This window comes from Nonomuraea sp. NPDC004186 (assembly GCF_053603495.1).
The window spans coordinates 83391-138699 of sequence record NZ_JBSGFQ010000019.1 but is presented as its reverse complement, the minus strand read 5'-3'; the positions used below and the strand labels follow the sequence as shown (position 1 = coordinate 138699).

The window sequence follows — 55309 nt, the reverse complement described above, 5'->3', positions numbered from 1 at the left end:
TTCGTAGTAGTCCTGGACGGTCAGCGATCCGGTGCCGGAGGAGGCCGACCCGCCGCAGGCGGTCAGGGAGAGGGGGACGAGGGCCGCTGCCGCGACAGCTACTTTGGGCGCCTTTCCTGGGCACTTTCGCGCTGTCTTCATGTGAGCTACTCCTTGGCGGCATAGGGGGGTGGTTCTTGCAGGCCACTGGCGGATGGAGTCACGGAGAGAGCCGGGGATGCGTGAGGCATCGCTCCCGAAACATGGACATCTGTCGGTAAAGCGCTTAACCGCGCTTGCTTGTGAAGTATGTTGCGCTCATCGCACTGTGATGTCAATAACTAGTTAAGCGATTTACCGACGACGCCGCGATAGAGTTGCTCGCGCGTCCTCACAAGGTGGGAGGCGGGACAGTCCATGGTCACGATGCGCGATGTCGCCGAGCGAGCCAGCGTCTCCATCGCCACGGTCTCCTTCGTCATCAACGGCACCAAGCGGGTCGCTCCGGAGACCCGGGCCCGCATCGAGGCGGCCATCCGGGAGCTCGGCTACCGGCGTAACGTCGTGGCCCGCGCGCTGGCCAGCTCGCGCACGCGCATCCTCGCGCTGCTGCACCCCTACCTCGAAGCGCGGCCGATCGCCACGGCCAACCAGTTCCTCATGAGCGCCGCCCACGGCGCCCGCGAGCGCGGCTACGACCTCGTGCTGTGGCCCGTGAACGACGACGAGCAGATGTCCCACCTGCTCGCCGGCGGCCTCGTGGACGGCGCGCTGCTCATGGAGGTCCAGCTCCGCGACCCCCGCGTGGACCGGCTGATCGCGTCCGGGCTGCCCTTCGCGCTGATCGGCCGGACCGAGGACGAAGACCTGCCGTTCGTCGACATGGACTTCACCACCACGATCGACCAGGCCGTCGGGCATCTCCGTTCCTTCGGCCACCGGCGCATCGCGCTCGTCACCCTGCGGATGAGAGCTTCGACCGGGAACGAGCCCGGCTGGATCATGCGGGTGAAGTCCGCGTACCTCGACGCGATGGCGGCAGCCGGCGAGCCGCCCACCGTCATCACCGTGGAGGGCACGTCGGCCGGAGGGCGGAAGGCGGCGCGCCGGCTCAGCGACGACTTCCCGGAGGTGACGGGCGTCGTCGTGGTGAACGAGGGCGCCTCGGCGGGGCTGGTCAAGGAGACGCGGGCGCTCGGCCGCAGCGTGCCGGACGACCTGTCGATCATCTCCGCGGCCACCACCGCCGAGCTCGGCGAGATGATCGAGCCGTCCCTGACCGTCATGACGGCGCCGGCCACCGAGCTGGGCCGCCTCGGCGTGAACGCGCTCATCGACCAGCTCGAAGGGGTGCCGGACGCCCCTCCGAACATCCTCATCCCCTGCACGCTGGTGCCGGGCCAATCGGTCGGCCCTGCCCCGGCTCTATGATGATTTTTTCATTACTCATGTATATATTTGCGACATGTCACGAGGAGCGAGGATCGCGGATGTCGCGCGGCTGGCGGAGGTCTCCGTCCCGACCGTGTCGCGGGTGCTCAACGGCTCCTCCGGGGTACGGCCGGAGACCGTGGCACGCGTCATGCGGGCCGTCAAGGAGCTGGACTACCGCCCCAAGGGCGTGGCCAGGACGCTGATCTCGGGGTCGCGGTCGATGATCGCCGTCATGGCGTCGCACCTCAACCGCTACGGGTACGCGGAGGTGCTGGCCGGCATCGAGCGGGCGGCGCGGGACAACGACTACGCGGTCACCGTCTGCGTGATCGACCCGATGATCGGGCCTGGGGACGGCGACGTGGAGGGGTCGATCCGGCGCGCGCTCAGCCAGGAGATCGCGGGCGTCATCGTGATCGACTTCGACGCCCAGGGCGAGCGGGTCATCGGCCGGATGCCGAGCTCGGTGCCGATGATCGGCGTCACCGGGTTCGACGGCCGCCCGGGGCACGTGCCGTACGCGGTGATGGACGAGCACTCCGGCGGGCGCCTGGTCACCGAGCACCTGCTCGACCTGGGACATGACACGGTGCACCACGTCACCGAGCCGCCGTTCGGCCGGCCGTCCGGCCGTACGGCGGGCTGGCGCGCGGCCCTGGAGGCCCGCGGGATCGAGCCGCCGCCGACCTGGGCGGCCACCTTCGATCCGCGGAGCGGATACGAGCTCGGACTGGAGCTGGCGCACCGCGACGACGTCACCGCCGTCTTCTGCGCGACCGACGTCGTCGCCGCCGCCGTGCTGCGCGCCTTCCGCGACGCCGGTGTGGCGCTCCCCGGCGGCAAGTCGGTGGCGGGGTTCGACGACCAGCCCTTCAGCCGGTTCCTCTCCCCCGCCCTGACCACGGTGGAGCAGGACTTCCAGCGCCTGGGCTGGCTGGCGTTCCGGCAGCTGCTGCACCTGCGCGACGGGCAGTCACAGCCACCCGATCTCGTCGTCAGGCCCGCGCTCGTCGTCCGCGAGTCCTCCGCCCGCCCCCACCTCTGAAGAACCAGCCTGGAGTGCCATGTCAGCGCCACCCGTCCAGCCCTCGCACGCCCTGCTCCGGCCGCTGCCCCTCGACCGGGCCCGGCCGGCGGAGGGATTCTGGGGACGGCTCCAGAGCGTGAGCCGCTCGGCGGTCATCCCGCACGCGGTCGAGTGGATGGAGCGCCTCGGCTGGGTGGCCAACTTCGACCGGGCCGCGAGCGGCGCCCGGTACGAGCACCGGGGCCGCGAGTTCGCCGACTCGGAGATCTACAAGATCATCGAGGCGATCTCCTGGGAGCACGCGTACTCGGGTCCGAGCGCGCTCGACACGATCGCCGACGACCTGATCCGGCGGGTCACCGCGGCGCAGGAGCCCGACGGCTACCTGCACACGCTCTTCGGCCGCCCCTGGCAGGCCCCCCGCTACAGCGACTTCACATGGGGGCACGAGCTGTACTGCTCCGGCCACCTGATCCAGGCGGCGGTCGCGCACCACCGGGCGTACGGCACCAGGTCGCTGCTCGACGTGGCGGTCCGGCTCGCCGACCACGTGTGCGTCATGTTCGGGCCGGGCGGGCTGAACCGGGTGTGCGGGCACGCCGGGATCGAGGTCGCGCTCGTGGAACTGTTCCGCACCACCGGGGAGCGTCGCTACCTCGACCAGGCGGCGCTGTTCGTCGAGCGGCGTGGCACGGGCACGTTGCCGCTGATCGAGTTCGGGCGGGCCTTCGCGCAGGACGACCTCCCCGTCCGCAAGGCCGACGTGCTGCGCGGGCACGCCGTACGCGCGCTCTACCTGGCCGCCGGGGCGGTCGACGTCGCGGTGGAGACCGGCGACCGGGAGCTGCTGGACGCGCTGAGGACCCAGTGGGACAACACCGTCGAGCGCAGGACGTACATCACCGGCGGGATGGGCTCGCACCACATGGACGAGGCCTTCGGCGAGGACCACGTGCTGCCGCCGGACCGCTCGTACTGCGAGACCTGCGCGGGCGTCGCGTCGATCATGTTCAGCTGGCGGCTGCTGCTGGCCACCGGCGACCCGCGCCACGCCGACCTGATCGAGCGCACCCTCTACAACATCGTCGCGACCTCGCTCGGCGAGGACGGCCGCTCGTTCTTCTACGCCAACACCCTGCACCAGCGCCACCCGAGCGGCGACGTCCCGCTCAACGACGACGGCGTGTGCATCCGCGGCGGGGCCGGCCTGCGCCAGGCCTGGTACGAGGTCTCCTGCTGCCCGCCCAACCTCGCCCGCACCCTCGCGAGCCTGGGCGGCTATCTCGCCACGACCACGTCCGACGGCATCCAGATCCACCAGTACGCCTCGTCCACCCTCGACGCCGTCGTGGCCGGCGAGCCGTTCGAGCTGGACGTCACGACCGACTACCCGCACGGCGGCGTGGTGACGATCACCGTACGGCGGGCGCCGGCCCGGCCGGCGTCGATCACCCTGCGCGACCCGGAGTGGTCCCAGGACACCCGCCTCAGCCTCAACGGCGCACCCGCCGAGCCCGCCGGCATGACGCTGACCAGGACCTGGCAGCCGGGCGACCGGCTGGAGCTGACCCTCGACCTGCGGCCCCGGGTCGTCCGCCCGGACCACCGCGTCGACGCGATCCGCGGCTGCGTGGCCGTCCGGCGCGGGCCGGAGGTGCTCACCATGGAGTCGATCGACCTGCCGCCGTCGTGGGCGCTGGAGGACGCGACGCTGCTGCCGGACACCGTCGCCGCGGAGCACGGATCCGTCGTGGTCACCGCCCGGCACCACCGGTCCGGCGAGGACCGCACCGTGCCCCTGATCCCCTACCGCTCGTGGGCCCGCCGCGGCCCGTCGGCCATGCGCGTCTGGATCCCGGAGGTTCGCGACTGATCGGACCGCGTCCGGCGCGCAAATATCTTCAAGACCGCCCGGACGCGCGCGGCCGATACTCGGCCGCATGACCGCCCTCGTTCCTCCCGCCGTGACCGTCGCCCGCCGTGGCCCGATGCTGGCCGTGCTGCTCGCCGGCCAGGCCATGGCGTCCATGGACGGATCGATCGTGTCGGTGGCGGCGCAGACCATCCGTGACGGACTGCACGCCGGCAGCACCGCGATCCAGCTGGTCGTGTCGGGCTACCTGCTGACCACCGGCGTGCTCCTGGTCACCTGCGCGCGGATCGGCGACATCGTCGGGCACCGGCGCGCGTTCCTCGTCGGGCTGGGCTGGTTCACGGTGGCGTCGCTGCTGTGCGGGCTGGCCCCGAACGCGCCCCTGCTGGTGGTGACCCGCGTCGCCCAGGCCGCGGGGGCGGCGCTGCTGATGCCGCAGGTCTTCTCGCTCATCCAGCGGCACTGGGACGGGCCGGCCCGCCGCCGGGCGATCGGCCTCTACAGTCTGGTGCTCGCCCTGGGAGTCGCGCTGGGGCAGGTGATCGGCGGGCTGGTCGCGGGCGCCGACCTGTTCGGCCTCTCCTGGCGCCCGGTGTTCCTGATCAACGTCCCGATCGGCGCGGTGCTGCTGGCGGTCGGACCGCGCGTCCTGCTGAGCTCCGGCCCGGACGAGCGGGTACGCCTCGACCCGGCCGGAACCGCTCTCCTGACCGTCGCCATGGCCGCGTTCACGATGCCGCTCATCTTCGGCCGGGACCAGGGCTGGCCCGCCTGGGCATGGGTCTCGCTCGCCTGCGGAGCCGCCCTGCTGGTGGCGTTCGTCCGCTACGAGACCCGGGCGCGGCACCCGCTGCTGGACCTGGCGGCGCTGCGGCCGCGCGGGGTGAAGCCGGGGCTGGTGGCCTGCTGGATCGTCATGGGCTGCTACACCGTCTTCCTGCTGACCCTGACCCTGCATCTGCAGTCCACGCTGCGCTTCTCCCCGCTCCAGGCGGGGCTCGCGTTCGTCCCGTACGCCGTCGGCTTCGGCGCGCTCAGCCTGACCTGGAACCGCTATCCCCGGTGGCTGCGGAACGCGCTGCCGGTGGCCGGGCCGATCGCGTTCGCGGCCGGGGCCGGCCTGCTGGTGCTCCTCCATCGCGACCAGTGGCATCCGTACGGCACCGTACCGCTGCTGCTGCTCGCGGGGGCCGGGCACGCCGCCGGCTACAGCCCGCTGATCGCGCGGATCACGTACCTGGTGGAGCCGCGGCTCTCCTCGGCGATCTCGGCGCTCAACTCCACCGGCCCGACGCTGACCGGGGTGACGGCCGTCGCCGGGCTCGGCACCGTCTACTTCGCGGCCCCCTCCTCCGCCGAAGGTCTCCTGCGGGTCGTCGCCGCCGTCGCCGCCCTCCTCGTGGTCGGGGCGGCCTGCGCGCTGCGGGTCACGCGGGCCCGCCGGGGGTCGTGATGCCGGAGGCCGCCTTGGCCCGGACGGCGTCGAGCGAGTCGGCCACCGCCGTGACCTGCTCCGAAGCCGCCGCGATCACCGGGTCCGCGGCGGCGTGGGACGCGCAGCGCTCGGCGATCTGGCGCAGCCGTTCGATCAGCACCGTCCAGGCGGCCTCGCGCCAGGGGACCACGTTGTCCATCAGGTAGTACATCTCGAAGGCCGCCCCGGCCGTGCGTCCCGGATGGGCGGGGCCGGCGGGCCGCCGGCTCAGCTCGGTGCCGAGCGGCCGCAGCACGGCGGCCATCGTCGTGATCGCCGCACCGATCAGGACCTCGAGCTCTTCCTCGCTCTCGTCGGTGTGCGTGAAGTAGCGGGTGAGCAGCCACAGGATCGCCTCGTAGGCGAGGTTGCACAGCTCGGCCAGCGCCAGGGTCCTCGGGTCGCCGATGAGCGGCTGCGGCTCCCGCACGTCGAAGGGCTGGCGGGTGAAGGCGCCGAGCGCGGGGTGGGCGGGTTCGAAGGCCGGGTCGGCGGCGCGCAGCGCGTGGTACTCCTCCCAGATCTTCAGGAAGCGGCCGTAATGGGCGTCCTGCCAGGCGCCCTGCGCTCCCTCGCCCTGCTCGATGATCTCCTCGATGGCGGCGCACGCCGACGCGAGGTCGGTCACCGCCACCATCTCGGGCCAGCGGAACAGCTCCGGGGTGGCCTGGGCCCGGGGCGAACCGCAGAACACCTGCTCCTCGCCGTACTTGGCGACCAGCGTGGTCAGGCCGTCCTTGATGCCGCGGTAGAGATGGCCGACCGTGGCGAACTCCTGCGCGCGGGGGAAGATCTCGCCGGACGCGATGGGCTCGGGCGGCGGATCGCAGGAGATGAACTCGGCGGCGTCGCGCCGCTCCATGCCCTCGGGCCGTTCGAGGTAGAGGAAGTGGGCCAGGGCGGCCTCGCCGAAGGGCAGCAGCCGCATCTGGATCGAGGGCGGGAACGCGCCGCAGGACTGCGGGAAGTTCGGCCTGCCGAAGGTGGGCGCGGCGCCGATGGACGACATGAGGTTGGCCACCAGGGCGAGATGGAGCATCTCCTGTACGGCGATGCCGTGGAGCTCCTGGCGCCAGCGATCGACCGCGGCCTGCTGCTCGCCGGTGAGCCCATCGGTCTTGAGGCTGAACTCGGCGAAGAGGTACTGGCACATGATCATGTGCTCGAGCTGCGAGGCCTGGACGAGCAGGTACCACACGTGCTCGCGGTGCTCGATGACGATGGGGGGCTCGGTCATGTTTACAGACTTACACAGCGGCCGCGCCTGCGGCAGGGCTTCGCCGCAAGGCCCGCGCCCGCTGACCGGCGGCGGGTACGAGCTCGCGCGGGCCGGTCAGGCACTGGCGGACCTGGCCGCCCGCCGTACCGTTGGAAAGATCATCCTGCGCAGCCAGATAACGATGCGATAACGACGCGGCGGCGTGCGCACTAGGTTCGAGCCTGTGAGAGACCGTCTCGTCGTCAAGGGCGCCCGCCAGCGCGCCGCCCTGGCCAGGCGCGTGCACCGTGCGCACAGAGTGCCCGGCCGGCACCGCGACATCACCGGGGCCGCGGCCTTCTTCGCCGAGCACGCGATCATCACGCGGCACCTGCGGGTCCTGGCCGACGTCGGGCTCGGCTACGTCAAGCTGGGGCAGCCCGCCACCACGCTGTCCGGCGGCGCGGCCCAGCGCGTCAAGCTCGCCGCCGAGCTGCAGCGCCGCTCCCGGGGCCGCACCCTGTACGTGCTCGACGAGCCGACCACCGGGCTGCACGCCGACGACGTCCGCAAGCTGCTGGCCGTGCTCCACCGGCTCGTCGACTCCGGCAACACCGTGGTGGTGATCGAGCACGACCTCGACGTGATCAAGCGCGTCCCCCGTCAGCCCGCGGCGAGGTCGCGGCGGCGCAGCCCGTACAGGCCGAGGATCGCCAGCGCCGCGGCGAGCACGGTCAGCACGACCGTGGCCACCGGGGCGAAGGACCCCAGCGGGTGCCAGGGCAGGTGGGACAGCACCGACGTGTTCACCAGCCACCCCGGCAGGTTCATGTAGGACCCCAGTACCTGCATGAACCCGCTGTAGACGAGCACCGCCCAGGCCGCGTTCACGGCCCGCGGGGCGATCCCGAGCAGCGCCGCCGGGACGGCGAGCAGCACCAGCACCTCGGGGGCGCGGATCAGGCTCGCCCAGGTGACCTCTCCCACGAGGCCGGGCTCGCCGGTCGACAGGGCGGCCCCTACGCCGAGCGCGGCGCCGTACACCACCGGCAGGACGACCACGGCGAGCGCGGTGACCAGCAGGGACGACCAGTACCACGTCGATCTGCCGGTCGGCCCGGCCAGCACGGGAGCGATCCGGCCGCGCACCTCCTCCGCCCGCAGCCGGATGACCGACAGGACCGCGAAGACGCCGGTGTAGAGGGACCCGGTGAACACCATGAGGCTGATCCAGGCCCGCCCGAAGTCCGCGCCGGAGAAGATGGGGAGGTCGGTTTCGGCCATGCCCCCGGTCATGGCGCCCAGGACGAGGCCGACCGCGAGGAACGCGGCTCCCCACGCGAGGACGGCCGCCTGCTGGAGCCGCAGCGCGAGCGTGAACGGCGAGCGCAGCCAGGAGGGCGCCGACGCCCGGCCGGGACGCGGGGCCACCAAGGAGGCGCCGAGATCCCTGCGGCTCGCCAGCGCGAAGGCGCCCGCCACCAGCAGCCCGGCGAGAACGACCGAGAGTCCGAGCGGCCACCAGCGCTCGTCGCCCAGCACCCGGCTCTGCTGCGACCAGCCGATCGGCGACAGCCAGAACAGCGGGCCGCCCTCCTCGCTCTGCAGCGCCCCCGCGCCGCGCAGCAGCCACGCCGTGAAGAGCACGAGGCCCGCGAGCCCGTTCGCGCCCCGGGGGTGCTCGGTGACCTGGGCGGTGACCGCGGTGACCCCGGCGAACAGCAGCCCGGTCGCGGCGAGCGAGGCGCCGAACAGCAGCGCGCTGCCGGCGGGGAACCCGATGCTGACCGTCGCGGCGGTGGTGAGGGCCGCGAGCGCGGCGTTGCTGATCACGGCGACGATCAGCGCCGCGGTCAGCTGGGCGTGCCGGCCCACGACGGCCGCCCGGATGAGCTCGGCCCGGCCCGTCTGCTCCTCGGCCCGGGTGTGCCGGGTCATGAGCATCATGTTCATGATCGCGGCGGCCAGCAGGAACTCGACCCAGTAGGCGGCCAGGAAGTAGCTCTGCGTGCTGATCTCGCCGAACAGCGGCCCGCCGAGCACCCTCATGAAGGAGACGCGGATCATCTGCGAGGCCGAGGCCAGGGCCTCGGGCGTCGGGACGACCGCGTTGACGGCCGCGTAGTAGAAGCGCGGGACGAGCGCCGTGATCGCGACCAGCCAGAGGGTGAGCTTGATCCGGTCGCGGCGCAGCGCCAGCCGTACCATCGCGCCGGTGCCGGTCAGGTGGCTGCTCCCCACTCTCGATCCGGTACGGCCGCGCGTCCCCGTGACCGTCGTGGTCATGCCGCCTCCTTGTGCGCGTAGTGCCGGAGCATGAGCTCCTCGAGCGTCGGCGGGTGGCTGACCAGCGCGTCGATGCCGAACGTGGTGAGGTGCCGGATGGCGGAGTCGAGGTGCTCGGCGTCCACGCCGAACCGCACGCTCCCGCCCTCGGTCTTCGCGTCGTGCACGCCGGGCAGCCGGTCGAGGCCGGTCACCGGGGTGGCGGTCTCGGCCACGACCGTGGTCCGGGTCAGGTGCCGGAGCTGCGCCAGTGTCCCCGACTCCACGACCTTTCCGTCCCGGATGATGGTGACCCGGTCGGCGAGGGACTCGACCTGGGCGAGGATGTGGCTGGACAGCAGGATGGTCCGGCCGGCGGCCTTGGCCTCGGCGACGACCTGCTGGAACACCGCCTCCATCAGCGGGTCCAGCCCGCTCGTCGGCTCGTCGAGGATCAGCAGGTCCACGTCCGCGGAGAGGGCGGCGACGAGGGCGACCTTCTGGCGGTTGCCCTTGGAGTAGGTCCGCGCCTTCTTCTTCGGGTCGAGCTCGAACCGCTCGATCAGCTCGTTCTTGCGCCGGTCGTCCAGGCCGCCGCGCAGCCGGCCGAGCACATCGATGGCCTCGCCTCCGGTGAGGTTGGGCCACAGCTCGACGTCGCCCGGCACGTACGCCAGCCGCCGGTGCAGCGCGACGGCGTCGGCCCAGGGGTCGCCGCCCAGCAGCCTGGCGCTGCCGGAGGTGGCCCGGATCAGGCCCAGCAGGATGCGGATGGTGGTGCTCTTGCCGGCTCCGTTCGGGCCGAGATAGCCGTGCACCTCTCCGGGGTTCACGGTGAGGTCGAGCCCGTCGAGGGCGCGCGCGGGCCCGTAAGCCTTGACGAGCCCGGAAACGGCGATGGCAGGGGTCATGGGTTTCTCCGAATTGCGGTTCTCGTGGAGCCGGAGTTATCTGAGGGAGCCGGTGATGCGCGCGTCGAATTCGCGGTCCGGCAGGGACCTGTTGAGCTGGAGGAGGGCTTCGGCCTGCCAGCCCACGACGTAGCGGGTCTCCGGCCGGTCCGACTCGACGGCCTCCCGGATCGTCGCCCCGACGACGGCGGGGTCGGTGGCCTGGTCGCTCTGGTGGCCCGCCGGCGTCTCGGCGGCGCCGGCCATGGCCTCGGCCATCTGCCGGTAGGGCCCGTTCCCGGAGATCTCCCGCAGTTGCCGGGCGGTCCCGGCCTCGAAGTCGGTCTTGATGATGCCGGGCTGGATGACGACGACGTGGACGCCGAACTGCGCGGTCTCCATGCGCAGCGAGTCAGAGAAGGCTTCCAGGGCGTGCTTGGAGGCGTAGTACCAGGCGCCGAGCGGGAAGGCGAGCTCGCCGCCGATCGAGGAGACGTTGACGATCGTGCCCGAGCCCTGCTGCCGCATCGGCGGCAGGACGAGCTGGGCCAGCCGGGCCGCGGCGAACACGTTGACCTCGAACAGGTCTCGCGCCATCGCCAGCGGCGTGTCCTCGACGGCGCCGTGGACGACGGCTCCCGCGTTGTTGACCAGGACGTCGATCCGGCCGTGTTCGTCCAGGACGGTGTCGACGGCGCGCTTGAGGTCTTCCTCCTTGGTCACGTCCACCGGCAGCGGGCGGCCGCCCGCGTCGCGCAGCGCCGCCATCCTGCCCACCCGCCGCGCCGCGCCGTACACGAAGTGGCCGCCGTGCAGGAGCTCGAGCGCGGTGGCGTGGCCGATGCCGGACGAGGCACCGGTCACGAGGCATACTTTGGCAACCATGCCAGGGGTCTCCTTGAGATTCGAGGGTGATGTCGTTCAGGCGTCCCAGGCGACCGGGAGCCGGTGGACGCCGTGAACGCTCATGTCGGTGCGCATCGCCAGGTCCTCCGGCGGGACGATGCGCCCGCTGAACCGGGGGTCGGCGAGCACGAGCCGGGCGAGAGCGTGGCCGGTCACCACCCATCCCACGTGTCCGTCCGGGTAGCTCAGCCGGCCCTCCTCGCGGAGCCGTGCGAGCCCCGGAGGAGGATCCAAGGGGCGCTCGGTCGGCAGCGCGGGATGTGGCTGGGTCATGTCGGTTTCCCTCCGCGTGAACGGCGATCGTTCACGCATGGAGAAACGCTACGAATGCGTTCGCGGATTCGGCAAGTTACGAACGCCGTTGTCCCAGGTCAGAGCGGATTAACTGGCGCAACGACAGTGTCGGCAAATGCAACAATCCCCGATGCGGTGTCGCAATCAGGTCCACCGGGGGCGATACTTGCGCCTGACGATGACGTGCCGGGAGGGCGCATGCCGGGAGGCCACCTGACGTACGACGACCGCCGCAAGATCTCGGAAGGGCTGGCGGAAGGGCTCACCTACGCGGAGATCGCCCGTCGCCTGGGGCGGCCGAGGTCGACCATCGGCCGCGAGATCGCGCGCAACGGCGGCCCGCACGGCTACCACGCGGGCCGGGCGCAGCAGGCGACCGGATGGCGCGCCCGCCGCCGGCCGGCCGCGCCGGCGAGCACGGCCGCGGGGGACGCGGGCAGGCGCGACCCCCAGGCGGTGCGGGAGTTCGAGGAGCGGCTCACGACGACGTTCGGGGGTGTGCCGACGATGGCGGCCAGGGTGATGGCCTGCCTGTTCACCAGCGACACCGGCAACCTGACCGTCACCGAGCTGACCGAGCGGCTGCGGGTCAGCCCCGCGTCGATCTCCAAAGGCGTCGGCTGGCTCGAACAGGTGGGGCTCGTCAGGCGCGAGCGGGACAACCGGCGCGAGCGCTACATCATCGACGCCGAGGTCTGGTACCGGGCGTGGCAGATGGGCACCCGGTCGATGATGTTGTGGACCGAGACGGTCCGGGAGGGTGTCGACATCCTCGGCGCCGACACCCCGGCGGGCGTCCGGCTCGCGACCGCCAGCCGGTTCTTCGAGCTCATCAGCGCCGACATGGCCCAGGCGGCCGAACACTACCGGCAGACCTTCGCGCCCACCGGGGACGTCCCGCGCTGACCGCCGTACGCGACCGGCCGCCTCAGACCGCGGCTCGCCCGCCGTCCACCGAGAGGGTGGCGCCGTGGATGTTGGCGGCGTCGTCACCGGCCAGGAAGACCACCGCCTTGGCCACCTCCTCCGGGGTGCTGGGCCTGCGCGAGGGGATGGCGGCGATCATCGGCGCCAGGTACTCCGCCATCGCGGCGACCTTCTCGGTGAACGTCGGGCCCGGCGCGACGGTGTTGACCCGCACGCCGGAGGGGCCGTACTCGTCCGCCCAGGACTTGGTCAGCGAGTGGACGGCGGCCTTCGTGGTGCTGTAGAGGGCGGAGCCGCTCGTGCCGAACAGCCCGGAGATGGACCCGAGGTTGATGATCGCGCCGCTGCCGCGGGCCGCCATGGCGGGGGCGATCAGGCCGGTGAGGAGGAAGGCGGCCTTGACGTTGACGGCCAGGGCCTGGTCGATGAGCTCCTCCGCCACCTCGGCCGTGGGGGCGGGGTTGATCAGCAGCGCCGCGTTGTTGACCAGGATGTCCAGCGGGCCGCCGGCCAGCCGGTGCGCGGCGTCGGCGAGCTCTCGGACGGCAGGCAGCCCTCCGGCGAGGTCGGCGCGGACGAACGAGGCCCGCCCGCCCTCCTCGGCGATGGACGCGACGACCTTCTCACCCTTGGCCGTGTCCCGGCCGCTGACGATGACGTGGGCGCCCTCGGCGGCCAGCGCGCGGGCGATGGCCGTGCCGATGCCGTCGGTCGAGCCCGTGACCAGGGCCGTGCGGCCCTGCAGACGTGCGGACATGGTGATTCTCCCTTGCGAAAGTGCGGATTCGCGGTCCAGGATGCCGAGGCTAAAATGGACCAGCAAGTCCAATCTGGGAGGTCTCCATGCCTACGCTCACCCGCAAGGGGGCCGCGACGCGGCAGCGCATCCTCGAGGGCGCCGCCGCGCACATCCGCGAGTTCGGCGTGGCCGCCACGACCCTGGACGACGTGCTGGCCGCGACCGCCACGAGCAAGAGCCAGCTCTTCCACTACTTCCCCGGCGGGCGGGAGGAGCTGCTGCTGGCGGTGGCCCGCCTCGAGGCCGGCCGCGTGCTGGAGAACCAGCAGCCGGCGCTCGGCGAGCTGACCTCGTGGACCGCCTGGCAGCGGTGGCGTGACACGGTCGTCGACCACTACCGCAGCCAGGGCCGCCGGTGCCCGCTCAACTCGGTCACCTCGCAGCTGGGCAACCGCACGCCCGCCGCCCAGGCCGTGGTCATCGAGCTCATGCGCCGCTGGCAGGCCGAGATCGCCACCGGCGTACGGCACATGCAGGACGCCGGCGAGATCGACCCGGGCCTGGACCCCGACCACGCGGCGGCCGCCCTGCTCGCCGGCATCCAGGGCGGCGTCCTGATCCAGATGTCCACCGGCGAGGTCACTCACCTGGAGGCCGCCCTGGACATGGGCATCGCCCACCTCCGCGGCTCTCGCGCCTGAGGCCGCCGCACAGCTGGTGGCCGCCGTAGCCGGCGCCGTCAGATCAGCAGCAGGGTCTTCCCCAGCGCGGTGCGGTGTTCGATCGCGGCGTGCGCGTCGGCGGCGCGCTCCAGGGGGAAGGTCTGCCCGATGACCGGCCGGACGAGCCCCGCGGCCGCCTGCGCCATCATCTGCTCCGCCCACCGCGCCAGGTGCGGGCCGAAGTCGAAGAGCTGCTCGATGCCGATCACGTCCACGTCCTCGCGTCGCGCGGGATCGACGACGGTGACCTCGCCGCTGGAGGCGCCGTGCACCGAGAACCGGCCGCCACGGGCCGTCACCTCGAACGCGGCCCGCCCGATCTCCCCGCCGACGCCGTCGAAGACCACATCCGGCCCGGCCCCGCCGGTCGCCTCCAGCACCCGCCCGGTCCAGCCCGGTTCGGAGTAGTCGACCGCGGCTTCGGCGCCCAGCTCCCGGATCAGGTCGAGCTTCCGCGATCCGCGGGCGGCCCCGACGACGCGTGCGCCCGCCGTACGGGCCAGCTGCACCAGCAGGCTGCCGACGCCGCCGGCCGCCGCCTCGACCAGCACCCACTCGCCGGGACGGACCTTGGCGCCCTCGATCAGTCCCTGCGCGGTGCTGCCGTCGCTGTGCAGGGCGACGGCCTCCGGCAACTCCAGCCCGTCCGGCACCGGGAACAGGTCCTCGGCCACGGCCACGGCCCGCTCGGCGAAACCGCCGGTCTCCCCCGTCCCGGCGATGACCCGCCGGCCCGCCCACGCCGGATCCACCCCTTCTCCGGCCGAGCTCACCCGGCCGGCCACCAGCCCGCCCGGCACGTACGGCAACTCCGGCCGGGCATGCCACTGGTCGGTGCCGCGCCGGATCTGCGTCTCGACGAACGTCACGCCCGCGACCGCCACCTCGACCACGACCTGCCCCGGCCCGGCCACCGGATCCGGCGCCTCCCCGGGCACCAGCACCTCAGGCCCGCCGAACCCGGTCACCCGAACCACCCGCATCGCCGCTCACTCCTGCCCTCTTTCCGACATGACCCCCATAGCGTGCAACCTCAACCGGAATTGAGGTCAACCGGCGGGCAGCGGCGGTGACGGGCCGAATCAGACGGCGAAGACCTGGGAGTCGTCGGCGAACGCCTTGAACTCCAGCGCGTTCCCCGCGGGGTCGAGCAGGAACATCGTCCACTGCTCCCCCGCCTGCCCCTCGAAACGCAGATAAGGCTCGATGACGAACTCGACGTCCGCCGCGCGCAGCCGGTCGGCGAGCCGGTGGAACTCGGGGATCGTCAGGATCAGGCCGAAGTGCGGCACCGGGACGTCATGGCCGTCGACCGGATTGTGGATCCGCTGCGCGCGGGCCGGCGCCAGGTGCGTCACGAACTGGTGGCCGTGCAGGCTCCAGTCCACCCAGGTGTCGGCGCTGCGGCCCTGTTCGAGGCCCAGCACCTCGCCGTAGAAGCGGCGCGCGACGGCCAGGTCGTCGACGGGCATGGCCAGGTGGAACCGGGGGATCGAGGTCATGGGGACTTCCCTTCTGCCTAGAATGTCCGAATGTTAACATTACGACAAACGCTCGCGGTAGGGGCGCCCGTGAGAGGCTGGAGCCATGAGTGAACAGGGCAGGGTGGCGCCGGCCCGCCGCCGGGGGCTGGCCGACGAGGTCGCGGACCGCATCCGGGAGGCCATCTTCGCCGGGACCTACGCCCCCGGAGCGCAGCTGCGGGAGGTGGAGCTGTCCGGCGCGCTCGATGTCAGCCGCGGCCCCGTACGCGAGGCATTACTCCGGCTGGAACGCGAGGGCCTGGTCCGCAGCGCATGGCACCGCGGCGCCACCGTCACCACGCTCTCCCCGGCGGACGTCACCGAGCTCGACAGCCTGCGCGCCGCCCTGGAACAGCTCGCGGTCCGGCAGGTGGCCGCCCATGCCTCGGACGACGACCTCGCGGCCGTCGAGCAGGCGGCCGAGCGCATGAGGCGCGTCGAGGACGAGCACGAGATGGTGCGCCGCGACATCGCCTTCCACGACGCCGTCTACGCCGCGGCCCGGCACCGGCGCCTGGAGGAGGCGTGGCAGGCCATCCGCTCGCAGGTCCACCTGTTCCTGCTGACGCGGATCGGCGTCCGCTCCGCGGACTACCTGGCGCACATCCCCGAGGAGCACCGGGAGCTGGCCGCCGCCCTGCGCGCCCGTGACACCGAGCGCGCCCTGACGCTCTTCGCCGCCCACCGCCTCCACGCCTTCGACGTGCTCACCGGCCCGGACCCGAGGACCTGACCCCCGCCCGGGGTCGTCAGCGGGTGGACTCGCGGACCACCAGTTCGAAGGGCGCGGTGTGCTCGCCGGCCGGGCGTGACGGGTCCTGGATGCGGGCGGTCACCAGCTCGACCGCCTTCGCGGCCATCCACCGGTGGTCGGGGGCCACGGTGGACAGCGAGGGCACCATGTACGCGGCTTCCGGGATGTCGTCGTACCCGACGAGGCGGATGTCGTCGGGCACCCGGACGCCGCGGTCGGCGAGGCCCCGGAAGACCCCCTGGGCGACGGTGTCGCTCACCGCGACCACGCCGTCGACCTCGAGACCTGAGTCGACGAGCCGGTGGGCCGCCTCGCGGCCCCCTTCCAGCGTCATCCCGCTGACGGCGAACCGCAGCGCCGGATCGGGGTCGAGCCCCCGTTCGGCGAGCCCGGCGAGGTAGCCCCGGTAGCGGCGCGTCACCACGTTCACGCCTTCGAGGGACCTGCCGGTGACCATCGCGATCCGGCGGCAGCCGCGGTCGACCAGATGCGTGGTCGCCGCTTTGGCGCCTTCCTCGTTGGGCATGGCGACGTGGTCGAGCCGCGCGGCGAAGTCCTGCTCGCCGAGCATCACAATCGGATAGTCGCCGCCGGTCAGCCGCGAGTCCTGGGGGTCGATCCCGACCGCGCTGAGGATCAGCCCGTCGAACTGCAGGGTGGACGAATGGGAGATCGCGTCGATCTCCCCGGCCGCGGCCGCGCCGGTCTGCTCGATCGCGACGTGGAAACCGCGTCCCCGCGCCTCGTCGATCACGTGGGCGGCGAGCTGGCCGAAGTAGGGCCGGTCGATCTCGGGAACGGCCAGCCCGATGACGCCGGTCCGCCCGGACCTGAGGGTCCGGGCGGAGACGTTGACGCGGTAGCCCGACTCGCGGATCGCTTCGAGCACGCGGCGGCGGACCTCGTCGCTGACCCCGGTGCGGTCGTTGATGACGTTGGAGACCGTCATCTTCGACACCCCGGACAGCTTGGCGACGTCGCCCATGGTGACCATGCCGCTCCTCAGGTCCTGCCCCTTCGGCCGGATCCGATCCGGCCGCTTCCGACTGTGGCCGCCGCTGCCCCGAGCCTACTGCGCCCCGCAAGGGTGCCGGTTATGCGACGTCGACCTGCACGGTGACGAAGGAGTGGGCGGGCAGGTGCACCCGCACGCGCGTACCGGTGACCGTGACCTGCTCGTGGGAGCGCGGGGCGACGGCGGCGGGCGCGTCGGGCGTGTTGTGGGTCTGCGGCGCCCCGGCGGTGAGGATCCGCGAGACGACCCCGCCGACATCACCCCCGCGCAGGTCCAGCTCGACGTCGGCCGCGTCGGCCGTGTCCAGGTTGGACAGCGAGATGAGCACCTTGTCGTCCTTGCGGCTGGCCGACAGCGAGACGGTCGCCAGCGTGTCCGGCCCCACCTCGCGGGTGGGCACGTCCGAGAGGAGATCGACCCGCAGTGACGTGGCGTCCTGGTGCCCCTTGTTCATCTCGAACACGTGGTACGTCGGGGTGAGCACGAGCGCCCCGGTGTCGGGATCGGTCAGGATCATCGCCTGGAGCACGTTCACCGTCTGGGCGATGTTGGCCATCACCAGCCGGTCGGCGTGGCGGTGGAAGATGTCGAAGTGCAGGCTCGCGACCAGCGCGTCGCGCAGCGTGTTCTGCTGGTAGAGGAAGCCGGGGTTGGTGCCCGGCTCGACGTTCCACCACGTGCCCCACTCGTCCAGCACCAGGCCCACCTGACGGCCCGGGTCGTAGCAGTCCATGACGTTGGAGTGGCCGGTGAGGAGCTCGTCGGTGTGGACGGCCTTGACCAGGGTCCGGTAGTACTCGTCCGTGTCGAACACCGTGGCGGCGCCCTTGTCCTGCCAGGTGCCCGGGATCGTGTAGTAGTGCAGCGACAGCGCCTGGTAGAACGGCTGGGGCCGGTAGGCACAGCCCAGGTCGCCCAGCTGCTTCATGAGCGTCTCGGTCCAGGCGTAGTCGTCGCTGTTGGCGCCGGCGGCGATGCGGTACAGCCGGTTGTCGCCGTGGTTGCGGCAGTAGGTGCCGTACCGGCGCGCCTCGGCGGCGTACTGCTCGGCGGTCATGTGCCCGCCGCACCCCCACGCCTCGTTGCCCAGCCCCCAGAAGCGCACCCGCCACGGCTCCTCACGCCCGTTGGCCTTGCGCAGGCGGACCATCGGGGAGTCGCCGTCCCGGGTGAGGTACTCGACCCAGTCGCTCATCTCCTTCACCGTGCCCGAGCCGACGTTGCCGCTGATGTACGGCTCGGCGCCGAGCAGCTCGCACAGGGCCATGAACTCGTGGGTGCCGAAGTGGTTGTTCTCCTCGACGTTGCCCCAGTGGGTGTTCACCATCGCCGGACGCTGGTCCTTCGGGCCGATGCCGTCCATCCAGTGGTACTCGTCGGCGAAGCAGCCGCCGGGCCAGCGCAGGTTGGGGATGTTCAAGGCGCGCAGCGCTTCGACGACGTCCAGCCGGATCCCGCCGGCGTTCGGGATGTCACTGTCCTCGCCCACGTAGAAACCGCCGTAGATGCACCGGCCCAGGTGTTCGGCGAAGTGGCCGTACACATGTCTGCTGATCACGGGGCCCTTGACGTCGACATTGAGCACGGCGGACACGACAGCGTCACTCATGGTTAGCACCTTTTCTCGGTAAGCGGCGGCGGCTACTTTATCGATAAAGCATCGCGTGGGAAAGAGCCTCTTCCTTGCCTGCCGGCTCGGGAATCCTCGCCCGCTCGCCTATGTGCGAACGGCCACGCGATGCGTACGGTGAGGCCATGTGCGATCTGAACGCTGCGGAGACCCGCGAAATCATCGCATCACTCAGCGCGGTGACCGGCCTGTCCGGCCAGGTGACCACTCACATCGACGACATCGGTAAGACGTCGTACATGGACCACGAGAACCTGGCCGAACTCCTCGCCGCACTGCGCGATCGCGCCGAGGCGGCCAGGGAGTGGGTCGCCGCCAAGCCTCAGCAGCACGCGGGCCACTGACCTGGGCGCCGGCCGGCCCCTGGACCGGCCGGCGCACTTTCACGGTGCGGGTGAGGCCACGGCGATGTGCGGGCGGCCGGTTATCGGGTGCGGGCTGATGTGCGCGCGTACGCCGAAGACCTCCTCGATGAACGCCGGCGTCAGCACCTCCAGAGGCGGGCCGTGCCCGGCGACCCGACCGTCGCGCAGGACGACGACCTGGTCGGCGTAGGCGGCGGCCTGGTCGAGGTCGTGCAGGGCGGCCAGCAGGGTCAGGCCGAGGGAGCGGATCAGGTCCAGCAGCAGGAGCTGGGAGCCGACGTCCAGATGGTTGGTGGGTTCGTCGAGCACCAGCAGCGGCGCCTGCTGGGCCAGCGCTCGGGCGAGCAGCACGCGTTGCCGCTCCCCGCCCGACAGCGTCGGCATCAGCCGGTCGGCCGCCCAGGCCATGCCGACCCGTTCCAGCGCGGTGGCGACCGCCGCGCGGTCGGCGGCGTTCTCCCGGTCGAGCAGCCGCTGGTGGCTGTGTCGGCCGGTGGCGACGACGTCGGCGGCGGACAGCCCGTCGGCGACCTGGCTGTGCTGGGGCAGCACGGCGCGGTGCCGGGCGGCCTGGCGGGGCCGCATCCCCCACAGGTCCTGGCCGTCGAGCCGGACCACGCCGCCGGACGGGCGCAGCGACCGGTAGACGGTCCGCAGCAGGGTGGACTTGCCGCTGCCGTTCGGTCCGATGAGCGCGACGAGCTCCCCCGGCCCGGCCGTCAGACTCACGTCCTCGACGATGGGGCGGGCGTCGATCCGGGCGCTGACTCCGGCCAGGTCAAGCCGCATCGGTGCCTCCACTTGATCGGCGGCGCAGCAGCCACAGGAAGAACGGAACGCCGAGCCCGGTGGTGAAGATGCCCACCGGCAGCTCGTTGGGCCGGTCGGCGATCCGGGCCGCCAGGTCCACCAGCACCAGGAACAGCGCCCCGGCCAGCAGCGACACGGGCAGCACCCGGCGGTGGTCGGCCCCGACGACGAACCTGGCCATGTGCGGGATCATCAGCCCGATGAAGCCGATGCCGCCGACCACGCTGACCACGGTGGCGGTCAGCAGCGATCCGGCCACGAGCAGCCCGATCCGCAGCACCGCCACCGGCACGCCGACGGCGATGGCGGCCTCCTCCCCGGCCAGCAGCGCGTTCAGCGCGCGGGCCTGCAGGGACAGCCAGGCCAGGCAGCAGACGACGATCAGGGCGGGCACGCCCAGGTCGGCCCAGGACGCGCCGGCGACGCTGCCCATCAGCCAGAACATCATGCCCTGCAGCTCGGTCGGGTTGAGCTGGAGCTGCACGAACGTGGTGGCCGCCGCGCACAGGTAGCCGACGGCCACGCCGGTCAGCACCAGCCAGGAGTCCAGCAGCCGGCCCGCGCGCTGCGCCAGCACGTACACCAGCAGCGCCGACAGCAGGGCGGCGGCGAAGGCGGCTCCGGTGACGCCCAGCGTCCCGGCGAGGGCGGCGCTGCCCAGCGCGGGGACCAGCACGGCCCCGAGCGAGGCGGCCGAGGACACGCCCAGCACGTACGGGTCGGCGAGCGGGTTGCGTACGAGGGACTGCAGCGCGACCCCGGCCACCGACAGGCCGGCCCCGGCGAGCGCGGCCAGCAGCGCCCGAGGGGTGCGCAGGTCCCAGACGACCTGGCTGAGCAGCGGATCGGCCTGCGCGCCGCGCCCGGTCAGATGGGCCCAGACCACACCCCAGACCTGGCCGAGCGGAAGGTTGACCGAGCCGACGGAGATGCCTGCCACCAGGGCCGCGACCAGCGCGACGACCAGCGCGGCCAGCAGCAGCCCGGTGGCGGGCCCGGAGACGAGGTGCGGGCGCCGCGACGGCGCGGCCCTGGTCGCCGGTGCGGGCGTGAGGATGTCAGTCACCGGGGTGGACCACCTTGGAGAGCTTCTCCACGGCCACGGCGTTGAGCGGGCCGAGATACACCCCGTCGGAGACCACCGCGTACGTCCTGGACTTCGACGCGGCCCAGTGCGGGTAGGCGGCGAACAGCTTGGCCGCCTCCGCCTCGGGCTGCTCGTCCGGCGTGAACTGCCCGACCACGAGCACGTCCACCTGGGCGGTGGCGAGCTGCTCGGTGTTGAGGGTGCGGGTGGTGTCCGAGCTCTGCCCGGCGAAGGCGTTGACGCCGCCGGCCGCCTTGATCACGTCGTCGTAGATGCCGCCGGTCATCACGGCGGGCAGCCCGTTGGCGTTCATCATGGCCATGCCGGGATAGGCGATGAGGACCTTCTTGGCGGGCCGGCCCGCGACCCGCGCCCGTACGGCCTCGACGCGGGCGCGCAGCTTGCCGATCAGGTCGGCGGCGCGGTCCTGGACGTCGAAGACGCGCCCGAGCAGCGCGATGAACTCCAGCGAGGAGTTGATCGACTGGTTGCGGTAGGCGCGCTTCTCCTCCTCCGTGGCCGCGGGCTTGCCCATCGCGCAGTTGACCGGGTTGACCAGCGAGGTGATCCCGGCGGCGGCGAGCTGCTCGCGGGTGGCGAAGCCGTTCTTGGCGTCGAACCCGCCGGACCAGGTGGACACCACCAGGTCGGGCTTGAGCTTGAGCACCTGCTCGGCGGGGACGTCGAAGTTCTTGTTCATCGTCAGCCCGCCGGTCGGCAGCGCCTTGATCCTGCCGATCATCGCGGGGTCGTCGGAGACGCCGTAGCTCTGGGCGTTGGCCAGGACGCTCTTGTCCAGGCCGAGCATGATGAAGCTCTCCACCTCGGCCACGCTGGTGCCGTTGAGGATCGGCACGCGCTGCGGCGGACGCCGGAAGGTGACTTTCATGCCGCAGTTGTCGAAGGTCAGGGGGAAACCGGACGAGGTGGGGACGGCGGCGGATCCGCTCACGGAGCCGCCGGGGTCACCGCAGCCGGTCAGGGCCATCAGCGCGCAGAGCGCGGCGGCCAGCGGACGGCGCACATGACAGGGATTCATCGATGTTGCTCTCTTCGAGGTCGAGTCTGGAGGCACGCGAGACCGGCGCGGGTCATGACGGTGACCGGCGCATCGCGGCAACGCGCGGCGCCGGGCGGCGCTACGGCACGCCCGGTGTCGGGCTTATTCGGGAAAAAGGCATGGGGAAACGGCCCCGGGAATCGGCGCTGACGGCCGACGCCGGATCAGGCGGTCCCTGCGTGCGCTCCAGGAGGTGCCCGCCCTACGAGGGCATGTCGGAGGAAGGCGCGAATAGGCGGGGTTTCGTCCTCACCCGCGTACGCGATCGACCTCGGACCGGTGGCCGTGCACCCGGCCACCGTGAAGACCAGGACCAGCAGCGGGCGCAGCACCCGTCCGGCCACCTGCCGGACCAGGGCGCACAGGCCCGACTCGACCCACCGCAACCAGGCGGAGGTCAGCAGCACGCCCAGCGCGTGCATGACCAGCATCCCGAAGCTCGGGGAGCCTCCATGATGGAGTTGCGCCTCGCCCGGGACGGCCCCGAGGGAGGCCATCGCGTGGTGGGCGGCGCCCTGACTCAGCAGGACGTGCAGGACGACCTGCGACAGAGCCGTCGCGGGCAGGATGGCGCCCAGGCTGCGCTCACGTCCGGTCAGGGCCAGCGCGACCGGCAGCAGGAGCAGAAAGCCGCCCAGTGTCGACACCGCGTCGAAGTAGCCCCCGCCCGCCAGGTGCCCGAGCATGGCCAGGGCGGCGCACGTGGCGGCGAAGCTCGCCGCGCGCACCCACCGCACCACCGACAACGGACCCATCGCGGACAGATCTTCGCACACCGGTGCCGCCGTCCTCAGTTCAGGCGCCTCTCGCCACGGACGATCAGGAGGCCACCCTGTATCCCGCCTCGACGATCGCCGCGCGCACCTGCGACTCCTCGAGCAGCGGGCCTCCGCTCACGGTGACGCGGCCCCCCAGCACGTCCACCTCCACCCGCTCGACGCCCCGCAGTGGCAGGACCTGTGCCCGGATCGTCGAGGCACTGCAGCCACAGCTCATTCCCTTAACCGCGACGGACAGGGTCATTGGCGCGAACCTTTCCCGTAATACCACCAGGCGCGCTCACGGCTCGCCTTTAGGTGGGATACGCAGGTTCCTGAGGCTGGGTTCAAGCGACAGGCAATGTTTTTTAAGATCCAAATTCCGTATATACGAATTCTCGATCACATGGCACTATGACCGGGTGCATGTCGGCCGGCCCTTCTTGCGCGCAATACGCGCCGCGGTGTTCGCGGCGGTCTGCGTGCTGGTTTCGGCTGCCCTGCACGGACTGGCCGGCGGCGATCCGGTGCGCGCGGGCACGTTGCTCGGCGCGCTCGCACTGACCTGGACGGGCGCGTTCCTGCTCGCCGGCCGCCAGCGCGGCATGGAGGTGCTGCTCGCGGCCTGCTTCGCCGCCCAGTACGGCATGCATCTGCTGTTCGGCGCGGGCGCCGCCGACGTGCCGCCGCCTCATGAGCACGCCACGGGCGTGGGCATGTTCCTGGTGCACGCCATGACGGCGGTCATCTCGGCCTGGTGGCTGGCGCGGGGCGAGTGCGCGCTGGCCGCGCTGCTCCATCTCGCCGTCGCGTCCGTCGGCCGCTGGTGGAGCGCCCTTTCGGTCCTGACGAGCGGGCTGGTCGAGCCGAGCCCGTACGGTGTCCGGCCCGCGGCGTGGGACGACCACGACGCCTTCCTCCAGCGCCTGTTCGCGGCGGCGAACTTCCGGCGGGGCCCGCCGGCGCGTCTCTCCCTCATCTGATCCTTTCCGGGCCACCGGCCCGTGTTCCGCCACGCCCGGTGAACGGCGCGGCGGACCTCGAATCCTTGTCGAGAGCACGCGCATCCGCGTGCGCTGTGAGTGGAGAACGCCTGATGACCTCGACCGCCGACGTCGGCAATACCGTCGATCACGTCCCCCCGCCGTCCCGTGAGCGGACCGCCTGGGCCGCGCTGCGCCCGCTGGTGCTGCGGCTACACTTCTACGCGGGCGTCCTCATCGCCCCCTTCCTGCTCGTCGCCGCGTGCACCGGCCTGATGTACGCCGCCTCGTACCAGATCGAGCAGGTCGTCTACCAGCACGAGCTCACCGCGCCCGCCGGCCGGACCAGCCTGCCCCTCAGCGCGCAGGTCGCGGCGGCCCGCGCGGCCCACCCCCAGGGCACCGTCACCGCGGTACGGCCCGGCGCCGAGCCGGGCCAGACCACCCGCGTGCTGATCAACCAGCCGGGCCTGGCCGAGAGCACCCAGCTGGCGGTCTTCGTCGACCCCTCCACGGGCCAGGTGCGCGGCACGCTGGAAAGCTACGGCAGCTCCGGAGCTTTGCCCGTACGCGCCTGGATCTCCACCCTCCACCGCCAGCTCCACCTGGGCGAGCCGGGACGGATCTACAGCGAGCTGGCCGCCAGCTGGCTGTGGGTGGTCGCGCTCGGCGGCCTGGTCCTCTGGGTCGCCCGGCGCCGCCGCAACCGGCGCCATCTCATCGTCCCCGACCGCGCCGCCGGCGGGCTCCGCCGCACGCTGTCCTGGCACGGCTCGATCGGCCTGTGGGCGGTGCTCGGCCTGCTGTTCCTGTCCGCCACCGGCCTGACCTGGTCCAAGTACGCCGGAGCCAACGTCGACGAGCTGCGCGCGACGCTCGACTGGACGACCCCGTCGATCGACGTCTCGGGCGGCTCGGGCGGCTCGGGCGGCGACCACGCCGCGCACACCGCGACCGCCGGACATCACGCCGGTGGGGCCGACGTCGGGGTGGACCGCGTCGCCCAGGCGGCCGCCGCCAAAGGACTGTCCGGCCCGCTGGAGATCACCTGGCCCGCCAAGGCCGGCGCGCCCTACCTGGTGAAGGAGATCGACAAGACCGCGCCCACCCGCCTTGACCAGGTCGCCGTCGACGCCACCTCCGGCCAGGTGAGCGCCGAGTTGCGCTTCGCCGACTACTCGCTGGCCGCCAAGCTCGCCCGGTGGGGCATCGACGGGCACATGGGGCTGCTGTTCGGCCTGGCCAACCAGATCCTTCTGGCGCTCCTGGCCGTCGGCCTGATCGCGCTGATCGTGCTCGGTTACCGCATGTGGTGGCGCCGCCGGCCCACCCGCGGCTTCGGCAAGCCGTACCCCCGGGGTGGCTGGCGGAACGTGTCCTGGGCCCTGCTGGCGCCGCTCGCTCTGCTGGCCGTGGCCGTCGGGGTCTTCCTGCCGCTGATGGGCATCTCGCTGGCCGCGTTCCTGGTGGTCGACGTCCTGCTCGGGCTGCGCGCCCGGCTGGGGTCTCAGACGTGATCCTCCGAGCGCCGGGGCAGGAACAGGCCGGACACGCACATGAAGGCCGCGACCAGGAACAGGCCCGTCCGCGTGCCGAGCGTGCTCGCGACCAGGCCGCCGAAGGCGATGAAGAGCGGCTGGGTGACGTTCGTGGCGAAGATCCAGAGCGTCGACACCCTGGCCAGCAGGTGGTCCGGGGTGCCGAGCTGGCGGTAGGTGGTCATGGTGGAGTTCGCCAGGCCGGAGAAGAACAGCACGCCCGCGAAGCCGGACCCGCAAAGGAGCAGGCCCGCGGTGCCGGGTGAGGCCAGCGGGATGAGCGCGTACCAGGGGCCGCGCCAGAGGCTCACCCACCACAGGCCGCGGACCATGCCGAACCTCCTGCTCAGCCTCGGCGTGAGCCGCGCGCCGAGGAAGCCGCCGAGCGAAGGGAGCCCCATGAGCAGGCCGTACTGCCAGGGGGTGAAGCCCAGGTCGCGCAGGTAGAACAGCGAGCTCAGCGGCGTCGCCATCGCACTCGTGCCGGCGAAGACGAGCCAGCTCGCGAACATCCGCCGCAGCACCGGATGCCCGCGCACGAAGCCCCACCCGGCGAACAGCTCCGCCCGCCGGGAGGGGCTCGGCTCGGGCGCGGGCGGGGGCGGCTCGGGCGTGCGCAGCGACCGGATCGACCAGGCGCTCACGACGAACGACACGGCGTCGACGATCAGCGCGCCGACCGCCGACAGGACGCCGATGAGCGGACCGGCCAGGGACGGGCCGACCAGCACGCTCAACCAGCGGGTCGACTCCAGGCGGCTGTTGGCGCTCATGAGCCGCTCGGCGGGGACGAGAGCCTTCAGATGCGCCTGCGCCGCCCCGGACGAGGCGATCTGGCCGGCGGCGTTGCCCAGCGCGGCGACACAGAGGTGAGCGAATGTCAGCAGCCCGGAGAACGCCGCGATCGGAATGCTGAACAGCAAAATACATCTGGCGATATCTGACCAGATCATGACCGGGCGTTTGGCCCGGAATTCGATATACCGCCCCGCGGGAAATGCGACGACGACAATTGTGACCGCCTGAATCACCGACAACAAGGCGACCTGGAAAGCCGAGGCGTCCAGCACGGTGATGGCGACCACGGGCAGGGCGACCATGCTCACCGCCGAGCCCAGCTGGCTCACGGTCGTGCCCGCCCACAGGCGCCGGAAGTCTCTTTCGCCGGGCGAGATCCCCGCCTGCCCGGGTCATGTCATGGCGCAAGGTACCTCCTTCAGCGATCATCATCGCCGACGGATCAGCGTGCCGCCAACCGTGACGGCACACCGATCCACGGCGATCCCCGGCGATCCCCGGCGATCCCCGGCGATCAGCCGCGGCCGGGGCCGGGCTTGCGACGCGCGGCGAGGACGACGGCCGCGCCGCCCGCGAGGACCACCGCCAGCGCCGCCCACAACCATCCCGGCAGCCCCGACGTGCGGTCGGCCCGGGTGGCTGCCACCGGCGACGAGGAGGGCGGCTGCGCGGAGGCGGGTTGCGGCTCGGGAGAGCTCTCCGAAGTATCGGGAGAGCTCGCCGGAGTGGACGTCTCCTCCGAAGGGCCGGGCGAGGGGTCCGGGGCGGTGATGGTGAAGGCGAGTTCCCCTTGGATCGGGTGGCCGTCGGAGGAGACCACACGCCAGGCGATCCGGTAGCGACCTTCCTGCAACGTGCCGGTGGGCCGGGCGAAGACCTTGTTGCCCTGAACGCGTGGCTTGTCGAGCGGGACCGGCTTGCCGCCGGGGCCGTCGAGCACGATGGTGGGCAGCTGCATGTGCGAGGTGAACTCCAGCTCGATCGTCTCCAGGCTCTTCAGCTTGGCGCGGTCGGCCGGGTTGCTGGCCTTGAGACGGTCGTGGGCCAGGGCGGCGGGCGAGGTCAGGAGCAGCACGAGTACGGCGCCGACGGCCGGAACGAGGGCACGCCGAAGAAAGGTCATGGGGAACTCCGAAGTCATGGGGCCCCGGCGGCATGCCGGAGAAGGTCATGGCGCCTGTCGGGGAGGCGCCGGATCAGGCGTTCGGGGACCCGCGGGTCAGCCGCGGGCCGCCGGGAAGGCAGGCGGCCCGCGACGGGGCACGACAACGGCCAGCAGCGCGGGAACGCGAGGGGCCGGCTCCCGCCGTGCCGGCGCGGAAGGGGGACGCCCGATGATCGCGAGGGGCGCCAGGACGGTGATCACGGCCGCGAGCAGGGTACGCACGCCTGCCACGCACACGGCGTTCAGATGCAGCAGCATCACCAGGGCCAGCTCGCCGCGAGCCAGCCACCAGCTCGAGCACATCGCCGCGGCCAGGTGGATCATCGGCATGGCGAGCCCGGGGCCGTGCTCGTGGCCGGAGGAGAAGACGGGGCTCACCGGGGAGGAGCCGGAGAAGAGCTGGTGCAGGCCGTACTGGGACACCGCGCACAGGGCCAGCAGCTCCGGCCAGTCCCGCCGGCGACCGGCCAGCAGGTAGGCGCCGGCCCAGATCGCCGCCATCGCCGCCGCGAGCCCGCCCGGCCGCATCCCGCCTCCGCCCACCAGCACGTGCAGGGCGGCGGAGACCAGCACGCAGACGGCCGTGAACACCGCGGCGCGCAGCGCGCGAATCATGGGATGGCCGACATGCACGCCGCCATGCTGCCAGAGCACACCGCCACCGTCAGGACATCCGGCGCATCGCCTCACAAAGGCCATCGTTCTTTGTCCAAACGATCGATAGAATAACTCCGTGACAACACTTCCGCGTCGCCGCGTGCGTACCGTCCTCGGAGACGTCGAACCGTCCGAACTCGGCCACACGCAGCCGCACGAGCACGTGCTGTCCGACATGTCGGCCATCGTGCGGCCCTGGGGCCTGGAGCCGGTGGCGGGCGACGGGTCGCCGGCGTCGTCCATCCGGCAGGAGTTCCCCGCGTCGGTCCGCGCCCGCGTCGCCGAGCCCGTTCGCCTCGACAACCACGACTGGATCAAGCGCGCGGTCCTGAACATCGACAACCTGCGGCTGCTGTCCGAGCAGGACGCCACCGAGGAGTTGGCCCTCTACCGCGCGGCCGGCGGGGGCGCCGTGGTGGACTCCACGCCGGTCGGGCTGGGCCGGGACCCGCTCGGGCTCGCCCGCGTCTCGCGCGGCAGCGGGGTCCACATCGTGATGGGCAGCGGCTACTACTGCCGCGACTACCATCCGGCCGGGCTCGCCGAAGCGCCACTCGAAGCCGTCCATGAGGAGATCGTCGCGGACGTGCGGGACGGCGTCGGCGACACCGGCGTGCGCGCGGGGCTCATCGGCGAGATCGGTCTGAGCTGGCCCGTGCATCCCGCCGAGGAGAAAGTGCTGCGCGCCGCCTGTCGCGCACAGCAGGTCACGGGCGCGCCCCTGCAGATCCACCCCGGCCGCCACCCGCAGGCGCCTCTCGAAGCCGTGCGCACGGTCCTGGACGCGGGCGGCGACCCCACTCGGGTGATCATGTCCCATCTCGACCGCACCCTGTGGCGGTCCGAGGACCTGCTGGAGCTCGCCCGTACGGGTTGCTACCTGGAGCTGGACCTGTTCGGGCAGGAGTCCAGCTACTACGCCTTCAACCCCGAGGCCCGCCGGCCCAACGACCGTACGCGCGTCGAGTGGCTCCAGATGCTGATCGAGGCGGGCTTCGGAGACCGGCTGCTGATCGCCCAGGACATCTGCCAGAAGGTCTACCTGCGCCGCTACGGCGGCCCCGGCTACACGCACATCCTGGAGAACGCCATCCCGCTGATGCGCCGCATGGGTCTGACCGAGGCGGAGATCACGGCGCTGACGGTGACGAACCCGGCGACCGCCCTGGCTATGGAATAGTTCAGGATCATGGCGACCACCAACCAGCCCGGAGGCCAGCGGACCAGCGGTGGCCGGATGAAGGCGAAGTCCTCCCGGCGCGCGCGCTCGGTGCGCACGGAGTTCCAGCTGCTCCGCGCCGCCTGCTGGCTCTTCTCCGAGCGGGGGTTCCACGGCACGGGCATCCGCGACATCGCCGAGACCGCGGGAGTCGCGGTCTCCGGGATGTACTACTACGCCTCCTCCAAGGACGAGATGCTGGAGGCGGTCACCCGCCGCGTCATGGACGTGCTGGTCTCCGGCAGCGAGGAGACGCTGCGCGACATCGACGACCCTGCCGAGCGTCTGGCGGCGCTGATGGCCGTGCACGTCGCCTTCCACGCGCGCAACCCGCGCGCCGCCAAGGTCGCCGACCACGAGTTCCAGGCGCTGACAGGCGAGGCCCGCGAGGACATCCTGCGGCTGCGGGACTCCTACGAGGCGGTGTGGGCCGACACGTTGCGGGCCGGCGTGCGCGACGGCGTCTTCCAGGACCGCGGCAGCGTCGCGCGCCTGGCGCTGCTGCAGATGGCCACCGGGATCGCGCACTGGTACCGGCCGGACGGCGAGCTCGGTATCCCGCAGCTGTGCGAGCGGTTCGCCGACATGGCGCTGTCGCTGATGGGCGCGCAACGCGAGGGGCGCCTCCTCCAGGTCCAGGACCTCGCCATGCCTGACCCGGACCTGCTGCTGGAGCGGGTCGAGCTGGCCATCGAGCCCCGCGAGGAGCCCTCCGGCGACTGAGTCCGGCGCGGGTCCGGGGTCTTGACATCGCGTGTTTTTTGAGCGATCGTTCGATCACATTCGGGAGGAGAGACGCCGTGACAGAGCTGGACCGCGCCGCCGAGATCGCCCACCGGCATTACGGGCTGGAGGGCCGCGTACGGCCGCTCCCCGGGGAGAGCGACCGCAACTTCCGGCTGAGCACGGCCGGCGGGCGGTACGTCGTCAAGCTGCACGCGCCCGGCACCGACCCCACCGAGCTGGACCTGCAGGACGCGGCGCTGCTGCACCTGGCCGGACGGGCGGATCCGCCGCCCGCGCCACGGGTGGTGCCGGCCGTGGACGGGCGGTGCTCCGTCACCGTCTCCTGGCCGGGCGGCCCGCGCATCGCCAGGGTCCTCACCTGGATGGACGGCCGCCCCTGGGCGGAGGTCGAGCCGACCGGGGAGCTGCTGCGCGACCTCGGCCGCCGGGTCGCCGGCGTCGACCTGGCCCTGCGGGACTTCACCCATCCCGCGATGCGCCGCGAGCTGCTGTGGAACCTGACCAGCGCACCGCAGGTGGCGGAGCTGGCGCCCCTCGTCGCCGACGACCTGCGGCCGCTGGTGCGCGAGGCGTTCGACCGCTACGGCGAGCACGTCGCCCCACGGTTGGCCGCGCTCCCCCACCAGGTCGTCCACAACGACGCGAACGAGCTCAACATCCTGGTGGACGACAGCGGCGTCGCGGGGCTCATCGACTTCGGCGACGTGGTGTGGAGCCCGCGCGTGTGCGGGGCGGCCGTGGCCGGGGCCTACGCGATGCAGGGGCACGACGACCCCCTGCGGGCGGTGCTGCCGCTGGTGAGCGGCTACGACGAGGTGACGCCGCTGCTCCCGGCCGAGCTGGAGGTGCTGTTCGACCTGATGCGGACGCGGCTGGCGATGAGCGTCTGCCTGTCGGCGTACCAGCATCGCAAGGATCCCGGCAACGACTACCTGCTCGTCAGCCAGGGCGGGGTGGCGCGGGCGCTGCGGCGGCTGGCGGGGACGAGCCCCGACCTGGCGCACTTCCTGCTGCGCGACGCGGTCGGGTTCGAGGCCAACCCGCTGGCGCGGGCCGTGCGCCAGCACTTCGAGTCGGGCGCCGCCCGCCCCGTGCCCGTGCTGGAGCCCGGCTCCGACGCCGCGCCGACCCGCCACGGCGAGGAGTCGGGCAAGGGCGTTCGCCTGGGCTGCGACCTGCACGCCGGCGAGGCGGCCACCGTGCGCTGCCCGCTGCCCGCCGTCGTCCGCGCCTCGGGGCGGGACTCGTACGTGCTGCTGGAGCATCGGACGGACGGCGGTGTGCCGTTCTGGACGCTCTACCGGCACGTGGACGCGGCCTCGATCAATCCGGGCGACGAGCTGGCGCCCGGCGATCGGCTGGGGACGGTCACCGGCTCGCACCTGAACCTCCGGCTGCTGACCCATCTCGCCGGGGTAGACGTCGGCCTCGCTTCCCACGCCGAGGCCGACCTGTGGACCAGCGTGAGTATCGACCCCAACCTGCTGCTCGGCCGGCCGGACGGCGGCGCGGCCCGGCCGCGGAAGGACGCGCCCGCCCTGCGCGCCCGCCGCCGCGCCACCTTCAGCGGCGCGCTGGGCCTGGCCTACCGCGAGCCCCTGCACATCGTCCGCGGCGAGGGCGCCTACCTGTACGACGCCTCCGGCCGTCCCTACCTGGACCTGGTCAACAACGTCTGCCACGTGGGCCACGCCCACCCCCGGGTGGTCGGAGCGGCGCACCGGCAGGCGGCCCGGCTCAACACCAACACCAGGTACCTGCACGAGTCCGTCGTCGAGTACGCCCGCCGGCTGGGCGAGCTGCTGCCCGACCCGCTGCGGGTCTGCTTCTTCGTCAACTCCGGCTCCGAGGCCAACGACCTGGCGCTCAGGCTGGCCATGGCCCACACGGGCGCCGAGGACGTGCTGGTCCTCGACCATGCCTATCACGGCCATCTGACCTCGCAGATCGCGCTGAGCCCGTACAAGTTCGACCGGCGGGGAGGGCGCGGCAGACCGCGCACGACGCACGTCTGCGAGCTCCCCGACCCCTACCGGGGCCGGCTCAGGGCCGGGCGGGACGACGACCTCGGCAGGCGGTACGCCGCCTCAGTCGCGGAGCGGATCGCCGCCCTGGCGGCCCGGGGACGAAGACCCGCGGCGTACTTCGCCGAGTCGCTGCAGAGCTGCGGCGGCCAGATCGTCTACCCGGACGGCTACCTGCGCGAGGCCTTCGAGCACGTGCGGCGCGCGGGCGGGGTCTGCGTCGCCGACGAGGTGCAGGTGGGCCTGGGCCGGGTGGGACGGCACTTCTGGGGCTTCGAGCTCCAGGGCGTCGTGCCGGACATCGTCACGCTGGGCAAGCCGCTGGGCAATGGCCATCCGCTGGCCGCCGTGGTGACGACCCCGGAGATCGCGCGCTCCTTCGAGACCGGGATGGAGTACTTCAACACCTTCGGCGGCAACCCGGTCTCCGCCGAGGCCGGGCTGGCCGTGCTCGACGTCATCCGCGACGAGCGCCTCCAGGCCCGCGCGCGCGACCGCGGCGACCGGCTGCTGCGCGGCCTGCGCCGCCTCCGGGAGCGCCATCCCCTGATCGGGGACGTGCGCGGGGAGGGGCTGTTCATCGGCGTAGAGCTGAGCCTGGACGGCCGCGCGCCCGCCACCGCGCCCGCCGCGGCCGTCAAGGAGGCGGTGAAGGCGCGCGGTGTCCTCATCTCCACGGACGGACCGGACGACAACGTGCTCAAGATCAAGCCCCCGCTCGTGCTGGCGGAGGCCGACTGTGACCTGTTCCTGGACGCCCTCGACGAGACCTTGACGTCGGCATTTATTTGAGCGATCGTTCGACTACTTATCTTCACCTGAGGGGCCATCGCAGATGCAAGGCGTGCGAAAAAGGACCATCGCCACCACAGCGGCCGCACTGACGCTGATCACCTCCGGCTGCTACCGGGATACCGGAGGAGCCGCGGGCACGGCGGCGCCGAGCGGCCCGCCGCAGCGGGAGCTCGTCACGACCACCCCGCCGGGATCCGGGAAGGTGGACCGGATCACCTGGGCGCTCTACCGCGGCACCACCTCCATCGACCCGATCACCGCGGGGGACTACCCCGAGATCACCGTGACGAGCCTCATGTGCGAGTCGCTGTTCCGGCAGGCCCCGGACGGATCGGTGGGACCGGGCCTGGCGACGGCGCTGGACTTCCCCGACCCGAAGACGGCCGTGCTGACGCTGCGCGAGGGCGTCAGGTTCTGGGACGGATCCCCGATGACCGCGGACGACGTCGCCTTCAGCATCGAGCGCAACCGCGACCCGAAGGGCGGCGGCTACTGGGTGCCCACGCTGAACCGGGTGGCCTCCGTCGAGGCCACCGGCCCGCTGCGGGTCACCCTGAAGCTCAAGCGGCCGGACTACTGGCTGCGCGACGTCCTGTCGTACATGCCGGGCATGGTGATCTCCAAGCGCTACGCCGAGGCGAAGGGCAAGGACTACGGCACCGTCAAAGGCGGCGCGATGTGCACCGGTTCCTTCAAGCTCGGCCAGTGGCGCACCGGCGACGTCCTCTCGGTGGTCCGCAACGACGCCTACTGGAACCGCGCGGCGGCGCCGCCGGCGCGGCAGATCGACTTCAAGGGCATCCCCGACGAGGCCACGCTGACCGCGGCGCTGCTCACCGGGGAGGTGGACGGCGCCTACCTCGAACTGCCGCTGTCCACCATGGACCAGGTCCGCGCCAGTGACGCCGTGAAGGTCTACCGCGGCCCGTCGTACCTCATCGACGCCCTGATCGTCGCCGACATGGGCAGAGGCCCGCTCTCCGACGCGCGGGTGCGTCGCGCGCTGTCGCTGGCCGTCGACCGCGAGGCCTATATCCAGACTCTCTACAAAGGGAGCGCTCAGCCTGCCCGCGCGCTCGGCACCCCCGGGACGTGGGGATACGAGCGGGAGGCCTTCCAGGCGGCGTGGAACGCCTTGCCTGCGCCCGAAGTCGACCTGGAGGCCGCGCGCAAGCTCGTCCAGGAGGCCGGAGCGACGGGCAAGACCGTGACGTTCGGCATGAGCAACGAGCTCAACAAGCTCGTCACCGAGGCCAACCTCTTCAAGACGGCGGCCGAGAAGATCGGGCTGAAGGCCCAGCTGAAGGCTGTCTCCGCCGACGCCTACAGCGGCTTCTTCCTGGACCCCAAGGCCCGAGCCGAGGTGGACGGATTTTTCACCACCAACTACCCCAACTGGGCCGACCCAGGAGCCCTCTACGCGACCCTCTCCATCCCCGGCGGCCCGCAGGACTACGGCCGCTATCGCAATCCAGAGGTGGCCGACCTGCTCGAACGCGCCCGCGGTGCCGAGGACGCGCGGCAGCGGGCCGAGTACACCATCCAGGCGCAGAAGGCCGTGACCCAGGACCTGCCCTGGATCCCGATCGTAGCCCCGGACACGGTCCTGGTGCTCAACGCCAGGCTCACCGGGGCCACGGTCTCCTCGCAGCACCTGTTCGCCCCCTGGGCGGACCGGCTCGGAGCGGTGGGCTGACCGCATGGCCGCCTACCTCCTCCGACGGGCGATCATGCTGGTGGCGACGCTGCTGGTGTCCAGTTTCGTAGTCTTCGCCGGGCTCTCGGTCGCCCCGGGCAATCCCCTGGCGACGCTCGCCGGCGGCCGGTCGCTGCCGCCCGAGAGCGTTCGGGTCCTGGTGGAGCGCTACCACCTGGACGAGCCGTTCCTCGTCCAGTACGCGAGCTGGCTCGGCAATGCGGTCCGCGGCGACCTGGGTGTGTCCATCGTCCTGCGGCAGGACGTGTCCGACCTCATCGCCGCGCGCGCCGGGACGACCGTCGCCCTGATCCTCTACGCCGCCGTGATCGTGCTGATCGCCGGCGTCGCGTTCGGGCTGCTGGCGGCCCTGCGGCCGGGGATCGTGGACTCGCTGGTGGTGGTCTCGACGGCGGTGGCGGTCGCGGTCCCGCCCTTCGTCGCCGCGATCGTCCTCATCGGGGTCTTCGCGGTCGGCCTGCGCTGGCTGCCCGCGCTCGGCGACGGCTCGGGCCTGTGGGACGGCCTCCGCCACCTCACGCTGCCCGCCCTCGCCCTCGCGGGCTCCGCCACCGCCGCCGTCACCCGCGTCACCCGGACCTCGGTCCGTGAGCAACTGGAGCGCGAACACGTGCAGACCGCGATCAGCCGCGGCATCCCCCACGCGACCGTCGTACGCCGGCACGCCCTGCGCAACGCCGCCATCCCGATCAGCACCCTGGCGGGTATGACCGTGGCGTCCATGATCGCCCTGGCGGCCGTCGTCGAGCGGGCCTTCGGCCTCAACGGGCTGGGGGCGTACCTGGTGAGCGCCGCGCTGTCGAAGGACTTCGCCGTCGTGCAGGGCATCTCGCTCGTGCTCGTCACGTCCTTCGTGCTGGTCAACACTCTGGTCGACGTCGGGGCGTCGGTTCTCGACCCGCGGATCAAGCTGGGGAGGCGGCCATGACCGCGCTCACCGCGACGTACCGGACGCCGCGGACAGGCCCGCTGGGCGCGGTGGCCGCGACCCTGATCGTCGCGGCGGTCGTCCTCGCGGCGATCGGCCCGGCGCTCTCCCCGGTCGACCCGAACTCCAGCGACTTCGCCCAGGCCTACGGCGCTCCCGGGCCTGGCCACCCGCTCGGGTACGACGGCCAGGGCCGCGACCTGCTCGCCCGCCTGCTGACGGGCGCGCGGACCTCGCTGCTCGGGCCGCTCTGGGTCGTCGCGCTGAGCGTGACGGCGGGCACGGCCGTCGCGATCGCCGCGGCCTGGCTCGGCGGGTGGCTGGACTCCGTGGTATCGGCCGTGCTGGAGGTGGTGTTCGCCTTCCCCGGAGTGCTGCTCGCGATGCTCGTCGCCGCGGTCTTCGGCCCCGGGCTGACCTCGGCGGTCCTCGCGCTGGCCGTGGCGTACGTCCCGTACATCGCCCGGCTGGTACGCGGCGCCGCCCTCGTCGAGCGCCGCAAACCGTACATCCAGGCTCTGGAGGTCCAGGGGCTGGGGGCCGTGGCGATCTGCCTGCGGCATCTCGTGCCCAACCTGATGCCGCTCATCGCCGCCCAGGCGACGCTCTTCTTCGGCTACGCCATGGTGGACCTCGCCATCGTGTCCTTCTTCGGGCTCGGCGTACAGCCGCCCGGCGCCGACTGGGGCGTCATGGTGGCGGGCGGGCAGTCCGGCGTGCTGCAGGGCTATCCCGCCGAGTCGCTGCTGGCGGGCGGCTGCATCGTGCTGCTGGTCGTGGCCTTCAACGTGCTCGGCGAACGGCTGTCCGGCGGCCGCCCTCGCCCGTGGCGGCTCTTCCGGCGGGGAGGCACGGCATGAGCGACGTTCTCGACATCGACCACCTGACCGTGACGCTGCCGGGCGGGAACCGCCCCAAACCGGTGCTCAACGGCGTGTCACTCTCCATCGCCGAGGGCGAGGCGGTCGGTCTGGTGGGCGAGTCCGGATCGGGCAAGTCGATGACGGTCCGCGCGATCGTCCGGCTGCTCCCGCCCGGAGCACGCGTGGAGGGCGGCATCCGGGTCCGGGGCGTGGACGCCGGGGCGTTGCGCGGGGCGGCGCTGCGCGAGTTGCGCGCGAGCGTGCCCGTGATCTTCCAGGATCCGCGTGCCCACATCAACCCGGTGCGCACGGTGGGCGATTTCCTCACCGAGGCGCTCCGCGTCCACCGGCGGTCGAGCCGGCGGGCGGCCGAGGAACGCGCCGTCCGCGTGCTCGACGAGGTGGGTGTGGCGGACGCGCGGCGGCGGCTGCGCCAGTACCCCCACGAGCTGTCGGGCGGGCTGCTGCAACGCGCCATGATCGCGGCCGCGCTGCTCGCCGAGCCCCGGCTGCTGCTGGCCGACGAGCCCACCACCGCGCTCGACGTCACCACGCAGGCCGAGGTGATGGCGGTCCTCGACGAGCTGCGCCGCGAGCGGGGGCTGGCCATGCTGTTCATCACCCACGACCTGGAGCTGGCGGCGGCCGTCTGCGACCGCACCGCGGTCATGTACGCGGGCAGGATCATGGAGGTCCAGGCATCGGCGTCGCTGCACGAGCAGCCGCTGCACCCGTACACGGCCGCGCTCGCCGCCGCCCGCCCCTCCCTGGAACGGCGGGCCGAGCGGCTGGCCACCGTTCCCGGGCGCCCGCTGTCGGCGTTCGAGGCGCCGGACGGCTGCGCGTTCGGCCCGCGCTGCGCGCACGTGCGGGAGAGCTGCCGCGAACGGCGCCCCGAGCTGCGCACCGTGGTGGACGGCCAGGTGGCCTGTGTCCGCGCCGAAGAGCTGCGGGCGGTGTCGCATGACTGAGGCGATCCTGGAGGTGAACCGGCTCCGCAAGACCTTCGGCGCGGCCGTCGCCGTGGCGGACGTCAGCTTCTCCCTGCGCCCGGCGGGCGCGCTGGCCGTCGTCGGGGAGTCGGGATCGGGCAAGACCACCGTGGCCCGCATGATCGTCGGTCTCGAACGGCCGACGTCGGGCCGCATCACCGCCTGCGGGCACGACCGCTCCCAGCCGGCCCGATCGGCACGGGAGCGGCGCAGGCGCGGCGGCGAGGTCCAGATCGTCTTCCAGGATCCCTACTCCAGCCTCGACCCCCGGCAGAGCCCGGCCGCCGCCGTGGCGGAGATCCTGCGCCTGCACACCTCCCTCGACACGGCCGGGCGGCACCGCAGGGTGAGCGAGCTCGCCGGCCTGGTGGGCCTCGACGAGCGCCAGATGAGCGCCCTGCCGGCCGGGCTGTCCGGCGGGCAGCGCCAGCGGGTCGCCATCGCCAGGGCACTGGCCGCCGAGCCGCGCGTCCTCATCCTCGACGAGTCCGTCGCCGCGCTCGACGTGTCCATCCAGGCCCAGGTACTGAACGTGCTGGCCGACGTACGCGCGCGCACGGGGGTCGCGTACCTGTTCATCAGCCACGACCTCGCCGTGGTCCGCCAGGTCGCCGACGAGGTCGTGGTCATGCGGCACGGCTCGATCGTCGAACGCGGGCCCGCCGGACAAGTGCTCGACGAGCCCCGGCACCCCTACACCCGCCTGCTGCGCGCGAGCGTCCCAGGCCCCGGCTGGCGCCCCGCCCGCCGGGCGATCCCCAAGGAACAGGAGGAACGATGACGGATCCCGTCGGCACCGGCCCCGAGGGCTGGCCGACCGCCACCGAGCTGGCCGAGCACGTCGCGACCGGCAAGGCGAGCTCCCGGGAGATCGTGGAGGGCTACCTCGCGCGCATCGACGCGATCGATCCCGCGCTGAACGCCTTCTGCCACGTCGCCCCGGACGAGGCCCGCCGGGCCGCCGCCGCCGCCGACGACCTGGCGCGGCGGGGCGGGCCGCTGCCGCCCTTCCTTGGCGTCCCGATCGCGATCAAGGATCTGCACCCCGTACGCGGCTGGCCGCTGTGCAGCGCCTCCAACGGCGTCGGCCACAACGTCATGGAGCACGACGCCCCGGCGGTGCGGGCCCTGCGCGAGGCGGGTTTCGTCTTCGTCGGCGCGACGACCTCGCCGGAGTTCGGCACCGTCTCGGTCACCGAGTCGGCCCGCCACGGCGCCACCCGCAACCCCTGGGACCTGGAGCGCAGCCCGGGGGGATCCAGCGGCGGCTCGGCGGCGGCCGTGGCGGCGGGCCTGCTGCCCGTCGGGCACGCCTCCGACGGGGCCGGATCCATCCGGGAGCCGGCCAGCTACTGCGGGCTGGTGGGCATGAAGCCGAGCCGCGGTCTGGTGCCGTCCGACGCCCACTACATGGAGGGCTTCGCGACGGAGGGCGTGCTCACCCGCACCGTGCTCGACACCGCCGCGATCCTGGACGTGCTCGCCGCCGCGCCCCGGCCCACCTGGTACGCCCCTCCGCGCCCCGGCGTGCCGTTCCGGCAGCGGGCGGAGCGCGACCCCGGCCGGCTGCGCATCGGGCTCAACCTCCAGCCGGCCTTCCCCGCGCAGGTGCACCCCACGGCCGCCGCCGTGGCCCGCCGCGCCGCCGACCTGCTCGCCGACCTCGGGCACGAGGTGGTCGAACAGGACGTCCCCGGCCTCGACCCCGACTGGTTCACCCCCCGGTTCGACATCCTGTACGCCACCGGCTCGGCCGACTGCGCGGTGATCGACGAGTCCGCCGTCGAACCGCTCAACCGGACGCTCCGTCAGGCCGCCCGCGACACCGACTCGCTGACGTACGTGACCACCATCCTGGAGTTCCAGCTACGCTCGGCCGAGATGTACCAGGCCTGGGACGCCGTTGACGTCCTGCTCACCCCTACCAACCCCGTCCTCGCTCCCCGTGTGGGCTCGCTCTGGGAAGGGCAGGAGGCGGACCCGTGGGCTCCGCTGCGGCGCGCGGAGGAGACCGCCTCCCTCACCGTGCTGGCCAACATGCTCGGCCTGCCGGCGATCTCCGTCCCGCTCGTGGAGCGGGCCGGTGACCTGCCGCTCGGCGTCCAGCTCATCGGCGGCAGATGGCAGGACGGTACGGTCCTCGCCCTGGCGGGACAGCTCGAACGCGCCCACCCCTGGCGGCACCGCCGACCGGCCGCTCTTCCCCTGTGACCTGGAGGAACATTCCATGAATTCGACGATCATCGACTTCCGCGTACGGGTGCCCAGCGTCGCCCGTCCCCCGATCTCCGCGGGAGGCGACGTCTACACGCAGTACGAAGCGGTGCTCGACATCGGCGACGGCTGGCACAAGGACATGGACGAGCTGCTGGCCGAGATGGACGAGTCCGGCATCGGGCACGCCGTGCTGCACGCCGAGTACGAGCACGGCGACTACGCCGACGCGCTCAACGAGGAGGTCGCCGAGCAGGTCCGGCTGCGGCCCGAGCGGTTCTCCGGCTTCGGGACGGTGACGCTGGAGCCCTTCTCCGTCATGCGCGCGGTGCGCCAGGTCGAGCGGGTGGCCGCGCTGGGGCTGAAGGGGATCAACGTGCAGCCGTCGTTCTTCGGCCGCACGATCGACGACCGCCTGCTCTACCCGATCTACGCCAAGGCCACCGAGCTGGGCCTGGCCGTCGCCATCCACACGGGCGTCAACTACTCGCGGCGCCACCCCATCGAGGCCGAACGCCCCGTCCGCCTGGACCAGGTGGCCTGCGACTTCCCCGAGGCCACGCTCATCGCCTGCCACGCGGCCTGGCCGTGGGTGCCGGAGATCGTCGCGGTCGCGCGGCGGCACCCCAACGTGCTCATCGACTTCGGCGGCCTGGCACCCAAGTATCTGGGCGTGCCGGGGTCGGGCTGGGAGATGATGTTGCGTTTCATGGACCGGCTGCTGCGCCACCAGGTGCTGTTCGCCACGGACTGGCCGGTCTTCCCGCACGGGCGGGCGCTGGAGGAGTGGCACGGTCTCGGCCTGCGGGCGGAGACGCTGGACGCGCTGCTGCACGGCAACGCCGCCCGGTTGTTGTCGGCTCGCGAGCAGGCGGTGCTGGTATGAGCCTCCCCCGGCTGCCGCGGATCACCGACTATGTAGAGCATTGGGCCGCCCACCGTCCCACCGGGGAGGCCCTCGTCGGTGAGAACGGGCGCTGGACGTACGAGCGGCTGCGGGACGACGTCGACCGCTGCGCGGCGGCGCTGCTGGCCGCCGGCGTCAGGCGTGGCGACCGGGTCGCGGTGCTCGGCCATCCGCAGCCGGAGTGCTTCGTGCTCTTCCTGGCGACGGCGAGCATCGGCGCCGTCTGGGTCGGGCTGAACCCGAAGTACACCACCGCCGAGCTGGCGCACGTGGTCGCCGACAGCGAGCCGGCGCTGCTGTTCGGCATGCTCGGCCCGGACGACCCCACACAGCGCGCGCTGTCCCCGGGCCGGGCACGCGTGGTGATCCACCAGTCGCCCTCCTACAAGGAGTTCGTGGAGGCGGCACGGCCCGACGATCGCCTCCTGGCCGCCCGGCGGGAGGTGGAATCGCTGGACCCGGCGGCGATGATCTACACCTCGGGCAGCACGGGCAAGCCGAAGGGCGCGCTCGTCCCGCACCGGGGGCTGGCGTACTGCGGGGTCGTGCAGGCGGGCCACTGGTACGGCGACGCGCCCCGCAAGCTCTGCGACCTGCCGCTCAACCACATCGGCGGGCTCGGCGACATCAGCACCTCGGTCCTGGTCGCGGGCGGCACGGTGGTCTACATGCCCCGCTTCGACCCGGCGGGAGCCCTGCGCACGGTGGAGCGGGAGCGCCTGACCCACCTCTACTGCATCCCCACGCAGCTGCTGGCGATGGTCTCCACGCCGGAATGGCGGGAATGCGACCTCGGCTCCCTGGAGTACATCCTCTGGGGCGGGGCCGCCGCGCCGCGGAGCCTGCTGGAGACGCTGTCGCGGACAGGGGCCCGGCTCGCCACCAGCTACAGCCTCACCGAGTCGACCGGCTCGGTGACCTACACCGATCCCGGCGACTCCCTCGACGTGCTGTCCTGGAGCGTGGGCCGGGTGGACCCGCACTACGAGGTGACGCTGCGCGCCCCGGACGGCGCTTCGGGAAAGGCGGGCGAGCTGCTCATCCGGGGCGATTTCATCACCCGCGGCTACTTCCGTGACCCGGCGGCGACCCGCGCCGCCATCGACGCCGACGGCTGGCTGCACACCGGTGACCTGGCGGTGGAGGAGCCCGGCGGGCGCATCCGTCTCGTCGGGCGGCTCAAGGAGATGTTCAAGTCCGGCGGCTACAACGTCTACCCCCGGGAGATCGAGGCCGCGCTGGAGGAGCATCCGGCGGTGGCGCTCGCGGCCGTGGTCGGCGTGCCCGACGAGCACTGGGGCGAGGTGGGCCACGCGTTCGTGGTGCCGAGCGCGCCGGTGACCGAGGCGGAGCTACGCGAGCACACCCGGTCCCGGCTGGCCAACTACAAGGTGCCGAAGGTGTTCCGGCTGGAGGGCGAGCTGCCCAAGCTGGCCGTCGGCAAGGTCGACAAGGTGAAACTGCGCCTGCTGGCGACGTCCTGACATGGAGACAGACATGCCCGACATCCGCGTGCTGCGGAACTTCATCGACGGCGAGTCCACCGAGCCGCTGGAGGGGCGCTCGGCGCCCGTGCTGGACCCGGCGACCGGCGAGACCATCGCCACCGCGCCGCGCTCCGGCCCCGAGGACGTCGAGCTGGCGGTCGCCGCCGCCACGGCGGCCTTCCCCCGCTGGTCGTCCACGACGCCGGGCGAGCGGGCGCACGCGCTGCTGCGGCTGGCGGACGCGATCGAGGAGCACGGCGGCGAGCTGGCCGAGCTGGAGTCGGCCGACGCCGGCAAGCCGCTGCACGTGGTCAAGAGCGACGAGATCGGCACGATGGCCGACAACCTGCGCTTCTTCGCCGGCGCCGCCCGCTGTCTGGAGGGCCGGTCGGCGGGAGAGTACGTGGCGGGCTACACCTCCATGATCCGCAGGGAGCCCGTGGGCGTGGTCGGGCAGATCACGCCATGGAACTACCCGATGATGATGGCGGTGTGGAAGATCGGCCCGGCGCTCGCCGCCGGGTGCACGACCGTGCTCAAGCCCGCGCCGACGACGCCGGTGACCACGGTCAGGCTCGCCGAGCTGGCGGCCGGCCTGCTGCCGCCGGGGGTGCTCAACGTCGTCGTCGGCGGGAACGAGCCGGGCGCCGCGCTGGTCGAGCACCCGGACGTCGAGCTGGTCTCGCTCACCGGCTCCGTGGAGACGGGCAAGTGGGTGGCCGAGCACGCCGCCCGCACGCTCAAGCGAGTCCACCTGGAGCTCGGCGGCAAGGCCCCGGTCGTGATCTTCGACGACGCCGACCTGGAGACGGCGCTGGAGGTGGTCGCGGGCGCCGGCTTCTACAACGCGGGCCAGGACTGCACGGCGGCGACCCGCGTGCTCGCCTCCTCCCGCCTGTACGACGACGTCGTGGCCGGGCTGGCGGACCAGGCGGGCAAGCTGGTGCTGGGCGACACCCGCGACCCCGGCACCACGCTGGGCCCGCTCAACAGCCTGCGCCAGCGCGAGCGGGTGGCAGGCTTCCTCGACCGCCGCCCCGCGCACGCCGAGGTCGTCGCCGGTGGCCGCGCCGCCGACCGGCCGGGCTTCTTCTACGAGCCCACGGTCGTCGCGGGGCTGCGCCAGAACGACGAGCTGGTCCAGAAGGAGATCTTCGGGCCGGTCATCACGGTCCAGCGCTTCGAGACCGAGGAGGAGGCCGTCGCGCTGGCCAACGGCACACCGTACGGGCTGGCTTCCTCCGTCTGGACCCGCGATGTCGGCCGCGCCCTGCGCATGTCGAAGGCACTGCGGTTCGGCTGCGTCTGGATCAACGACCACGTGCCGCTGGCGTCGGAGATGCCGCACGGCGGATACAAGCAGTCGGGGTACGGCAAGGACCTGTCGATGTACGCCCTCGAGGACTACACGCACGTCAAGCACGTGATGGCCAGCCTGCGCTGACCTCCCGTGACGCCCCCCGGAACCGGAGCGGCACGTCCAGAAGATTTATCGAACGTTCGAACTGGTGATGAACACGATGCGGATGAAAACCACGGCATGCCTCCTGCTCGCGATGGCATTGCCGGTCACGGGCTGCGGGGGCGGCACGGCGAGCGACTCTCCCACTGACGACTCGGCGAGGCGCGGTGGCAATCTCACCATCCTGCGGGCCGCCGACATCGACGGCTGGGACCCCGACAAGGCGATCCAGCTCGCGACCTTCCAGACCCTGCCACAGGTGATGGAAGGGCTGGTGCGGCCCTCGGCGGACGGCACCTCCATCCAGCCCGGCCTGGCCGAGAAGTGGAAGCTCGACGCCAAGGCGAAGACCATCATCTTCACGCTGCGCCCGGGGCTGACCTTCAGCGACGGGCGGCCCCTGACGTCCGCGGACGCCGCGTTCTCCGTCGAACTGTGGCGCAAAGAGCTGTCCATGGGCTCGCTCTACGCCGCCATCACCGGCACCGCCACCCCGGACGACCGGACCCTGGTCATCAAGATGAAGAAGGCGAGCACCTTCACGCTCACCTGGCTCAGCAACGGCTCGGCCGTCGTCGTGCCGAAGGACTTCGGCGGGATGGGCCGCAAGGACTTCTTCGCCAAGCCGATCGGCGCCGGACCGTTCGTGGTGGCCGCGTACCAGCCCGGGCAGCGGCTCGTCCTCGAACGCAATCGCCACTACTACGACCCCGCGCGGCCGAAACTGGACCGCCTCGTCTACGAGGTGGTCGCGGATCCCAACCAGCAGCTGCTCCGCTACCAGAGCCGCCAGGCCGACGCCATCGAGGCTGTCCCGCTGGACCTGGCCGGCCAGATCCCCGAAGCCGAACGGGTGCTCGTGCACCCCTCGGCCACGATCCACGGCATCTTCGTCAACGCCGCCAAGCAGCCGGGAAACGACCTCCACTTCCGGCGCGCCGTGGGCCTGGCGATCGACCGCGACCGGTACGCGCAGGCGGTCTTCGGCGGCCTGGCCGCACCGGCGACCGGCGGGCTGCCCCCGGGCGTGCAAGGATCCGTCGGCTGCGGCTGCACGTACGAGACCGGCGTCGAGAAGGCGAAGGCCGAGCTGGCGAAGTCGTCCTACCGGCCGGGGACGAGGGTCGAGCTGGTGGTCGACGCGACGACCCCGTCCTCCACTCGCGCCGGCGAGACCGCGGCCGCACAGCTACGCGCCATCGGCGTCGACGTCGACCTGCAGAAACTGGAGGTCCAGGTGCTCGTCGACCGGCAGGCGAAGGGCGCCTACGACCTCTCCCTGGGCGAGGTGGGGAGCGTGTCGCCGACCGTGGGCGACATCTTCGGCTTGATCGTCGCCACCGGCGGGCTCTACTCCGGCCTGCCGATGAAGACCATCTCCGACGCCTTCGACCGGCTGGAGGTCGCGCAGACCGACCAGGAACGGGCCGCCGCCGTACGGACCGCCGAAACGTGGATCCATGAGAACCTGCCCTACATCCCGACGGCCTTCCCCGACCGGCTCTTCGCCGTGTCGCCGAAGGTCAAGGGCCTCCAGATCACGCCCTTCCTGTTCTATCCCGCCGACCTGCTGTGGGTGGGCTGAGCATGTCCGCCGGACGATTGCGTTTCGTGGCCGGTCGGTTGATCCAAGTGATCCCGGTGCTGGCGGCGCTCCTGCTCATCGTCGTCCTGCTCCAGCAGCTGATGCCCGGGGATCCGGCGCGGGTCATCGCGGGGCCGCGGGCGACCGCCGAGCAGGTGGCGCAGGTCCGCCGGGACGCGGGCCTCGATCAGCCGATGTTCGTGCAGTTCTGGAGATACGTGATGAATCTCGCCGACGGGGATCTCGGCCGGTCCAATCGAACCGGAACCCCCATCGCCACCATCGTCGCCGATCGCGCCGGCGCGACGGTTTGGCTGCTGGCCGGCGGGCTGCTCGTCAGCACGGCGCTGGCGGCGCCCGCCGCGCTGCTCATGGCGCTCCGCCCGCGATCGAGGGCCGCCAGGCTCTGCGCGCGCTCGCTCACGGTCCTCGTCAACTGCCCGCCGTTCTGGATCGGCCTGATGCTGGCCTCGCTGCTGGCGCTGCGGACAGGCTGGCTGCCCGTGGGCGGCTTCGGCGAGACCTTCGGGGAACGGCTGCGTTCGATGGTGCTGCCTTCGCTGACCATCGGCCTGGCCGCGATGCCGCTCCTGGCCCGCAGCGGCGCCGCGAGCCTGCGCCAGGTGCTGGCCGCCGACCACGTGACGACTGCGCGGTCCCTGGGGCTGTCCGGGTGGCCGCTCATCCGGCGGCACCTGCTGCGCAACGCCCTGCCGCCCGCCGTCACGCTGCTGGCCGTCCAGGCAGCCGCGCTGCTGTTCGGGGCGGTGGTCGTCGAGCAGACCTTCGGACTGCCCGGCCTGGGCGCCGAGATGGTGAACGCGGCCGGCCAGCGGGACTTCCCGGTGGTCCAGGCTCTCACGCTGATCTTCGGCACGGCCATCATCGCGATCAACCTGCTCGCCGACCTGGTGGTCGCGCTGCTCGACCCGAGGACGACCTGGTGACGGCCGCCGTCGTGGCGCATCCCCGGCGCGGGTTCGCCTGGCTGCGCCGGCCGGCCGCCGGGGTGCTGGCGCTGGTGATCCTCGCCGCCGTCCTCGCGCCGCTGCTGGCCCCGGCCGATCCGGATCTGCAGACGCTCGACCAGCTCCGGCCGCCTGGTGCCGCCCACCTGCTCGGCACGGACGCGCTCGGCCGGGACGTGCTGTCCCGGCTGCTGTTCGCGCTGCGTACCGACCTGCTGCTGATGCTGTTCGCCGCCGGGCTGCCGATGCTGCTCGGGACGCTGATCGGCGCCGTGGCCGGCTATTACGGCGGCTTGCTGGACGCGGCGGTGCGGTGGGTGGCCGACATCTTCCAGGCGCTGCCCGTGTACGTGCTGCTGATCGCGTTCGTGTTCGTGCTCGGCCCTGGAACCCCGTCCCTGCTCGTCGCGTTCGGCGTGCTGGGCTGGGTCGTGTACGCGCGGCTCATCCGCACCGAGGTGCGCCGCGTCCGCGAGCGCGAGTTCGTCTCCGCGAGCTACCTGCTCGGCCTGTCGCACGTCGCGGTCCTGGTCAGGCACGTGCTGCCGAACTCGCTGCGGCAGTCGCTGGTCTACCTGGCCACCGACATGGGCATGGCGCTCCAGGGCATCGCGGTCCTGTCGTTCTTCGGGCTGGGCGTGGCCGCGGGCACCCCCGAACTCGGCGCCATGGTGTCGGAGGCTCAGTTGTTCCTGCGCAGCCATTGGTGGCTGGCTGCCTTCCCAGGGCTGACCATCGTGATCCTCGGATCGAGCGTCGCCGCCCTCGGCGACCGGTGGAGCGAGCGGGGTGAGGCAGGATGACGCTGCTGGAGGTCGACGGGCTGCGCGTGGCGGTCCGCCGCCGGGGGAAGGCGCTGACGGTGCTCGACGACGTCTCGTTCGCGGTCGGTGCGGGGCAGTGTCTGGGCATCGTCGGTGAGTCGGGCTGCGGGAAGTCGCTCACCCTGCGCGCCGCGATGGGCCTGCTGCCGCCGGGCGCCGTCCGCACCGCCGGTGAAGTCCGGGCCGGGAGCGGACTCGCGATGGTGTTCCAGGACTCCCACGCCTCCCTCGATCCCACGATGCGGATCGGAGCCTTCGTCGCCGACGTCGTACGCCGCCGGCAGGGGGCCTCGCGGGCCGCCGCCCGGCGGCAGGCCGTCGAGCTGCTGGCCGCCGTCGGCGTACCGGATCCCGAGCTGCGCTCCCGCGCCTATCCGCACGAGCTCAGCGGCGGCATGCGCCAGCGGGTCGCGATCGCGCTGGCCCTCGCCACGGATCCGGGCGTGCTGCTGTGCGACGAGCCGACCACGGCGCTGGACGTCACGCTGCAGGCCGAGATCCTGCGGCTCCTCGACGCGGCGCGGGGGGAGCGAGGGCTCGGCGTGGTCCTCGTCAGCCACGACGTGGCGGTGGTCCGGCAGGTGGCCGACACGGTGGCCGTCATGTACGCCGGGCAGATCGTCGAAGCCGGCCCGGCGTCCGAGGTGCTCGACCGGCCGCGGCACCCGTACACCCGGGCGCTGATCGAGGCCGTGCCCACGCTCGACGGGCCGCCGGGTCCCTTCAGGCCGATCCCCGGCGCGCCACCCGGCCCCGCGGACTATTCCCCCGCCTGCCGGTTCCTGACGCGCTGCGCCCATCGGGAGCCGGCCTGCCAGGAGGTCGTCCTCGGGATCCAGGCACTCGACGGGCGGCACCGGTCGGCGTGCGTCCATCAGGAGGGCATATGAGCGTACGAGTCGAGCGGCTCACCGTCACCTACCCCGTACGGGACGGGCTGTTCCGCAGGCGGGTGCACGCCGTGGACGGGGTCGACCTCGACCTCGCCCGGGGCGAGATCCTGGGCCTGGTCGGCGAGAGCGGTTGCGGCAAGTCGACACTCGGGCGGGCGATCGTCGGCCTCGCCCGGCCGTCCGCGGGCAGCGTGCTGCTCGACGGCGTTCCCGTCCCGCGGCGGCGCCCGCCGGACATGCGCCGCCGCATCCAGATGATCTACCAGGATCCGGGCGCCTCCCTCGACCCGCTGCGCACGGTCGCGCAGACGCTGGCCGAGCCGCTGCGACAGCGGCCCGCCGATCAGGTCGCACGCCGGACCCGCGAGCTGCTGGAGATGGTCGGGCTGGGCGTGGAGCACCTGCCTGCCCGCCCCCGCGAGCTGTCCGGAGGTCAGCGGCAGCGCGTCGCGATCGCCCGCGCGCTGGCCGCGGAGCCCGACGTGCTGGTCGCCGACGAGGCGGTGGCCGCGCTGGACGCCTCCGTGGCAGGCGCCGTGCTCAACCTGCTGGGCGAGCTCCGCGAACGGCTTGGGCCGGCGGTGCTGTTCATCTCCCACGACCTGGCCGTGGTGCGAGGGCTGTGCGACCGGGTCGCGGTGATGTATCTGGGGCGCGTCGTGGAGGAGGGGCCGGCCGCGGAGGTCTTCGCACGTCCCGGGCACCCGTACACCCGCGTGCTCCTCGACGCGGTCCCCTCCGCCGACCGGCGCCGTCCCGTCGTGGCCGTGGGCGAACCGCCCAGCCCGCTCCGCCTGCCGGCCGGCTGCCGCTTCCATCCGCGCTGTCCGGTCGCGGTGGCCGGGTGCGCCACCGCCGAGCCCGAGGAGGCTCGGCGGGGCGGGCATCGGGTGGCCTGCCACCTCGCCTGGCAGGCTCAGGAGATCTGAGCGGTCCTGCGCGCCCATGAGGGGCCGTACGAGCGCTCCAGGTTGTCGCGCATGAACCGCACCACCTCCGCCGGAGCCTTCGCCACCGAGCCCGCGTCGTGCGGCGGCTGGGGGTCGTACTCGATCCCCAGCTGCACCGCCTGCGCGTAGGCGGCTCCCTGGAGCCGGTCGCAGACCACCAGCGCCATGTCGATGCCGGACGAGACGCCGGCCGCCGTGATGATCTTCCCGTCCTCGACCACGCGCTGGGACACCGGCTCGGCGCCGAAACAGCTCAGGCTCTCCAGCTCGTACCAGAACGTCGTGGCCCGGCGGCCCTCCAGCAGTCCCGCGGCGCCGAGCAGGAGCGAGCCCGTGCACACGGACGTCGTCCAGAGGGTGGTCCCGTGCGCCTGACGCAGCCAGGACAGGACGGGTTCGTCGTCGAGGAACCGTGTGGTCGTGCTGCCGCCGGAGACCACGACCACGCCCGGCCGCTCCATGCTCTCCAGCGGCTCGGCCACGAGGCCGAAGCCGGGCTGGTCGGCGGCGCACATCCCCGGTGTGGCGGCCACGAACCGCACTTTGGCCTCCGGCAGGCGGCTCAGCACCTCGAACGGCCCGGTGACGTCCAGGGCGGTGAACCCTTCGTAGATGAGGATCGCGACGTCCATGCTCCGTACCTGCCTCTCTAGTTCTTTTATCGTTCGATCGATTAAACTTTGTTCATGGTAAACGACTCAGACCCGCGGGTGCGAGCGGACGTCGCGGTACTCGGCGGCGGCACGGCCGGCGCGGTCGTCGCCGGGCGCCTGCTCGAGAACACGTCCCTGTCCGTAGTGGTCGTCGAGGCCGGACCCGACTACGGCTCCTTTGACTCGGGACGGTGGCCTCACGAGCTTCTCGACAGCTCGACGCTGCCGGACACGCACGACTGGGGATACCGCGGCCCCGGTGCTGTTTCCACCCGGGAGCTGGCCTTCGAGCGGGCGCGGGTCATCGGCGGCTGTTCTTCCCACAACGGCTGCTCCCAGACTGTGGGCCATGCTTCCGACTACCGCTCATGGGGCCTCTCCTGGACCGACGCATCGCTCACCGGTCTGCTGAAGGAAGGCGCGGCCAAGCTGCGCGTCAGGCACTACACGGATGAGGAGCTCACCCCCTTCCAGGCCGCGGCGATGGACGCCATGGTCGACTGTGGGATCCCGCGTACGGACGATCTGGACGACCTCTCCGGCGGTGCCGGCTGCGGGCCCTCACCCGTGAACAACCCCGGCGGCGTGCGCTGGAACAGCGGCTTCGCGTATCTCGACCCGGTTCGGGGCGACGGCCGCCTGCGCATCGTCGACCGGGCGCTGGTCGACCGGCTGGAGTTCCGCGGCTCGGCCGTCCTTCGCGCCCATGTCCTGCGGGGACGGGAGCGGCTGGTCGTCGAGGCCGACAGATTCGTGCTCTGCGGCGGCGCCTACGGCAGCCCCGAGGTGCTGCTGCGCAGCGGGGTCGGCCCGGCCGGCGAGCTGCGCGCCCTCGGCGTGCGACCGTGCCTCGATCTCCCCGGCGTCGGTCGCAACCTGCACGACCACCCGACCCTGGAGCTGCGCTTCGCGGCGAGCGACGAGCTGGCGCGCCGGCTCACCGCGTACGAGCGGCTACGGCCGGTGCCGGACGAGCAGGTCATCGGCAAGGCCCGCTCGACAGGCGGCCATGCCCCGTACGACCTGCACCTCCTCCCGTGGACCACCCGCACCACCGACGGCTGGGCCTGCGTGCTCCCCGCCGCCTGCCTCACCCCGCGCTCCCGGGGCACCCTCCGGCTCTCCTCCCCCGACCCCGGCTCCAGGCCCGTCATCGAGCACGCCTACCTGGCGGACGGCGGCGACCTGGCGGTGCTGCGCGACGGCATCGAGCTGTGCCGGAGCATGGCCGCCTCCTCGGCGCTGGCGCCCCTGCTCGGGGCGCCACTGGACGAGTTCAGCGCGGACCCGCGAGCCGGCGAGGCTTCACTGCGCGCTTCCGCCGCCCATTACTGGCACCCGGTGGGCACCTGCGCGATCGGCGCCGATCCGGCGGAGGGCGCCGTCGTGGACGGCGCCGGGCGGGTGCACGGCAGCGACAACCTGTGGGTCGTCGACGCCTCGATCATGCCGGTCATCCCGCGGGCCACCACGAACCTGCCGGTCGTCGCGCTCGCCGAGCACCTCGTCCGCACCCTGGGGTGAGGGCCGGCCTTGACCGATGACCCCGCATCGGTGCTCATTATCACCACCGACACACACCACACTCACCGTCACCACCGACGCGGCATCGCGCGAGGCGGCCCCCGTGTCAACGCCTCGGCGAGTCGTCGCCTTCAGCCACCGCAGCCGCCGATCAGGCGAATGCGCAAGAGAGCGCCCGCGCAGCCGGCGTACGACGGCCTCGCCTTGGGCGTGGCGCCGTCGGATGCGGGCCCGCGGTCTATATAGTGACCGGCGCATCGAACGGCGCGGCGTTCACGCTGTGACCAGGCATTATGCCCCGAATCGGGGCACGTCCGGCGGTTGCATGGCAAGGTGGCCGACCGCGGACGTGATGGGCCGATCGTAAGGGGATGTCGATGCTCGACCAGATAGCCGCCGGCACGTCGCGGGCGAGCGCGGACGACCTCGATCTGGCCGAGGCGGGTGTCGTCGGAGTCACGATCGTCTGGGCCGACAACAACGGGATCCCCCGGTCGCGCACGGTGCCCGTCGGTCAGTTCGGCGCGGCGGTCGAGCGGGGAGTGGGTGTCACGCCGCTGTTCGCGGTGTTCGACTCCCACGACGGCATCACCTTCGGGCATCCCCCGCTGGGCACTCCCTCGGGCGACATCCGGCTGATGCCGGTCGCCGACCGGCTGGTCCGGCTCGCCGGTCAGCCCGGGTTCGCGTGGGTGCCGGGCCGGCAGGTCGCGGCCGATGGTTCGGCGTGGCCGTACGACCAGCGCGGCGTGCTGGAGCGCCAAGTCGCCCGGGCCGCGGCTCTCGGGCTGGACTTCCTGGCCGGCTACGAGATGGAGTTCCACCTCAGCCGGGCGGACGGGGGCGACGGCGACGACGTACGCCCCATCTACGAGGGGCCTTCCTACGGGCCGGCCAAGATGCTGGCCGTCGACGCCTTCGCCGAGCAACTGCTGCGCGACCTCGACCGCAACGGCGTGCCCGTCGGCCAGCTCCACGGCGAGTACGGCCCGGGGCAGTTCGAGTTCAACATCGCCCCCGCCGACCCGGTCACCGCCGCCGACCGGCAACTGCTGGCCCGGCAGACCGTTCACGCGGCCGCCCGCGCGCACGGCCTGCGGGCGAGCTTCGCCCCGTTGGTCACCCTCGGGCAGGTGGGCAACGGCTGGCATCTGCACACCTCGCTGTACCGCGCCGGGACGAACCTGCTGTCCGGCGGCAACGGGCCCGCAGGCATGACCGCCGAGGGCGGCGCCTACCTGGCCGGCCTGCTCCGCGACCTGCCCGCCATCGTGGCCGTCACCGCGCCCAGCCTGTCCTCGCTGCAACGGCTGCGGCCCGGTTACTGGTCCGGCGCGTACACGTTCTGGGGCGTGGAGAACCGGGAGGCGGCGCTGCGGCTCGTACCGGCCACTCCCCTGCTCGGCGCCGCGCACGCCAACGTCGAGCTCAAGCCGTCGGACGCCTCGGCCAACCCCTACCTCTCGCTCGCCACCGTGATCGCCGCGGGCCTCGCCGGCATCGAGGACGGCCTCACGCCCCCGGACCCGGTGCAGGAGGACCCCGGCACCTGGACCGACGAGCGGCGGGCCGAACGCGGCATCCGCCGGCTGCCCACCACCGTCGAGGAGCAGCTCGGCGCGCTGCTGACCAACGAGCGCATCCGTTCCGCGCTGGGCGAGGAGCTGGCCGACGCCTTCCGGGCGGTACGCGTCTCCGACGCCGCCTGGGCGGCCGACCGCGACGCGGTTGCCGTGGTCCGCTCCCACCGCTGGCTGTACTGAGCCGCCGCATGGCTGGACGCTTGGGGCTGAACAGGGGGCGACAGGTCCGTGTGCCGTCGGTGTTAGATGATCACGTCGTCGCAGAGGATCGCGATGAGACCCACCTCCCGTACGGCGCCGAACCGGCGGGAGATGAGCGGGCTCGGACGTCCGGCCTGGACCTCCCGCTCACGACCGTGAGCGGCCCGGCGTCGAAGCCGACACACAACCCCGGATCCCCCCGCTCATCACCATGACCGGCCCGACCCCGAAACCGAATCCCCCGCCCATCACCATGACCGGCCCGACCCCGAAACCGAATCCCCCGCCCATCACCATGACCGGCCCGACCCCGAAGCCGAATCCCCCGCTCATCACCGCGAGCGGCCCGATCCCGAAGCCGGATCCCCTGCTCGTTACCGTGAGGGGGCCGATCCCGAAGCCGACACACGAACCCGGATCCCCCTGCTCGCGGCCGTTTTCACCCATCGCCCAGCGGCAGTTCACCCAGTGACAGTTCGTCCAGCGGGAGGGACCGCAGGAAGTCCTCGGCGTCGAAGAGCTCCCCCGCGGTGACGACCCCGGTGGACCGGCCGCGGCCGGTCAGGATCCGCTCGGCGGCCTCCACCACGATCGGCGCGGTGATGGCGTAAATGTCACGGCCGCGCGCCGCCACCCGCCGCCGCTCGTCCCCCCGCCGGACGACGACCTCGACCAGGAAGACCTGGGCCGATCGCCCGTCGGCGTCGGCCGCCTGCGGTCCCTTGGTCTCCGGGTCGCCGAGGTCCTTCAGCGGGGCGACGTTCAGGAAGGCGTCGATCCGCGGGGTGTCCAGGTGACGGGAGACGGTGACCACGTCGGCGTTGGAGAACTGCCCTACGACGTCCTGGGTCCCGAACGGTTCGGCGAACGTCCACGTCCCCTTCGGCGGCGGCTCGTCGCCCGCGACGACCTTCAGATGGTGGTCCGAGAAGACCACCCGCCGCCCGGCCCGGCGCCGGCCGGCCAGCACGGTGCCCCGGGTCGGGTGCCAGCTGTCCAGGGCCACCGCGATCGAGATGTCGTCGGCCGCCGGCCAGTCACCCATGGCGACGGTCGCGAGCAGGTCGCCCAGCGCACCGTAGAACGCCATCACCGGCGCCACCACGATGCCCGCCTCCTTCACCCGCGGGTCATCCCGGTAGGTGTCGAAAGTGTTCATCGCGACCAGGGTCTCGCCGGTGACGTCCAGGTAGTGGATCCCGGCGCGCAACGCGGCCTCGATCAGCGGCGGCGCGGTGTCGCCGAACGGCCCGGCACAGTTGATCACCGCTGCCGTGCCGGCGATCGCGCGGTCGAGCGAGGCCGGGTCGTCGACCGAGGCGATCCGCCACTCCACGCCGGGGTGGGCGGCGGCGGCCGCCTCCAGCTTCACCGCGTCCCGCCCGGACAGCACCGGCGTCCAACCGCGCTCCAGCAGCTCCGCCGTCACGAACCGGGCGGTGTGCCCGTAGGCGCCGAACACCGCCACCACCGGCTTCGCGCTCCCGCGACCGGGCCGGCCGTCGATCTCCGTCATCAGGTCTCCTTCAGCTGTTCAGGCTCCCTCCGATCTTGCTGAACGGTGCCGCCGAGAGCCACCGTCGCGTACGTCAACGTGCGCTAGATTCGCGACATGCGCGCCCATCGCGTCGTCATGGCCGTCACCGACGACATGCCGATCTTCGAAGCAGCCGTCCCGTGTCAGGTCTTCGGCGTCGACCGGCCGCACCTGGCCGATCCGTGGTACCAGTTCTCGGCGGTCCCGGTCGGTGACGCGCCGGTGCAGCTGAGCCCGGGATTCACCCTCGCCCCGGTGAGCGGTGGGTGGGATCTGGACTCGACGGACACCCTCGTCATCCCGGCCTGTACGAATGTGCACGACGACCCACCGGCCGAGTTGGTGGACGTCGTCCGGGAGGCGTACCGGCGCGGGATCCGGATCCTGTCCATCTGTTCCGGCGCCTTCGTCCTGGCCGCCGCCGGGGTGCTCGACGGTCGCCGGGCCACCACCCACTGGCTGCACGCGGAGGAGCTGAGCCGCCGCTACCCTGCCGTCCGGGTCGACCCGTCCGTGCTTTACGTGGAGGACGCCAACGTGATCACCTCCGCGGGAACGGTGGCCGGGATCGACGCCTGCCTGCATGTCGTACGGGTCGACCATGGTGCCGCGGTGGCCGCCGAACTGGCCCGCCGCCTGGTCACCCCGCCGCACCGGGACGGCGGGCAGGCCCAGTACCACCGTCCCGCCTCGCCGGTGGTCCGCGACGACTGGCTGGCCGCCCTGCTGGACTGGGCCACCGAGCAACTGCATCTGCCGCTCTCCATCGCCGACCTGGCCGCCCAGGCCAATGTCAGCGTGCGCACCGTCGAACGCCGATTCGCCGAAGCGCTCGGGATGTCGCCGCTGCGCTGGCTGCTGCAGCAGCGGGTACGCCGGGCCCAGCAGTTCCTGGAGACCAGCGACCGGCCGATCGGATGGATCGCCGACAGCTGCGGATTCGGCGGACCGGCCAGCCTACGAACACACTTCGCCCGAATCGTCGGGGTCTCCCCCACCACCTACCGCCGAACATTCCACGAACAAGCAAGCACAACCCGCATCGCCAGCTGACCACCCCCAACGGCACGACCCGCACCGCCAATCGACCGAACCCGACACCACGACCCCGATCGCCACCCGACCAGGCCTGACAGCCCGACCCACACCACCACCCGACCAACCCCACGGCGCCACCCGCACCACTCAACCGGCCCACCGACGCGACCCCCACCACCAGCCGACCAACCCAACGGCACGACCTGCACCACCACCCGACCGGATCCGACAGCACCACCACCCGACCAACCCCACGGCGCCACCCGCACCACTCAACCGGCCCACCGACGCGACCCCCACCACCAGCCGACCAACCCAACGGCACGA

At 72.3% G+C, this 55309-nt stretch carries 52 protein-coding genes and 1 pseudogene (1 of these 53 running past the window's edge); 32 read left to right on the top strand and 21 right to left on the bottom strand.

The genetic code is table 11. The features are described from left to right. Positions 1-141: the start of a sugar ABC transporter substrate-binding protein gene (locus ACWEPL_RS18370; RefSeq protein ID WP_452436892.1), read on the bottom strand. Its footprint begins 1077 nt before the window's first position; only the first 141 of its 1218 coding nucleotides appear in the window; it begins with the start codon at positions 139-141; the stop codon falls past the left edge of the window. 264 nt (positions 142-405) lie between these two features. Between ACWEPL_RS18370 and ACWEPL_RS18365 the strand changes: the two genes are divergently transcribed. From ACWEPL_RS18365 to ACWEPL_RS18350, 4 genes are all read left to right on the top strand, one after another. Next, the gene (locus tag ACWEPL_RS18365) at positions 406-1410 is read left to right on the top strand and encodes a LacI family DNA-binding transcriptional regulator (protein WP_452436891.1); all 1005 of its coding nucleotides are present in this window, start codon (positions 406-408) and stop codon (positions 1408-1410) included. A 34-nt stretch (positions 1411-1444) separates the two neighbouring features. Next, a complete protein-coding gene (locus ACWEPL_RS18360) occupies positions 1445-2458 on the top strand; it encodes a LacI family DNA-binding transcriptional regulator (protein WP_452436890.1) in 1014 nt (337 codons plus the stop codon). Positions 2459-2477: 19 nt separating this feature from the next. Beyond that, a complete protein-coding gene (locus tag ACWEPL_RS18355) occupies positions 2478-4313 on the top strand; it encodes a glycoside hydrolase family 127 protein (protein WP_452436889.1) in 1836 nt (611 codons plus the stop codon). Between the two features lie 67 nt (positions 4314-4380). After that, positions 4381-5766: an MFS transporter gene (locus ACWEPL_RS18350; protein ID WP_452436888.1), complete on the top strand. Its 1386-nt coding sequence runs from the start codon at positions 4381-4383 to the stop codon at positions 5764-5766. Here ACWEPL_RS18350 and ACWEPL_RS18345 read toward each other — a convergent pair. Then, positions 5741-7024 (bottom strand): ferritin-like domain-containing protein, encoded by a 1284-nt coding sequence (locus ACWEPL_RS18345; protein ID WP_452436887.1) that lies wholly within the window; start codon positions 7022-7024, stop codon positions 5741-5743. The two genes, ACWEPL_RS18350 and ACWEPL_RS18345, sit on opposite strands and share 26 nt — an antisense overlap. On the opposite strand from ACWEPL_RS18345, the gene ACWEPL_RS18340 reads away from it, so the two are divergent. Further along, positions 7023-7196 carry a hypothetical protein gene (locus ACWEPL_RS18340; RefSeq protein ID WP_452436886.1) on the top strand — a complete coding sequence of 58 codons (174 nt, stop codon included), beginning with the start codon at positions 7023-7025 and terminating at the stop codon, positions 7194-7196. The two genes, ACWEPL_RS18345 and ACWEPL_RS18340, sit on opposite strands and share 2 nt — an antisense overlap. Positions 7197-7325: 129 nt before the next feature. Next, a pseudogene (locus ACWEPL_RS18335) lies at positions 7326-7701 on the top strand (excinuclease ABC subunit UvrA); the annotation flags it as partial. Here the strand turns inward: ACWEPL_RS18335 and ACWEPL_RS18330 are convergent. The 4 genes from ACWEPL_RS18330 to ACWEPL_RS18315 are packed head-to-tail and all read right to left on the bottom strand — an operon-like array spanning position 7649 to position 11319. After that, positions 7649-9271 carry an ABC transporter permease gene (locus ACWEPL_RS18330; RefSeq protein WP_452436885.1) on the bottom strand — a complete coding sequence of 541 codons (1623 nt, stop codon included), beginning with the start codon at positions 9269-9271 and terminating at the stop codon, positions 7649-7651. The pseudogene ACWEPL_RS18335 and the gene ACWEPL_RS18330 overlap by 53 nt on opposite strands. Continuing rightward, entirely contained in the window at positions 9268-10161 is an 894-nt protein-coding gene (locus ACWEPL_RS18325) for an ABC transporter ATP-binding protein (protein WP_363964732.1), read from the bottom strand. The genes ACWEPL_RS18330 and ACWEPL_RS18325 overlap by 4 nt, the downstream gene beginning before the upstream one ends. Before the next feature lie 36 nt (positions 10162-10197). Beyond that, on the bottom strand, positions 10198-11025 hold the full coding sequence (locus tag ACWEPL_RS18320) for an oxidoreductase (RefSeq protein ID WP_452436884.1): 828 nt from the start codon (positions 11023-11025) through the stop codon (positions 10198-10200). Positions 11026-11061: 36 nt separating this feature from the next. Beyond that, positions 11062-11319: a hypothetical protein gene (locus ACWEPL_RS18315; protein ID WP_452436883.1), complete on the bottom strand. Its 258-nt coding sequence runs from the start codon at positions 11317-11319 to the stop codon at positions 11062-11064. A gap of 219 nt (positions 11320-11538) precedes the next feature. On the opposite strand from ACWEPL_RS18315, the gene ACWEPL_RS18310 reads away from it, so the two are divergent. Next, positions 11539-12246: a helix-turn-helix domain-containing protein gene (locus ACWEPL_RS18310; protein WP_363964728.1), complete on the top strand. Its 708-nt coding sequence runs from the start codon at positions 11539-11541 to the stop codon at positions 12244-12246. A 22-nt stretch (positions 12247-12268) separates the two neighbouring features. On the opposite strand, the gene ACWEPL_RS18305 is transcribed toward ACWEPL_RS18310, so the two are convergent. Continuing rightward, positions 12269-13024 carry an SDR family NAD(P)-dependent oxidoreductase gene (locus ACWEPL_RS18305; RefSeq protein ID WP_452436882.1) on the bottom strand — a complete coding sequence of 252 codons (756 nt, stop codon included), beginning with the start codon at positions 13022-13024 and terminating at the stop codon, positions 12269-12271. Positions 13025-13110: 86 nt separating this feature from the next. Here ACWEPL_RS18305 and ACWEPL_RS18300 point away from each other — a divergent pair, with 86 nt between their 5' ends. Continuing rightward, a complete protein-coding gene (locus ACWEPL_RS18300) occupies positions 13111-13707 on the top strand; it encodes a TetR/AcrR family transcriptional regulator (RefSeq protein ID WP_452436881.1) in 597 nt (198 codons plus the stop codon). A gap of 38 nt (positions 13708-13745) precedes the next feature. Here ACWEPL_RS18300 and ACWEPL_RS18295 read toward each other — a convergent pair whose 3' ends face one another. Continuing rightward, positions 13746-14711 (bottom strand): zinc-binding dehydrogenase, encoded by a 966-nt coding sequence (locus ACWEPL_RS18295; RefSeq protein WP_452436880.1) that lies wholly within the window; start codon positions 14709-14711, stop codon positions 13746-13748. A gap of 99 nt (positions 14712-14810) precedes the next feature. After that, positions 14811-15230 (bottom strand): VOC family protein, encoded by a 420-nt coding sequence (locus tag ACWEPL_RS18290; protein ID WP_452436879.1) that lies wholly within the window; start codon positions 15228-15230, stop codon positions 14811-14813. 85 nt (positions 15231-15315) lie between these two features. Here ACWEPL_RS18290 and ACWEPL_RS18285 point away from each other — a divergent pair, with 85 nt between their 5' ends. Next, positions 15316-15984, top strand: coding sequence for a GntR family transcriptional regulator (locus tag ACWEPL_RS18285; protein WP_452436878.1), 669 nt, complete (start codon positions 15316-15318; stop codon positions 15982-15984). Between the two features lie 16 nt (positions 15985-16000). Here ACWEPL_RS18285 and ACWEPL_RS18280 read toward each other — a convergent pair whose 3' ends face one another. Both ACWEPL_RS18280 and ACWEPL_RS18275 read right to left on the bottom strand, forming a co-directional pair. Beyond that, complete coding sequence (locus tag ACWEPL_RS18280; RefSeq protein ID WP_452436877.1) at positions 16001-16999, bottom strand: LacI family DNA-binding transcriptional regulator; 999 nt, start codon at positions 16997-16999, stop codon at positions 16001-16003. Positions 17000-17099: 100 nt separating this feature from the next. Next, positions 17100-18629: an alpha-N-arabinofuranosidase gene (locus ACWEPL_RS18275; RefSeq protein ID WP_452436876.1), complete on the bottom strand. Its 1530-nt coding sequence runs from the start codon at positions 18627-18629 to the stop codon at positions 17100-17102. Between the two features lie 146 nt (positions 18630-18775). Between ACWEPL_RS18275 and ACWEPL_RS18270 the strand changes: the two genes are divergently transcribed. Continuing rightward, complete coding sequence (locus ACWEPL_RS18270; protein WP_363964714.1) at positions 18776-18994, top strand: hypothetical protein; 219 nt, start codon at positions 18776-18778, stop codon at positions 18992-18994. Between the two features lie 39 nt (positions 18995-19033). On the opposite strand, the gene ACWEPL_RS18265 is transcribed toward ACWEPL_RS18270, so the two are convergent. From ACWEPL_RS18265 to ACWEPL_RS18245, 5 genes are all read right to left on the bottom strand, one after another. Continuing rightward, a complete protein-coding gene (locus ACWEPL_RS18265; RefSeq protein ID WP_363964712.1) occupies positions 19034-19804 on the bottom strand; it encodes an ABC transporter ATP-binding protein in 771 nt (256 codons plus the stop codon). Then, positions 19794-20891, bottom strand: a complete 1098-nt coding sequence (locus ACWEPL_RS18260) for a FecCD family ABC transporter permease (protein WP_363964711.1) — start codon at positions 20889-20891, stop codon at positions 19794-19796. The genes ACWEPL_RS18265 and ACWEPL_RS18260 overlap by 11 nt, the downstream gene beginning before the upstream one ends. After that, the gene (locus tag ACWEPL_RS18255; RefSeq protein ID WP_452436875.1) at positions 20884-21951 is read right to left on the bottom strand and encodes an ABC transporter substrate-binding protein; all 1068 of its coding nucleotides are present in this window, start codon (positions 21949-21951) and stop codon (positions 20884-20886) included. Before ACWEPL_RS18255 ends, ACWEPL_RS18260 begins: the two co-directional genes overlap by 8 nt. 185 nt (positions 21952-22136) lie before the next feature. Then, positions 22137-22727 carry a hypothetical protein gene (locus tag ACWEPL_RS18250; RefSeq protein WP_363964707.1) on the bottom strand — a complete coding sequence of 197 codons (591 nt, stop codon included), beginning with the start codon at positions 22725-22727 and terminating at the stop codon, positions 22137-22139. A gap of 64 nt (positions 22728-22791) precedes the next feature. Beyond that, positions 22792-22995: a heavy-metal-associated domain-containing protein gene (locus tag ACWEPL_RS18245; RefSeq protein ID WP_350735069.1), complete on the bottom strand. Its 204-nt coding sequence runs from the start codon at positions 22993-22995 to the stop codon at positions 22792-22794. Positions 22996-23173: 178 nt separating this feature from the next. Here ACWEPL_RS18245 and ACWEPL_RS18240 point away from each other — a divergent pair, with 178 nt between their 5' ends. Both ACWEPL_RS18240 and ACWEPL_RS18235 read left to right on the top strand, forming a co-directional pair. After that, positions 23174-23713, top strand: coding sequence for a hypothetical protein (locus ACWEPL_RS18240; protein ID WP_452436874.1), 540 nt, complete (start codon positions 23174-23176; stop codon positions 23711-23713). A 113-nt stretch (positions 23714-23826) separates the two neighbouring features. Then, positions 23827-25230 carry a PepSY-associated TM helix domain-containing protein gene (locus ACWEPL_RS18235; RefSeq protein WP_452436873.1) on the top strand — a complete coding sequence of 468 codons (1404 nt, stop codon included), beginning with the start codon at positions 23827-23829 and terminating at the stop codon, positions 25228-25230. Here the strand turns inward: ACWEPL_RS18235 and ACWEPL_RS18230 are convergent. From ACWEPL_RS18230 to ACWEPL_RS18220, 3 genes are all read right to left on the bottom strand, one after another. Then, entirely contained in the window at positions 25221-26396 is a 1176-nt protein-coding gene (locus tag ACWEPL_RS18230; RefSeq protein ID WP_452436897.1) for an MFS transporter, read from the bottom strand. The genes ACWEPL_RS18235 and ACWEPL_RS18230 overlap by 10 nt on opposite strands. A gap of 167 nt (positions 26397-26563) precedes the next feature. Beyond that, positions 26564-27172 (bottom strand): copper resistance protein CopC, encoded by a 609-nt coding sequence (locus ACWEPL_RS18225; RefSeq protein ID WP_452436872.1) that lies wholly within the window; start codon positions 27170-27172, stop codon positions 26564-26566. A 96-nt stretch (positions 27173-27268) separates the two neighbouring features. Further along, positions 27269-27868 (bottom strand): hypothetical protein, encoded by a 600-nt coding sequence (locus tag ACWEPL_RS18220; RefSeq protein WP_452436871.1) that lies wholly within the window; start codon positions 27866-27868, stop codon positions 27269-27271. 79 nt (positions 27869-27947) lie between these two features. Between ACWEPL_RS18220 and ACWEPL_RS18215 the strand changes: the two genes are divergently transcribed. The 17 genes from ACWEPL_RS18215 (at position 27948) to ACWEPL_RS18135 (ending at position 48425) form a co-directional block, all read left to right on the top strand. Beyond that, positions 27948-29051 carry a phosphotriesterase family protein gene (locus tag ACWEPL_RS18215; protein ID WP_452436870.1) on the top strand — a complete coding sequence of 368 codons (1104 nt, stop codon included), beginning with the start codon at positions 27948-27950 and terminating at the stop codon, positions 29049-29051. Between the two features lie 9 nt (positions 29052-29060). Continuing rightward, the gene (locus ACWEPL_RS18210) at positions 29061-29813 is read left to right on the top strand and encodes a TetR/AcrR family transcriptional regulator (RefSeq protein WP_452436869.1); all 753 of its coding nucleotides are present in this window, start codon (positions 29061-29063) and stop codon (positions 29811-29813) included. Between the two features lie 77 nt (positions 29814-29890). Next, positions 29891-32653 carry an aminotransferase class III-fold pyridoxal phosphate-dependent enzyme gene (locus tag ACWEPL_RS18205; protein WP_452436868.1) on the top strand — a complete coding sequence of 921 codons (2763 nt, stop codon included), beginning with the start codon at positions 29891-29893 and terminating at the stop codon, positions 32651-32653. 52 nt (positions 32654-32705) lie between these two features. Continuing rightward, positions 32706-34352 carry an ABC transporter substrate-binding protein gene (locus ACWEPL_RS18200; RefSeq protein ID WP_452436867.1) on the top strand — a complete coding sequence of 549 codons (1647 nt, stop codon included), beginning with the start codon at positions 32706-32708 and terminating at the stop codon, positions 34350-34352. Between the two features lie 4 nt (positions 34353-34356). Then, positions 34357-35301: an ABC transporter permease gene (locus ACWEPL_RS18195; protein ID WP_350735050.1), complete on the top strand. Its 945-nt coding sequence runs from the start codon at positions 34357-34359 to the stop codon at positions 35299-35301. Continuing rightward, a complete protein-coding gene (locus tag ACWEPL_RS18190; RefSeq protein ID WP_452436866.1) occupies positions 35298-36161 on the top strand; it encodes an ABC transporter permease in 864 nt (287 codons plus the stop codon). The genes ACWEPL_RS18195 and ACWEPL_RS18190 overlap by 4 nt, the downstream gene beginning before the upstream one ends. Beyond that, complete coding sequence (locus tag ACWEPL_RS18185; protein ID WP_452436865.1) at positions 36158-37135, top strand: ABC transporter ATP-binding protein; 978 nt, start codon at positions 36158-36160, stop codon at positions 37133-37135. The genes ACWEPL_RS18190 and ACWEPL_RS18185 overlap by 4 nt, the downstream gene beginning before the upstream one ends. Then, positions 37128-37937: an ABC transporter ATP-binding protein gene (locus ACWEPL_RS18180; protein WP_452436864.1), complete on the top strand. Its 810-nt coding sequence runs from the start codon at positions 37128-37130 to the stop codon at positions 37935-37937. The genes ACWEPL_RS18185 and ACWEPL_RS18180 overlap by 8 nt, the downstream gene beginning before the upstream one ends. Next, positions 37934-39367, top strand: a complete 1434-nt coding sequence (locus tag ACWEPL_RS18175; RefSeq protein ID WP_452436863.1) for an amidase — start codon at positions 37934-37936, stop codon at positions 39365-39367. The genes ACWEPL_RS18180 and ACWEPL_RS18175 overlap by 4 nt, the downstream gene beginning before the upstream one ends. A 16-nt stretch (positions 39368-39383) precedes the next feature. Then, the gene (locus tag ACWEPL_RS18170) at positions 39384-40256 is read left to right on the top strand and encodes an amidohydrolase family protein (protein WP_452436862.1); all 873 of its coding nucleotides are present in this window, start codon (positions 39384-39386) and stop codon (positions 40254-40256) included. Beyond that, positions 40253-41761 carry a class I adenylate-forming enzyme family protein gene (locus tag ACWEPL_RS18165; RefSeq protein ID WP_452436861.1) on the top strand — a complete coding sequence of 503 codons (1509 nt, stop codon included), beginning with the start codon at positions 40253-40255 and terminating at the stop codon, positions 41759-41761. Before ACWEPL_RS18170 ends, ACWEPL_RS18165 begins: the two co-directional genes overlap by 4 nt. Positions 41762-41774: 13 nt before the next feature. Beyond that, a complete protein-coding gene (locus ACWEPL_RS18160; RefSeq protein ID WP_452436860.1) occupies positions 41775-43208 on the top strand; it encodes a gamma-aminobutyraldehyde dehydrogenase in 1434 nt (477 codons plus the stop codon). A gap of 82 nt (positions 43209-43290) precedes the next feature. Next, positions 43291-44811 (top strand): ABC transporter substrate-binding protein, encoded by a 1521-nt coding sequence (locus ACWEPL_RS18155; protein WP_452436859.1) that lies wholly within the window; start codon positions 43291-43293, stop codon positions 44809-44811. A 26-nt stretch (positions 44812-44837) separates the two neighbouring features. Beyond that, complete coding sequence (locus ACWEPL_RS18150; RefSeq protein WP_452436858.1) at positions 44838-45758, top strand: ABC transporter permease; 921 nt, start codon at positions 44838-44840, stop codon at positions 45756-45758. Continuing rightward, on the top strand, positions 45755-46582 hold the full coding sequence (locus ACWEPL_RS18145) for an ABC transporter permease (protein WP_452436857.1): 828 nt from the start codon (positions 45755-45757) through the stop codon (positions 46580-46582). The genes ACWEPL_RS18150 and ACWEPL_RS18145 overlap by 4 nt, the downstream gene beginning before the upstream one ends. Then, positions 46579-47493, top strand: a complete 915-nt coding sequence (locus ACWEPL_RS18140) for an ABC transporter ATP-binding protein (protein ID WP_452436856.1) — start codon at positions 46579-46581, stop codon at positions 47491-47493. The genes ACWEPL_RS18145 and ACWEPL_RS18140 overlap by 4 nt, the downstream gene beginning before the upstream one ends. Continuing rightward, on the top strand, positions 47490-48425 hold the full coding sequence (locus tag ACWEPL_RS18135; RefSeq protein ID WP_452436855.1) for an oligopeptide/dipeptide ABC transporter ATP-binding protein: 936 nt from the start codon (positions 47490-47492) through the stop codon (positions 48423-48425). The genes ACWEPL_RS18140 and ACWEPL_RS18135 overlap by 4 nt, the downstream gene beginning before the upstream one ends. On the opposite strand, the gene ACWEPL_RS18130 is transcribed toward ACWEPL_RS18135, so the two are convergent. Further along, complete coding sequence (locus tag ACWEPL_RS18130) at positions 48413-49078, bottom strand: DJ-1/PfpI family protein (protein WP_452436854.1); 666 nt, start codon at positions 49076-49078, stop codon at positions 48413-48415. The genes ACWEPL_RS18135 and ACWEPL_RS18130 overlap by 13 nt on opposite strands. A gap of 54 nt (positions 49079-49132) precedes the next feature. Here ACWEPL_RS18130 and ACWEPL_RS18125 point away from each other — a divergent pair, with 54 nt between their 5' ends. Continuing rightward, complete coding sequence (locus ACWEPL_RS18125) at positions 49133-50623, top strand: GMC family oxidoreductase (RefSeq protein WP_452436853.1); 1491 nt, start codon at positions 49133-49135, stop codon at positions 50621-50623. Between the two features lie 377 nt (positions 50624-51000). Next, a complete protein-coding gene (locus tag ACWEPL_RS18120; RefSeq protein ID WP_452436852.1) occupies positions 51001-52386 on the top strand; it encodes a glutamine synthetase family protein in 1386 nt (461 codons plus the stop codon). A gap of 460 nt (positions 52387-52846) precedes the next feature. Here the strand turns inward: ACWEPL_RS18120 and ACWEPL_RS18115 are convergent, their stop codons facing one another. After that, positions 52847-53923 carry a saccharopine dehydrogenase family protein gene (locus tag ACWEPL_RS18115; RefSeq protein ID WP_452436851.1) on the bottom strand — a complete coding sequence of 359 codons (1077 nt, stop codon included), beginning with the start codon at positions 53921-53923 and terminating at the stop codon, positions 52847-52849. A 96-nt stretch (positions 53924-54019) separates the two neighbouring features. Between ACWEPL_RS18115 and ACWEPL_RS18110 the strand changes: the two genes are divergently transcribed. Further along, a complete protein-coding gene (locus tag ACWEPL_RS18110; protein WP_452436850.1) occupies positions 54020-54997 on the top strand; it encodes a GlxA family transcriptional regulator in 978 nt (325 codons plus the stop codon). Positions 54998-55309: the final 312 nt, after the last annotated feature.

What these genes read in the sequence shown, in the direction of transcription:
- ACWEPL_RS18365 (WP_452436891.1), top strand. Translation starts at nt 406, where the DNA reads ATGCGCGATGTCGCCGAGCGAGCCAGCGTCTCCATCGCCACGGTCTCC.
- ACWEPL_RS18360 (WP_452436890.1), top strand. Translation starts at nt 1,445, where the DNA reads ATGTCACGAGGAGCGAGGATCGCGGATGTCGCGCGGCTGGCGGAGGTC.
- ACWEPL_RS18355 (WP_452436889.1), top strand. Translation starts at nt 2,478, where the DNA reads ATGTCAGCGCCACCCGTCCAGCCCTCGCACGCCCTGCTCCGGCCGCTG.
- ACWEPL_RS18350 (WP_452436888.1), top strand. Translation starts at nt 4,381, where the DNA reads ATGACCGCCCTCGTTCCTCCCGCCGTGACCGTCGCCCGCCGTGGCCCG.
- ACWEPL_RS18340 (WP_452436886.1), top strand. Translation starts at nt 7,023, where the DNA reads ATGTTTACAGACTTACACAGCGGCCGCGCCTGCGGCAGGGCTTCGCCG.
- ACWEPL_RS18345 (WP_452436887.1), bottom strand. Translation starts at nt 7,024, where the DNA reads ATGACCGAGCCCCCCATCGTCATCGAGCACCGCGAGCACGTGTGGTAC.
- ACWEPL_RS18330 (WP_452436885.1), bottom strand. Translation starts at nt 9,271, where the DNA reads ATGACCACGACGGTCACGGGGACGCGCGGCCGTACCGGATCGAGAGTG.
- ACWEPL_RS18325 (WP_363964732.1), bottom strand. Translation starts at nt 10,161, where the DNA reads ATGACCCCTGCCATCGCCGTTTCCGGGCTCGTCAAGGCTTACGGGCCC.
- ACWEPL_RS18320 (WP_452436884.1), bottom strand. Translation starts at nt 11,025, where the DNA reads ATGGTTGCCAAAGTATGCCTCGTGACCGGTGCCTCGTCCGGCATCGGC.
- ACWEPL_RS18315 (WP_452436883.1), bottom strand. Translation starts at nt 11,319, where the DNA reads ATGACCCAGCCACATCCCGCGCTGCCGACCGAGCGCCCCTTGGATCCT.
- ACWEPL_RS18310 (WP_363964728.1), top strand. Translation starts at nt 11,539, where the DNA reads ATGCCGGGAGGCCACCTGACGTACGACGACCGCCGCAAGATCTCGGAA.
- ACWEPL_RS18305 (WP_452436882.1), bottom strand. Translation starts at nt 13,024, where the DNA reads ATGTCCGCACGTCTGCAGGGCCGCACGGCCCTGGTCACGGGCTCGACC.
- ACWEPL_RS18300 (WP_452436881.1), top strand. Translation starts at nt 13,111, where the DNA reads ATGCCTACGCTCACCCGCAAGGGGGCCGCGACGCGGCAGCGCATCCTC.
- ACWEPL_RS18295 (WP_452436880.1), bottom strand. Translation starts at nt 14,711, where the DNA reads ATGCGGGTGGTTCGGGTGACCGGGTTCGGCGGGCCTGAGGTGCTGGTG.
- ACWEPL_RS18290 (WP_452436879.1), bottom strand. Translation starts at nt 15,230, where the DNA reads ATGACCTCGATCCCCCGGTTCCACCTGGCCATGCCCGTCGACGACCTG.
- ACWEPL_RS18285 (WP_452436878.1), top strand. Translation starts at nt 15,316, where the DNA reads ATGAGTGAACAGGGCAGGGTGGCGCCGGCCCGCCGCCGGGGGCTGGCC.
- ACWEPL_RS18280 (WP_452436877.1), bottom strand. Translation starts at nt 16,999, where the DNA reads ATGGTCACCATGGGCGACGTCGCCAAGCTGTCCGGGGTGTCGAAGATG.
- ACWEPL_RS18275 (WP_452436876.1), bottom strand. Translation starts at nt 18,629, where the DNA reads ATGAGTGACGCTGTCGTGTCCGCCGTGCTCAATGTCGACGTCAAGGGC.
- ACWEPL_RS18270 (WP_363964714.1), top strand. Translation starts at nt 18,776, where the DNA reads ATGTGCGATCTGAACGCTGCGGAGACCCGCGAAATCATCGCATCACTC.
- ACWEPL_RS18265 (WP_363964712.1), bottom strand. Translation starts at nt 19,804, where the DNA reads ATGCGGCTTGACCTGGCCGGAGTCAGCGCCCGGATCGACGCCCGCCCC.
- ACWEPL_RS18255 (WP_452436875.1), bottom strand. Translation starts at nt 21,951, where the DNA reads ATGAATCCCTGTCATGTGCGCCGTCCGCTGGCCGCCGCGCTCTGCGCG.
- ACWEPL_RS18250 (WP_363964707.1), bottom strand. Translation starts at nt 22,727, where the DNA reads ATGGGTCCGTTGTCGGTGGTGCGGTGGGTGCGCGCGGCGAGCTTCGCC.
- ACWEPL_RS18245 (WP_350735069.1), bottom strand. Translation starts at nt 22,995, where the DNA reads ATGACCCTGTCCGTCGCGGTTAAGGGAATGAGCTGTGGCTGCAGTGCC.
- ACWEPL_RS18235 (WP_452436873.1), top strand. Translation starts at nt 23,827, where the DNA reads ATGACCTCGACCGCCGACGTCGGCAATACCGTCGATCACGTCCCCCCG.
- ACWEPL_RS18225 (WP_452436872.1), bottom strand. Translation starts at nt 27,172, where the DNA reads ATGACCTTTCTTCGGCGTGCCCTCGTTCCGGCCGTCGGCGCCGTACTC.
- ACWEPL_RS18210 (WP_452436869.1), top strand. Translation starts at nt 29,061, where the DNA reads ATGGCGACCACCAACCAGCCCGGAGGCCAGCGGACCAGCGGTGGCCGG.
- ACWEPL_RS18195 (WP_350735050.1), top strand. Translation starts at nt 34,357, where the DNA reads ATGGCCGCCTACCTCCTCCGACGGGCGATCATGCTGGTGGCGACGCTG.
- ACWEPL_RS18190 (WP_452436866.1), top strand. Translation starts at nt 35,298, where the DNA reads ATGACCGCGCTCACCGCGACGTACCGGACGCCGCGGACAGGCCCGCTG.
- ACWEPL_RS18185 (WP_452436865.1), top strand. Translation starts at nt 36,158, where the DNA reads ATGAGCGACGTTCTCGACATCGACCACCTGACCGTGACGCTGCCGGGC.
- ACWEPL_RS18180 (WP_452436864.1), top strand. Translation starts at nt 37,128, where the DNA reads ATGACTGAGGCGATCCTGGAGGTGAACCGGCTCCGCAAGACCTTCGGC.
- ACWEPL_RS18175 (WP_452436863.1), top strand. Translation starts at nt 37,934, where the DNA reads ATGACGGATCCCGTCGGCACCGGCCCCGAGGGCTGGCCGACCGCCACC.
- ACWEPL_RS18170 (WP_452436862.1), top strand. Translation starts at nt 39,384, where the DNA reads ATGAATTCGACGATCATCGACTTCCGCGTACGGGTGCCCAGCGTCGCC.
- ACWEPL_RS18165 (WP_452436861.1), top strand. Translation starts at nt 40,253, where the DNA reads ATGAGCCTCCCCCGGCTGCCGCGGATCACCGACTATGTAGAGCATTGG.
- ACWEPL_RS18160 (WP_452436860.1), top strand. Translation starts at nt 41,775, where the DNA reads ATGCCCGACATCCGCGTGCTGCGGAACTTCATCGACGGCGAGTCCACC.
- ACWEPL_RS18155 (WP_452436859.1), top strand. Translation starts at nt 43,291, where the DNA reads ATGAAAACCACGGCATGCCTCCTGCTCGCGATGGCATTGCCGGTCACG.
- ACWEPL_RS18140 (WP_452436856.1), top strand. Translation starts at nt 46,579, where the DNA reads ATGACGCTGCTGGAGGTCGACGGGCTGCGCGTGGCGGTCCGCCGCCGG.
- ACWEPL_RS18135 (WP_452436855.1), top strand. Translation starts at nt 47,490, where the DNA reads ATGAGCGTACGAGTCGAGCGGCTCACCGTCACCTACCCCGTACGGGAC.
- ACWEPL_RS18130 (WP_452436854.1), bottom strand. Translation starts at nt 49,078, where the DNA reads ATGGACGTCGCGATCCTCATCTACGAAGGGTTCACCGCCCTGGACGTC.
- ACWEPL_RS18125 (WP_452436853.1), top strand. Translation starts at nt 49,133, where the DNA reads ATGGTAAACGACTCAGACCCGCGGGTGCGAGCGGACGTCGCGGTACTC.
- ACWEPL_RS18120 (WP_452436852.1), top strand. Translation starts at nt 51,001, where the DNA reads ATGCTCGACCAGATAGCCGCCGGCACGTCGCGGGCGAGCGCGGACGAC.
- ACWEPL_RS18115 (WP_452436851.1), bottom strand. Translation starts at nt 53,923, where the DNA reads ATGACGGAGATCGACGGCCGGCCCGGTCGCGGGAGCGCGAAGCCGGTG.
- ACWEPL_RS18110 (WP_452436850.1), top strand. Translation starts at nt 54,020, where the DNA reads ATGCGCGCCCATCGCGTCGTCATGGCCGTCACCGACGACATGCCGATC.